Source organism: Arthrobacter sp. NPDC055585, from assembly GCF_053619115.1.
Window position 1 is genome coordinate 1 of sequence record NZ_JBSHIT010000004.1, and the last position, 56,898, is coordinate 56,898.

Annotated in this window: 53 protein-coding genes and 1 tRNA gene (1 of these 54 only partly in view); 11 read left to right on the forward strand and 43 right to left on the reverse strand. The window is 65.6% G+C overall.

What is annotated here, in order from left to right; translation table 11 throughout:
• Positions 1–321 precede the first annotated feature (321 nt).
• Genes glgB through ACWGQ2_RS08115 form a run of 3 tightly spaced genes read right to left on the reverse strand, consistent with a single transcriptional unit; the run spans position 322 to position 7,939 of the window.
• The gene (gene glgB, locus ACWGQ2_RS08105; protein WP_452016093.1) at positions 322–4,122 is read right to left on the reverse strand and encodes a 1,4-alpha-glucan branching protein GlgB; all 3,801 of its coding nucleotides are present in this window, start codon (positions 4,120–4,122) and stop codon (positions 322–324) included.
• On the reverse strand, positions 4,119–5,888 hold the full coding sequence (gene treS, locus ACWGQ2_RS08110) for a maltose alpha-D-glucosyltransferase (protein WP_452016095.1): 1,770 nt from the start codon (positions 5,886–5,888) through the stop codon (positions 4,119–4,121). The genes glgB and treS overlap by 4 nt, the downstream gene beginning before the upstream one ends.
• Positions 5,882–7,939 carry an alpha-1,4-glucan--maltose-1-phosphate maltosyltransferase gene (locus ACWGQ2_RS08115; protein WP_452016097.1) on the reverse strand — a complete coding sequence of 686 codons (2,058 nt, stop codon included), beginning with the start codon at positions 7,937–7,939 and terminating at the stop codon, positions 5,882–5,884. The genes treS and ACWGQ2_RS08115 overlap by 7 nt, the downstream gene beginning before the upstream one ends.
• 191 nt (positions 7,940–8,130) lie before the next feature.
• On the opposite strand from ACWGQ2_RS08115, the gene glgP reads away from it, so the two are divergent.
• The gene (glgP, locus tag ACWGQ2_RS08120) at positions 8,131–10,755 is read left to right on the forward strand and encodes an alpha-glucan family phosphorylase (RefSeq protein WP_452016099.1); all 2,625 of its coding nucleotides are present in this window, start codon (positions 8,131–8,133) and stop codon (positions 10,753–10,755) included.
• Between the two features lie 60 nt (positions 10,756–10,815).
• Here the strand turns inward: glgP and glgX are convergent, their stop codons facing one another.
• The 6 genes from glgX to ACWGQ2_RS08150 form a co-directional block, all read right to left on the reverse strand.
• Positions 10,816–12,924, reverse strand: coding sequence for a glycogen debranching protein GlgX (gene glgX, locus ACWGQ2_RS08125; protein WP_452016101.1), 2,109 nt, complete (start codon positions 12,922–12,924; stop codon positions 10,816–10,818).
• Between the two features lie 27 nt (positions 12,925–12,951).
• Positions 12,952–13,938 carry a 23S rRNA (guanosine(2251)-2'-O)-methyltransferase RlmB gene (rlmB, locus tag ACWGQ2_RS08130; RefSeq protein WP_452016103.1) on the reverse strand — a complete coding sequence of 329 codons (987 nt, stop codon included), beginning with the start codon at positions 13,936–13,938 and terminating at the stop codon, positions 12,952–12,954.
• Between the two features lie 100 nt (positions 13,939–14,038).
• On the reverse strand, positions 14,039–15,484 hold the full coding sequence (gene cysS / locus ACWGQ2_RS08135) for a cysteine--tRNA ligase (RefSeq protein ID WP_452016105.1): 1,446 nt from the start codon (positions 15,482–15,484) through the stop codon (positions 14,039–14,041).
• A 51-nt stretch (positions 15,485–15,535) separates the two neighbouring features.
• Positions 15,536–16,021, reverse strand: a complete 486-nt coding sequence (ispF, locus tag ACWGQ2_RS08140; protein WP_452016107.1) for a 2-C-methyl-D-erythritol 2,4-cyclodiphosphate synthase — start codon at positions 16,019–16,021, stop codon at positions 15,536–15,538.
• Positions 16,022–16,027: 6 nt separating this feature from the next.
• Positions 16,028–16,789, reverse strand: coding sequence for a 2-C-methyl-D-erythritol 4-phosphate cytidylyltransferase (ispD, locus tag ACWGQ2_RS08145; RefSeq protein ID WP_452016109.1), 762 nt, complete (start codon positions 16,787–16,789; stop codon positions 16,028–16,030).
• Between the two features lie 111 nt (positions 16,790–16,900).
• Entirely contained in the window at positions 16,901–17,383 is a 483-nt protein-coding gene (locus tag ACWGQ2_RS08150; RefSeq protein WP_055240754.1) for a CarD family transcriptional regulator, read from the reverse strand.
• A gap of 241 nt (positions 17,384–17,624) precedes the next feature.
• Between ACWGQ2_RS08150 and ACWGQ2_RS08155 the strand changes: the two genes are divergently transcribed.
• Entirely contained in the window at positions 17,625–18,164 is a 540-nt protein-coding gene (locus ACWGQ2_RS08155; protein WP_452016111.1) for a hypothetical protein, read from the forward strand.
• 90 nt (positions 18,165–18,254) lie between these two features.
• Here the strand turns inward: ACWGQ2_RS08155 and ACWGQ2_RS08160 are convergent, their stop codons facing one another.
• Positions 18,255–18,935 carry a response regulator gene (locus tag ACWGQ2_RS08160; RefSeq protein WP_452016113.1) on the reverse strand — a complete coding sequence of 227 codons (681 nt, stop codon included), beginning with the start codon at positions 18,933–18,935 and terminating at the stop codon, positions 18,255–18,257.
• A gap of 1 nt (position 18,936) precedes the next feature.
• A complete protein-coding gene (locus tag ACWGQ2_RS08165) occupies positions 18,937–20,130 on the reverse strand; it encodes a sensor histidine kinase (protein WP_452016115.1) in 1,194 nt (397 codons plus the stop codon).
• 175 nt (positions 20,131–20,305) lie between these two features.
• Between ACWGQ2_RS08165 and phoU the strand changes: the two genes are divergently transcribed.
• Entirely contained in the window at positions 20,306–20,968 is a 663-nt protein-coding gene (phoU, locus tag ACWGQ2_RS08170; RefSeq protein WP_452016117.1) for a phosphate signaling complex protein PhoU, read from the forward strand.
• An 80-nt stretch (positions 20,969–21,048) separates the two neighbouring features.
• Here phoU and ACWGQ2_RS08175 read toward each other — a convergent pair whose 3' ends face one another.
• Positions 21,049–21,804, reverse strand: a complete 756-nt coding sequence (locus tag ACWGQ2_RS08175; protein WP_452016119.1) for a phosphoglyceromutase — start codon at positions 21,802–21,804, stop codon at positions 21,049–21,051.
• 152 nt (positions 21,805–21,956) lie between these two features.
• Between ACWGQ2_RS08175 and ACWGQ2_RS08180 the strand changes: the two genes are divergently transcribed.
• Positions 21,957–22,751 carry a class I SAM-dependent methyltransferase gene (locus tag ACWGQ2_RS08180; RefSeq protein WP_452016121.1) on the forward strand — a complete coding sequence of 265 codons (795 nt, stop codon included), beginning with the start codon at positions 21,957–21,959 and terminating at the stop codon, positions 22,749–22,751.
• Positions 22,752–22,763: 12 nt separating this feature from the next.
• On the opposite strand, the gene ACWGQ2_RS08185 is transcribed toward ACWGQ2_RS08180, so the two are convergent.
• Together ACWGQ2_RS08185 and ACWGQ2_RS08190 are read right to left on the reverse strand one after the other, a co-directional pair.
• Positions 22,764–23,087, reverse strand: a complete 324-nt coding sequence (locus tag ACWGQ2_RS08185; RefSeq protein ID WP_422401049.1) for a DUF2516 family protein — start codon at positions 23,085–23,087, stop codon at positions 22,764–22,766.
• Between the two features lie 9 nt (positions 23,088–23,096).
• Positions 23,097–24,251 (reverse strand): trans-sulfuration enzyme family protein, encoded by a 1,155-nt coding sequence (locus tag ACWGQ2_RS08190; protein WP_452016123.1) that lies wholly within the window; start codon positions 24,249–24,251, stop codon positions 23,097–23,099.
• Between the two features lie 187 nt (positions 24,252–24,438).
• Between ACWGQ2_RS08190 and tmk the strand changes: the two genes are divergently transcribed.
• The 6 genes from tmk (at position 24,439) to ACWGQ2_RS08220 (ending at position 30,464) form a co-directional block, all read left to right on the forward strand.
• Positions 24,439–25,080 (forward strand): dTMP kinase, encoded by a 642-nt coding sequence (gene tmk, locus ACWGQ2_RS08195; protein WP_452016125.1) that lies wholly within the window; start codon positions 24,439–24,441, stop codon positions 25,078–25,080.
• Positions 25,077–26,219: a DNA polymerase III subunit delta' gene (locus tag ACWGQ2_RS08200; RefSeq protein WP_452016127.1), complete on the forward strand. Its 1,143-nt coding sequence runs from the start codon at positions 25,077–25,079 to the stop codon at positions 26,217–26,219. Before tmk ends, ACWGQ2_RS08200 begins: the two co-directional genes overlap by 4 nt.
• A gap of 53 nt (positions 26,220–26,272) precedes the next feature.
• On the forward strand, positions 26,273–27,844 hold the full coding sequence (locus ACWGQ2_RS08205) for an alpha/beta hydrolase (protein ID WP_452016129.1): 1,572 nt from the start codon (positions 26,273–26,275) through the stop codon (positions 27,842–27,844).
• A 128-nt stretch (positions 27,845–27,972) separates the two neighbouring features.
• Positions 27,973–28,048: transfer RNA gene (locus ACWGQ2_RS08210), tRNA-Thr, on the forward strand.
• A gap of 380 nt (positions 28,049–28,428) precedes the next feature.
• Complete coding sequence (locus ACWGQ2_RS08215) at positions 28,429–29,886, forward strand: aldehyde dehydrogenase family protein (RefSeq protein ID WP_452016131.1); 1,458 nt, start codon at positions 28,429–28,431, stop codon at positions 29,884–29,886.
• Positions 29,887–30,116: 230 nt separating this feature from the next.
• On the forward strand, positions 30,117–30,464 hold the full coding sequence (locus ACWGQ2_RS08220; protein WP_452016133.1) for a hypothetical protein: 348 nt from the start codon (positions 30,117–30,119) through the stop codon (positions 30,462–30,464).
• A gap of 239 nt (positions 30,465–30,703) precedes the next feature.
• Here ACWGQ2_RS08220 and csrA read toward each other — a convergent pair whose 3' ends face one another.
• The 25 genes from csrA to ACWGQ2_RS08345 form a co-directional block, all read right to left on the reverse strand.
• Complete coding sequence (gene csrA, locus ACWGQ2_RS08225; RefSeq protein ID WP_452016135.1) at positions 30,704–30,949, reverse strand: carbon storage regulator CsrA; 246 nt, start codon at positions 30,947–30,949, stop codon at positions 30,704–30,706.
• Positions 30,950–31,013: 64 nt separating this feature from the next.
• Entirely contained in the window at positions 31,014–31,967 is a 954-nt protein-coding gene (locus tag ACWGQ2_RS08230) for a hypothetical protein (RefSeq protein ID WP_452016137.1), read from the reverse strand.
• Complete coding sequence (locus ACWGQ2_RS08235) at positions 31,942–33,993, reverse strand: flagellar biosynthesis protein FlhA (RefSeq protein ID WP_452016139.1); 2,052 nt, start codon at positions 33,991–33,993, stop codon at positions 31,942–31,944. The genes ACWGQ2_RS08230 and ACWGQ2_RS08235 overlap by 26 nt, the downstream gene beginning before the upstream one ends.
• Positions 33,990–35,123, reverse strand: coding sequence for an EscU/YscU/HrcU family type III secretion system export apparatus switch protein (locus ACWGQ2_RS08240; protein ID WP_452016143.1), 1,134 nt, complete (start codon positions 35,121–35,123; stop codon positions 33,990–33,992). The genes ACWGQ2_RS08235 and ACWGQ2_RS08240 overlap by 4 nt, the downstream gene beginning before the upstream one ends.
• On the reverse strand, positions 35,124–35,882 hold the full coding sequence (locus ACWGQ2_RS08245; protein ID WP_452016145.1) for a flagellar biosynthetic protein FliR: 759 nt from the start codon (positions 35,880–35,882) through the stop codon (positions 35,124–35,126).
• A gap of 1 nt (position 35,883) precedes the next feature.
• The gene (gene fliQ / locus ACWGQ2_RS08250) at positions 35,884–36,159 is read right to left on the reverse strand and encodes a flagellar biosynthesis protein FliQ (protein WP_325791408.1); all 276 of its coding nucleotides are present in this window, start codon (positions 36,157–36,159) and stop codon (positions 35,884–35,886) included.
• Positions 36,159–37,055, reverse strand: a complete 897-nt coding sequence (fliP, locus tag ACWGQ2_RS08255) for a flagellar type III secretion system pore protein FliP (RefSeq protein WP_452016147.1) — start codon at positions 37,053–37,055, stop codon at positions 36,159–36,161. The genes fliQ and fliP overlap by 1 nt, the downstream gene beginning before the upstream one ends.
• Positions 37,055–37,519, reverse strand: a complete 465-nt coding sequence (locus ACWGQ2_RS08260; RefSeq protein ID WP_452016149.1) for a FliO/MopB family protein — start codon at positions 37,517–37,519, stop codon at positions 37,055–37,057. The genes fliP and ACWGQ2_RS08260 overlap by 1 nt, the downstream gene beginning before the upstream one ends.
• Positions 37,520–38,218, reverse strand: coding sequence for a flagellar motor switch protein FliN (fliN, locus tag ACWGQ2_RS08265; protein WP_452016151.1), 699 nt, complete (start codon positions 38,216–38,218; stop codon positions 37,520–37,522).
• On the reverse strand, positions 38,218–39,123 hold the full coding sequence (locus ACWGQ2_RS08270; protein WP_452016153.1) for a flagellar motor switch protein FliM: 906 nt from the start codon (positions 39,121–39,123) through the stop codon (positions 38,218–38,220). The genes fliN and ACWGQ2_RS08270 overlap by 1 nt, the downstream gene beginning before the upstream one ends.
• Positions 39,124–39,155: 32 nt before the next feature.
• A complete protein-coding gene (locus ACWGQ2_RS08275; RefSeq protein WP_452016155.1) occupies positions 39,156–40,037 on the reverse strand; it encodes an OmpA/MotB family protein in 882 nt (293 codons plus the stop codon).
• Positions 40,034–40,819 carry a motility protein A gene (locus tag ACWGQ2_RS08280; protein WP_452016157.1) on the reverse strand — a complete coding sequence of 262 codons (786 nt, stop codon included), beginning with the start codon at positions 40,817–40,819 and terminating at the stop codon, positions 40,034–40,036. The genes ACWGQ2_RS08275 and ACWGQ2_RS08280 overlap by 4 nt, the downstream gene beginning before the upstream one ends.
• Positions 40,819–41,136, reverse strand: coding sequence for a flagellar FlbD family protein (locus ACWGQ2_RS08285; RefSeq protein WP_452016159.1), 318 nt, complete (start codon positions 41,134–41,136; stop codon positions 40,819–40,821). Before ACWGQ2_RS08285 ends, ACWGQ2_RS08280 begins: the two co-directional genes overlap by 1 nt.
• 190 nt (positions 41,137–41,326) lie before the next feature.
• Complete coding sequence (locus tag ACWGQ2_RS08290) at positions 41,327–42,490, reverse strand: flagellar hook protein FlgE (RefSeq protein WP_452016161.1); 1,164 nt, start codon at positions 42,488–42,490, stop codon at positions 41,327–41,329.
• Positions 42,491–42,561: 71 nt separating this feature from the next.
• On the reverse strand, positions 42,562–43,050 hold the full coding sequence (locus tag ACWGQ2_RS08295; protein WP_452016163.1) for a flagellar hook assembly protein FlgD: 489 nt from the start codon (positions 43,048–43,050) through the stop codon (positions 42,562–42,564).
• A 15-nt stretch (positions 43,051–43,065) separates the two neighbouring features.
• Entirely contained in the window at positions 43,066–44,661 is a 1,596-nt protein-coding gene (locus ACWGQ2_RS08300) for a flagellar hook-length control protein FliK (RefSeq protein ID WP_452016165.1), read from the reverse strand.
• Entirely contained in the window at positions 44,658–45,323 is a 666-nt protein-coding gene (locus tag ACWGQ2_RS08305; RefSeq protein ID WP_452016167.1) for a C40 family peptidase, read from the reverse strand. The genes ACWGQ2_RS08300 and ACWGQ2_RS08305 overlap by 4 nt, the downstream gene beginning before the upstream one ends.
• A complete protein-coding gene (locus tag ACWGQ2_RS08310; RefSeq protein ID WP_452016169.1) occupies positions 45,320–45,754 on the reverse strand; it encodes a flagellar FliJ family protein in 435 nt (144 codons plus the stop codon). The genes ACWGQ2_RS08305 and ACWGQ2_RS08310 overlap by 4 nt, the downstream gene beginning before the upstream one ends.
• A gap of 2 nt (positions 45,755–45,756) precedes the next feature.
• The gene (locus tag ACWGQ2_RS08315; protein ID WP_452016683.1) at positions 45,757–47,121 is read right to left on the reverse strand and encodes a FliI/YscN family ATPase; all 1,365 of its coding nucleotides are present in this window, start codon (positions 47,119–47,121) and stop codon (positions 45,757–45,759) included.
• 56 nt (positions 47,122–47,177) lie between these two features.
• Positions 47,178–47,795: a FliH/SctL family protein gene (locus ACWGQ2_RS08320; protein ID WP_452016171.1), complete on the reverse strand. Its 618-nt coding sequence runs from the start codon at positions 47,793–47,795 to the stop codon at positions 47,178–47,180.
• Complete coding sequence (fliG, locus tag ACWGQ2_RS08325) at positions 47,785–48,912, reverse strand: flagellar motor switch protein FliG (RefSeq protein ID WP_452016173.1); 1,128 nt, start codon at positions 48,910–48,912, stop codon at positions 47,785–47,787. Before fliG ends, ACWGQ2_RS08320 begins: the two co-directional genes overlap by 11 nt.
• On the reverse strand, positions 48,909–50,519 hold the full coding sequence (gene fliF, locus ACWGQ2_RS08330; protein WP_452016175.1) for a flagellar basal-body MS-ring/collar protein FliF: 1,611 nt from the start codon (positions 50,517–50,519) through the stop codon (positions 48,909–48,911). The genes fliG and fliF overlap by 4 nt, the downstream gene beginning before the upstream one ends.
• Entirely contained in the window at positions 50,519–50,827 is a 309-nt protein-coding gene (gene fliE / locus ACWGQ2_RS08335) for a flagellar hook-basal body complex protein FliE (protein WP_452016177.1), read from the reverse strand. Before fliE ends, fliF begins: the two co-directional genes overlap by 1 nt.
• The gene (locus ACWGQ2_RS08340; RefSeq protein ID WP_452016179.1) at positions 50,827–51,219 is read right to left on the reverse strand and encodes a flagellar basal body rod protein FlgC; all 393 of its coding nucleotides are present in this window, start codon (positions 51,217–51,219) and stop codon (positions 50,827–50,829) included. The genes fliE and ACWGQ2_RS08340 overlap by 1 nt, the downstream gene beginning before the upstream one ends.
• Positions 51,219–51,563 (reverse strand): flagellar basal body rod protein FlgB, encoded by a 345-nt coding sequence (locus ACWGQ2_RS08345; RefSeq protein WP_452016181.1) that lies wholly within the window; start codon positions 51,561–51,563, stop codon positions 51,219–51,221. The genes ACWGQ2_RS08340 and ACWGQ2_RS08345 overlap by 1 nt, the downstream gene beginning before the upstream one ends.
• Positions 51,564–51,798: 235 nt before the next feature.
• Here ACWGQ2_RS08345 and ACWGQ2_RS08350 point away from each other — a divergent pair, with 235 nt between their 5' ends.
• Positions 51,799–54,189 (forward strand): ATP-binding cassette domain-containing protein, encoded by a 2,391-nt coding sequence (locus ACWGQ2_RS08350; protein WP_452016183.1) that lies wholly within the window; start codon positions 51,799–51,801, stop codon positions 54,187–54,189.
• A gap of 15 nt (positions 54,190–54,204) precedes the next feature.
• Here the strand turns inward: ACWGQ2_RS08350 and ACWGQ2_RS08355 are convergent, their stop codons facing one another.
• The 4 genes from ACWGQ2_RS08355 to ACWGQ2_RS08370 all read right to left on the reverse strand — a co-directional run.
• The gene (locus tag ACWGQ2_RS08355) at positions 54,205–54,549 is read right to left on the reverse strand and encodes a hypothetical protein (RefSeq protein WP_452016185.1); all 345 of its coding nucleotides are present in this window, start codon (positions 54,547–54,549) and stop codon (positions 54,205–54,207) included.
• Positions 54,539–54,979, reverse strand: coding sequence for a flagellar export chaperone FliS (gene fliS, locus ACWGQ2_RS08360; protein WP_452016187.1), 441 nt, complete (start codon positions 54,977–54,979; stop codon positions 54,539–54,541). The genes ACWGQ2_RS08355 and fliS overlap by 11 nt, the downstream gene beginning before the upstream one ends.
• On the reverse strand, positions 54,976–56,316 hold the full coding sequence (gene fliD, locus ACWGQ2_RS08365) for a flagellar filament capping protein FliD (protein WP_452016189.1): 1,341 nt from the start codon (positions 56,314–56,316) through the stop codon (positions 54,976–54,978). The genes fliS and fliD overlap by 4 nt, the downstream gene beginning before the upstream one ends.
• 246 nt (positions 56,317–56,562) lie before the next feature.
• Positions 56,563–56,898: the end of a flagellin N-terminal helical domain-containing protein gene (locus ACWGQ2_RS08370; RefSeq protein ID WP_452016191.1), read on the reverse strand. The gene runs 546 nt beyond the window's last position; 336 of the gene's 882 nt are visible here — the last part of the coding sequence; the start codon falls outside the window, past its right edge; the stop codon is at positions 56,563–56,565.

The window sequence follows — 56,898 nt, forward strand, 5'->3', positions numbered from 1 at the left end:
GGGTGGGCAGGACAGCCAATTCAACCAATCAATAAATAATCGGTATCAATAAACTTGGCACACTATTGAGTTCTCAAACAACAGGCACATCCGGCACCGGGAGAGCTTCAATTCCGTGGAATCTTGTGCTCTCCGTCGCTCCGGAGCAACTTTTCTAGCTTAGTACCTCTTGGCAGTCCGTGTCAAACCGGCTGTTTTCGCGATACTCGCTGCGGATCTTGCGATCCCTGGCGCTTCCCGGTTCCCCGTTCTGCGCGGATATAAACTCTAGCACGGTTTTGGGGAGGCATCGACCACCTCCCCAAAACCGGCCATCCGGAGCTACTTCCGGGGTGTGAGGTACAGCAGGCCCAGCGGAGGCAGGCGCAGCGCCGCCGAGGCCGGCTGGCCTTCAAAGCCGCCCTCCTCCGCCGTCACGACCCCCATGTTTCCCACACCGGAGCCGCCGTACTCAGTGGCGTCAGTGTTCAGCCGTTCCACCCACTCCCCTGCCCACGGCAGTCCAACGCGGATGCCTTCGTGCGGCGCACCGGAGAAGTTGGCAATGCAGACCAGCGGATTGCCCTGGCTGTCCCAGCGGACAAAGGAGAGCACGTTGTGCGCGCCGTCGTTCTCATTGATCCACTGGAAACCGGAGGGATCGTTGTCCCGGGCGTAGAGCGCCGGGGTTTCCCGGTAGATGTCATTGAGTTCCCGGACCAGCAGCTGCACACCTCGGTGCTGGGGTGTTTCGGCGAGGTACCAGTCCAGCCCGTACTGCTCGGACCATTCGGCTTCCTGCCCAAACTCGGTGCCCATAAAGATCAGCTGCTTCCCCGGATGCGCCCACTGGAAGGCCAGGTAGGCGCGGACATTGGCCAGCTGCTGCCACCGGTCCCCCGGCATCTTGCGCAGCAGCGATCCCTTGCCGTGCACCACTTCGTCATGGGAGATGGGCAGCAGGAAGTTCTCGGTGAACGCGTACACCAAGGAGAACGTGAGCTTGGAGTGGTGGTACATCCGGTTGATCGGGTCCTCGGACATGTACTCGAGGGTGTCGTTCATCCACCCCATGTTCCATTTCAGTCCGAAGCCCAGGCCGCCCGTGTTGGTCGGGGCGGTAACTCCGGGGAACGCCGTGGACTCCTCGGCGATCATGACGATGCCGGGTACCCTCCGGTACGCGGTGGCGTTGACTTCCTGCAGGAAGGAGATCGCTTCCAGGTTCTCCCGGCCGCCGAACTGGTTCGGCCGCCACTGGTCCGCCGGGCGGGAGTAGTCCAGATAGAGCATGGAGGCAACGGCGTCGACCCGCAGGCCGTCAATGTGGAACTCCTCCAGCCAGTAGATGGCGTTCGCCACCAGGAAGTTGCGGACCTCGCGCCGGCCGTAGTCGAAGATCAGCGTTCCCCAGTCGGGCTGTTCGCCGCGCATGGGATCGCCGTGTTCGTAGAGCGGCTGCCCGTCGAAGTTGGCCAGGGCCCATGAATCCTTGGGGAAGTGTCCGGGAACCCAGTCGAGGATGACGCCGATGCCGGCCTGGTGCAGGGTATCCACCAGGTACCGGAAGTCATCCGGATGCCCAAACCGTGCCGTCGGGGCGAAGTAGCTGGTGATCTGGTAACCCCAGGAACCGCCGAACGGGTGCTCGGCCACCGGCATGAACTCCACATGGGTAAAGCCCTGCCAGGTGACGTACTCAGCGAGCTGCTTGGCCAGTTCACGGTAATCCAGGCCGAGGCGCCAGGAACCGAGGTGGACCTCGTAAACGCTCATCGGTGAGTTGTGCGGGTCGCGCTCAGCGCGCGCTGCCATCCAGTCCTGGTCCTCGAACCGGTAGGTGGATTCGACGACGCGTGAGCCCGTGAGCGGCGGCGCTTCGGTCCCCTTGGCCAGCGGGTCGGCCTTCTCCCGCCAGACCCCGTCCTGGCCGAGGATTTCGAACTTGTACCGGGATCCGGGCTCAACATCGGGGATGAAAATTTCCCACACGCCCGTACTGCCCAGCGAGCGCATCGCATGGATGCGTCCGTCCCAGGCATTGAAGTCGCCCTCTACCCGCACGGCCTGGGCGTTCGGTGCCCACACCGCGAAGCTGACGCCGTCCACCTCACCCAGCACGGAGTTGTAGTGGTGCGGGTTGGCCCCGAGCACGGTCCAGAGCTTTTCGTGCCGGCCTTCACCAATCAGGTGCAGGTCCATTTCGCCCAGGCTGGGGAGGAAACGGTAGGGATCATCCACGGTTGCCGGGGCAACGCCGTCGTACGTGACTTCCAGCCGGTAGTCGGGCACCTGACCGGGAATCTGGGCGGGCAGGGTGCCCACCCAGATTCCGTTGTGCTCATGGTGGAGCGCTACCCGGCCCTCGGGAGTGATGGCGGTGACTTCACGGGCCAGGGGACGGAGCGTGCGGATGGTGACGGTTCCGTGGTCATCCAGGTGCGCGCCGAGCACGGCGTGCGGCTGGTAGTAACTGCCGTAGGACACAGCGTCCAGAACGTCCTGCGCCACGGGCAGCGGAGTGCCCGTTCCGGCAGCGGAAGCAGCGGCCGGCGCGTCAGCCGCCGGAGCAGCTGTGGCTGTGCCCGACGCCGGCACGGCGGCGCTCTCTGCCGGCTTGCCGGAGGCGGAGCTGCCGGACTGCACGGGATCAGAATCTGGGGTTGTGTTCACGGGGCTCGTTTCCTGTCCGTTCGGCGGGTTTTGCTGCAGCCGGAGTTCTTCGAGAACCTGCCGGGCTGCCGTTGCGGGCACTTCAATCCATGCCGGGCGGTTGCGGATCTCGTAAACAACCTCGTACAGGGCCTTGTCCAGCCACAGCGCGATGTACAGCGGGTCCGCCCGGTTGATCTGGGTGCCGGTTTCCTTCTCATAGCCGCGCAGGAACGCGTCAGCAGCGGCCTGCGCCCAGACGGCGGCCTGGACCCTGCGTGCGGCATTCTCATCCAGGTCCTCCGGTCCCGTCCCGGAAGAACCGATGACGGCTACCGCAGCCGCGTAGTCGATGGAACGGAGCATCCCGACGACGTCGCGGAGGGCGACGTCGGGAACACTCCGTTCGGCTGCGGGCCGGAGCGGCTCACCTTCAAAGTCCAGCACCGTCCAGCCCCGGGCATTCGAATGGAGCACCTGGCCGAGGTGGTAGTCGGCGTGGATCCGCTGCAGGCTGGGCAGGGACGGCAGGTGCTCGACGGTTTCCAGGAGCCGTTCGAAGGTTTCGTCATAGGGGCCCACATAGCTGCGGGCTTCATCCCATTCCCATTTCAGCCGGCGCACCAGGGAGGCCAGGAACTCCTGCCGCTCGGCCGGCGTGGGCTGGTGTGCGCCAAAAGCCGCTTCCAGCTGGGAATGGATCCGCCCCGTCACCGCTCCGAGTTCCTCCGCTTCAGCAGAGAAGTCACGGCCGGCGACTGCGGCGGACGAGGCAGTGCGCCACGCGTCCTCGCTGTCCGGAATGAACTCGCGCAGCACGCTCACGTCACCGGTTACCCAGCTGTCTGAAGCGGCGTCGTCGTAAACGTCCTCCCAGCTGCCGGTCACCCAGCCCAGCGTCGCCGGCACATCCTGGGACCCGCCCTCCGTGAGCTTGGCGCTGACCAACACGTCGGGGCTCTCTCCGGCGGCCAGCACACGGTAGAACTTCACGATCACCGGCGCCTTTTCAGTCAGGGCGATGACGGAGGTGTTGGACTGTTCGCCCCTGAGTACCCGGATGGCCAGCGTCTCGGTAAACGCGTCCCAATCGCCGAACCCGTCCAGCGCATACCCATGGGTGCGGCCGTCCAGCGAGCTGGACTGGGAGCGCATGGATTCAAGCCAGGCCGTGACAAAAACCGGGTCGGCCGTCGCGTCGTACAGCCACTGCCTGCCCTTGTCCGGGTGTTCCACGATGCCCAGGAGTGAGGAGCCCAGCTCTTCCACCGGGTCGGCGCGGGTGCTGACCGGAACGCTGATGACGTCCACGCGCCGCCCGGATTCAACCGAGACGAAGTGCACGTGCATCTCAACGTCCCCCAGCGGGTCTGCCAGCTCGATTCCCCCGACGCGGCGCAGGACCACATCCTTCCCCTTGGCCGGAAACCATCGCTGCCGGGGCAGCCAGGCAGTGAGGAGTTCGGGCAGGGTCGGGATGGTGTCTGTCATTTCGACGTGGCCTCCGGTGCGAGTATCAGCGGGATTGCTTCGGTTTGGGGCGAGCTGGTGTTGGATCTCGGCGAGCGCAGCCGCAGCCAGTAGAAGTCGTGGCTGCCCAGGGTCAGGGTCAGCGATCCGTCCTGCCCGAAAGTCGGGAACGGCGTTCCCCCGAAGGCATCGCGCAGGCCGCGCTCTGCGAACTCCGGCAGCTTGACGGTCGCTGAGACCGGGTGCTGGGAGAGGTTGAAGATGCAGAACATCGTCTCCCCGACTTCGCCTTCCGGGTTGTCCTCCGGCAGTTCGCGGAGGAACGCCAGGACTGCCTCGCTGTCCGTGGGGACGTTGCGGTAGGAACCCAGACCGAAGGCCGGATGGGTGCGCCGGACCATGATCATCTGCCGCAGCCAGTGCAGCAGCGAGCTGGAGCTGGCCAGCTGGGCTTCTACATTCACGTGGTTGTAGTGGTACACCAGCGACTGCACCACGGGCAGATACACCTTGCCCGGGTCCGCGGTGGAGAACCCGGCATTGCGGTCCGGGTTCCACTGCATGGGAGTACGGGAGGAATCGCGGTCTTCCAGCCAGATGTTGTCCCCCATACCGATCTCATCCCCGTAGTACAGGAATGGACTGCCGGGCAGGGAGAGCAGCATCGCATGGATGAGCTCAATCTCGGCGCGGGAGTTGTCCAGCAGCGGTGCCAGCCGGCGTCGGATGCCAATGTTGGCGCGCATCCGCGAATCTGGGGCATACCAGCCGAGCATGGCCTGGCGTTCCTCGTTGGTGACCATTTCCAGCGTCAGCTCATCGTGGTTCCGCAGGAACGTCCCCCACTGTCCGCCCTGCGGAATGTCCGGGGTTTCCTCCATGGTCTGGATGATCGGTGCGGCCTTCTGGTCACGCAGGGCGTAGAAGAGCCGCGGCATGATCGGGAAGTGGAAGCACATGTGGCATTCGGGCCCGGTTTCGTCGCCGAAGTATTCCACTACTTCGTGGGGCATCTGGTTCGCTTCCGCCACGATCACCCGGCCGGGGTAGTTTTCATCCACCATGGTCCGCAGGTCCTTCAGGAACCGGTGAGTGGCGGGGAGGTTCTCGCAGTTAGTCCCGTCTTCTTCGAAGAGGTACGGGATGGCGTCGGCCCGGAATCCGTCAATGCCCTGGTCCAGCCAGAACCGGACGACGTCGAACACTGCTTCGACAACTTTGGGGTTCTCAAAGTTCAGGTCCGGCTGGTGGCTGAAGAACCGGTGCCAGTAGAACTGCCGGCGCACCGGGTCGAAGGCCCAGTTGGACTCCTCCGTGTCCACGAAGATGATCCGGGCATCTTCGTACTTCTGGTCGGTGTCGGACCAGACATAGAAGTCGCCGTAGGGGCCGTCCGGGTCGTTGCGGGACTCTTCGAACCAGGGGTGCTTGTCCGAGGTGTGGTTCAATGGCAGGTCGATGATCACCCGGAGGCCGCGGGCGTGGGCCTCGGCGACCAGCCGCTTGAAGTCGCTGATGGTTCCGAACTCGCTCAGCACATCGTAGTAGTCGGAGATGTCGTATCCGCCGTCGCGCAGCGGCGACTTGAAGAACGGCGGCAGCCAGAGGCAGTCCACCCCCAGCCACTGCAGGTAGTCCAGCTGGGAGATCAGGCCGGTGAAGTCGCCGTTGCCGTCTCCGTTGGAGTCGCGGAATCCGCGGACCAGCACTTCGTAGAAGACGGCTTTGCGGTACCAGTTCGGGTCGTTGGTCAGCCCGGGTGCGTGCAGCTGGAAAGGATTTACCATGCCGATCCCCTCCGCACAGCGAGCACGTGTGCCGGTTCGTAGTGCGCGTCCAAGCGCACGTAGTTGTACTGGCCCCAGCGGTAGCTGGCACCGCTGATCAGGTCGTCAACCCAGAAGGTGCCGTCCTCATTGAAGTCCTGCGGATCCAGATGCAGGGCATCCAGGTCCAGGGTTACGGTGCATTCGCGTGCACTGTGCGGGTCAGTATTCACCACGATGATGAGCGTGTCCTTACTGCTTGGATCGGAAAAATCGACGTGCTTGTACTTGGAATAGACCACGGTGGCCTCGTCGGTGCTCGAGTGCACGGTGAGGTTCTGCAGGTCGCCCAGGGCCGGGTGGTCACGCCGGATCTGGTTCAGCCGCGTGATGTACGGTGCCAGGCTCCGGTTCTCGGCTTCGGCAGCCGCGAAGTCACGCTGCTTGTACTCGAACTTCTCGTTGTCGATGTACTCCTCGGCACCGGGCCGGGCTACGTGTTCGTAGAGTTCAAATCCGGCATACATGCCCCACAGCGGGCTGGCGGTTGAGGCCAGCACTGCGCGGATCTTGAACGCGGGCGGGCCGCCGTACTGGAGGAATTCGGTGAGGATGTCCGGGGTGTTCACAAAGAAGTTGGGCCGGAAGAATGCCGCGGTCTCATGTGAGACCTCGGTGAAGTACTCCTCAATCTCCCGGCGGGTGTTCCGCCAGGTGAAGTATGTGTAGGACTGCTGGAATCCGGCCATGCCCAGGGCATGCATCATGGGCGGGCGGGTAAAGGCCTCGGCCAGGAACACCACGTCCGGGTGCTGCCTGTTGACAGTGCCGATCAGCCATTCCCAGAACCGCAGCGGCTTGGTGTGCGGGTTGTCCACGCGGAAGATCTTGACGCCGTGGCTGATCCACATGAGCACGATCCGCAGGATCTCCTGGGACAGGCCCTCGTAGTCGTTGTCAAAGTTCAGCGGATAGATGTCCTGGTACTTCTTCGGCGGGTTCTCCGCGTAGGCAATGCTGCCGTCCACCCGGGTGGTGAACCATTCCGGGTGTTCGGTGACCCAGGGATGGTCCGGCGAAGCCTGGAGTGCAAGGTCGATGGCAACCTCCAGCCCCAGTCCGGCAGCGGCCTCGACAAAGAAGTCAAAGTCCTCGAAGGTGCCCAGGTCAGGATGGATCGCGTCATGTCCGCCCTCGGGGGCGCCGATTGCCCAAGGCGATCCGGGATCCTGCGGGCCGGCGACCAGGGTGTTGTTCGGTCCCTTGCGGAAGTTGGTGCCAATGGGATGGATCGGCGGGAGGTAAATGACGTCAAAGTTCATCCGGGCCACCCGGTCCAGGCTGCGGGCCGCGGTGCGGAAGTTGCCGGAGGTCCAGGACGCGGTGGCCGGGTCGAAGGACGCACCTTCGGAGCGGGGGAAGAATTCGTACCAGGCGCCGCGTCCGGCCCGGTCCCGCTCCACGTTGATGGGGAACCGCTGCGAGGAGGTGACCAGGTCGCGGATCGGTTCGCGTTCCAGCACCTGGGTGAGTTCGGGCCGGCCGGCCGCGGCGAGCCGCATGCCGGGGTCCAGGGCCGTGTCCTCCAGCACCCTGACCGTTTCGCGCAGCACTTCGGCGTCTGCCTCATCCCGGCCTTCCGCGGCCGCCGTGAACAGTGCCGCGCCTTCAGCCAGCATCAGCTCGACGTCGATGCCCGCAGCGATCTTCACCTCGGCGTTGTGGTGCCAGGTGCCATACAGGTCTGCCCAGCCCTCCACCGTGAAGGTGTAGTCACCAGTGGTTTCAGGGCGGAGATGGCCTTCCCAGCGGTCCAGCCCCTGCCCCACCGGGTGCATCCGCCGGCGGGAAACTTCCCGTCCCTGCGGGTCATAGAGCACGGCTGTGACCCCCACGAGATCATGGCCCTCGCGGAAGACCGTGGCCCCGATAACGAGGTCTTCTCCCGGGACCGCTTTGGCGGCAAACCGGCCGCACTGGATCACCGGAGACACGTTAAGGATTGGAATCCGGCCAAACCGGAGTTCCGTGGCGGGCTGGACATTAGATGGCAACGCGCTGGATGTGGTCACAGACTAGACGTTAGCGACAATCAGGGCAGATTGCTAAGGGCACGTACTTTTTGCCGCATCGCTACAGGTCAGGGGCACCATGCCTAGAATCCCCGCAGGTCCGGGCGGGGTAGGGGGAAATGCGGTTAAATCCACGTTGCTTTTAGGTGACATAGGACACTGCCGGAGGGAACTGCGCTAGCCTAACGGGGGTGAAGGCAATCCGAAGGTTTACCGTCCGAACCGTCCTCCCCGACAGCATCGCGCCGCTCGCGAGACTGGCAGGCAACCTGCGCTGGAGCTGGCATCAGCCCACCAGGGAACTGTTCAATGACCTGGATCCGCAGATCTGGGCAGAGAGCGGACACGACCCCGTCAGGGCCCTTGGAATGGTCAGCCGCCAGACCCTGGAGCGGATCACCGGGGACTCCGGGCTGGTCGAGCGCATCCGGTCCCTCGATGAGAACCTTGAGCGCTACCTCACCGAGGACCGCTGGTACCAGTCCCTCGGCGAGGACGCCCCGCGTTCAATCGCCTACTTCTCTCCCGAGTACGGCATCTCCGCCGTGCTGCCGCAGTACTCCGGCGGCCTGGGTATCCTGGCCGGCGACCACCTGAAGTCTGCGTCGGATCTCGGCGTTCCGCTGATCGGCGTCGGCCTGCTGTACCAGGCGGGCTACTTCAAGCAGTCCCTTTCCCGCGACGGCTGGCAGCAGGAAACCTATCCAGTCCTTGATCCCAATGGCCTGCCGCTGACCCTCCTGCGCGAAGAGGACGGCACCCCCGCCCGGATCAGCCTGCCGCTGCCCAACGGACGGCACCTGATGGCGCAGATCTGGCGTGCCGACGTCGGGCGCGTCCCGCTGCTGCTGCTGGATGCGGACGTGCGCGGGAACGACGACGCCGCCCGCGGCATCACGGACCGGCTTTACGGCGGCGGCGGAGACCACCGGCTGCAGCAGGAACTGCTGCTGGGCATGGGCGGAGTGAAGGCGCTGCGGGTCTTCGAACGGCTCACCGGCGCACCGGCCCCGGAAGTCTTCCACACGAACGAAGGCCATGCCGGTTTCCTGGGCGTGGAACGCATCCGGGAGCTTATGGACACCGGAATGCACTGGGAAGAAGCGCTGACCGCCGCCCGGGCCTCCACCATTTTCACCACGCACACGCCGGTTCCGGCCGGCATCGACCGCTTCGATGTGGGCGAAGTGCGGCATTTCCTCAACGCCGGCCTGGCCCAGTCCGTGCCCACGAACAAGGTGCTGGCCCTGGGTGCGGAAGACTACGAGGGCGGGGATCCGAACGTCTTTAACATGGCCGTGATGGGACTGCGCCTGGCGCAGCGGGCCAACGGTGTGGCCAAGCTGCACGGGCAGGTTTCCCGGGCCATGTTCTCCGGGCTCTGGCCCGGATTCGACGTCTCGGAAATCCCGATCACCTCCGTGACCAACGGCGTGCACGTGCCCACCTGGGTGGATCCGGAGCTGACCCGCCTGGCGCAGGAAGAATTCGGCGTCGGCACCGTGCATGACCGCGACTGGACCCGCGCCTACGAAGTCAGCGATGAGCGTTTGTGGGACCTGCGGCGACGGCTGCGCAGCAACCTGATCGATGACGTCCGGCGCCGGGTCCGGGCGGCCTGGCGGAAGCGCGGCACGCCGGACGCGTCGCTCGGCTGGACGGACGACGTGCTGGACCCGGACATCCTGACCATCGGCTTCGCCCGCCGGGTGCCCACCTACAAGCGCCTGACCCTGATGCTGCGGGATCCGGCGCGGCTGAAGGCACTGCTGCTGCATCCGGACCACCCCGTGCAGCTGGTGGTGGCCGGCAAGTCCCATCCGGCTGATGAGCAGGGCAAACGGATGATCCAGGATCTGGTGCAGTTCACCGATGACCCCGAGGTACGGCACCGGATCGTGTTCCTGCCGAACTATGACATCGCCATGGCACGGACCCTGTTCCCCGGCTGCGACGTCTGGCTGAACAACCCGATCCGTCCGCTGGAGGCGTCCGGCACGTCAGGCATGAAGTCCGCCATCAACGGCGGGCTCAACCTGTCAGTGATGGACGGCTGGTGGGATGAGATGTACGACGGCGAGAACGGCTGGGCGATCCCCTCGGCGAACCCGCGGGAAGGCATCCACACACGGGAGCTGTACACCGCCGACCAGCGCGACGACATTGAAGCAGCTGCGCTGTACGACCTGCTGGAGAACACCGTTGCACCGATGTTCTACGGCCAGGAGCCCTCGGCGGATGCCGGCTCTGCCGGGCCGTCGGAGGCTCCGGAGGGCGCCCTGCCCCACGAGTGGCTGGAAATGGTCAAGCACACGCTGGCTGAGCTGGGACCGAAGGTTTCCGCGAACCGGATGCTCCGCGATTATGTGAACAACCTCTACCGTCCGGCCTGCCAGTCCGGCCGGGCTGCTGCGGCAAACCAGTACCAGGCGGCCCGGGAGCTGGCTGCGTGGACCCTGCGGGTCCGTGATGCCTGGGGCGGCGTGTCAGTTGAACATGTTGATTCCATTGGTATCTCCGACGCACCGCAGATCGGCGACCACCTCACTGTCCAGGCATACGTCAGCCTGGGCTCGCTCAAGCCGGAGGATGTTGTGGTGGAGGCCGCTTACGGCCAGGTGTCTGAGGCGGACAACCTCAGCGACCACCAGCTCCTGGAACTCAGTGTGGCGGAGGACCTTGGGTCCGGCCGCTACCTCTACTCCGGGGACATGCAGATTGAGCTGGCCGGCCCCTTTGGCTACACGGTGCGTGTGCTCCCGGATCATCCGGGCCTGGCGTCCAAGGCCGAGCTGGGCCTGGTGGCCAACGCCTAAACGCTGCAGCCCGGTGCGCCGGGAATCCGGTGCACCGGGATCCCGGCGCGGCAGAGGGACTCAGAGGCGGTAGACGCTCAACGAGTTCCCGGCCACCCGGTCCTTTTCCCCGCAGGCAAGCCGCGCACCATTGCGGCGGCCCTCGGGGTCGGCGGTGGCGAAGAGCAGCTCATACAGGTGGCCCTCATTGGCGGTCACTCCGGCCTCGTCCAGGGTCCGGCGTGCCGGAAGCACAACTTCCTCGGCTTCCGGTCCGCCGTTGATAACCACCAGTCCGGCGCGCTCTCCCTGCCCCGAGCCGATCAGCAGCTGGAGGACACGGCAGCCCGGATCATGCCAGGCGGCGTCAGTCATCGGCTCACCGGAGGCGTCGAACCAGAGCAGGAAAGCGTCCCGCGGATCAGCCGGGAATGCGTACGGCTGGCGTGCCAGGAATTCCCGGCGCAGGCGCAGCAGTGCTGCAGTGGCGTCGAACATCCGCTTCGCGTCGCCGTCGTTTTCCCAGGAGAGCCACGCAATCTCATTGTCCTGGCAGTAGGCGTTGTTGTTTCCGCGCTGGGTGCGTCCGGTTTCGTCGCCGGCAGTGATCATCGGAACGCCGACGGAGAGCAGCAGCGTGGCCATCAGGTTCCGGGCGGTCTGCTGCCGGTGCGCACGCACCTGCGGATCCACTGTTTCACCTTCGACGCCGTGGTTCCAGCTGCGGTTGTGGCTTGAGCCGTCGCGGTTCTCTTCCCCGTTCGCATGGTTGTGCTTGTGGTTATAGGCGGTGAGATCCGCCAGGGTGAATCCGTCATGGGCGGTCACGAGGTTCACCGAGGACAGCGGGGTGCGGTCCGAGCGGGCGAACAGCTCCGCCGATCCGGCGAGGGCAGTGCCGAGCCGGGCCAGTGAACCGGCCGGCTCCCCCGCGGCGAGGGCAGCCTGGTCCACCAGCCAGAAGTCGCGGGCTGTGTCACGGAAGTGGTCGTTCCAGTCAGCCCAGCCGGGCGGAAAGTTCCCGGTCTGCCAGCCGTCCGGGCCTAGGTCCCATGGCTCGGCTATCAGTTTGATCCCGTGCATCAGCGGATCCGTGGCCAGTGCCACCAGCAGCGGATGCCTGCGGTCGTAGCGGTTCTGCGCGTCCCTCGCCAGGGTGGGGGCCAAATCGAAGCGGAATCCGTCCACGTGGTATTCGCGGACCCAGTAGCGCAGCGAGTCCAGTGCCAGCTGGATGACGCGCGGTTCACTGAAGTCCAGGCTGTTGCCGCAGCCGGTGGTGTCGATGTACCGGCCTTCTGCGTCGTGCCGGTAATAGGTCTGCTCACCCAGACCGCGCCAGGACAGCGCAGGCTCGTCCTGGCTGCCTTCGGCAGTGTGGTTGTAGACGACGTCGAGGATTACCTCGATCCCCGCAGCGTGCAGGTCCTTCACCATGGTCTTGATCTCGTCCTGCACAGCCTGCGGACCGGCGGCCTGAGCCGTGGGCGTGGCGTAGTCCAGATGCGGGGCAAAATAGCCCAGGGTGTTGTAGCCCCAGTAATTGCCCAGTCCGAGTTCCCGGAGGTGGCGTTCGTCAATGTGGAAATGGACCGGCAGCAGTTCCAGCGCGGTGATGCCCAGTTCCTGCAGGTACCGGATCGTTTCGGGGTGGCCCATGCCGGCGTAGGTGCCGCGCAGGTCCGGCGGCAGCGCCGGGTTCAGCTTGGTCAGGCCGCGGACGTGGGCCTCATAAATGACGGAATCCCGCCACCGGGTGTGCGGCGGCTCGTCGCCGTCCCAGTCAAAGTCCGGTGAGGTGGCGATGGAGAAGTACAGTGGTTTCTCCCCCGCCCGCTCGACTGTGTCGATGCCCCGCCCGTAGGGGTCAAGGAGGAGCTGGAAGGATCCCGGTTCGGCAGGCAGCGGGTTTCCATGGCCCCAGAACCCATAGCGGATTCCGGGGCGCAGGCCCTCTACCCGGCCGTGGTGCACTCCGGCCGAGCGCCGCTCGAGCAGGGTGGAGGTCCACTGCCCCGGCTGCGCTTCAAACCAGACGTCCACGGCGCGGAGCCCGGGCGCGTAGACGGACACGTTGACGGCGCCCGGAACATCCGGGACGCCCGCCACGCTGTCGTGGACTCCCAGCGGAAAAGCCCGGGAGACGCGTTCAGACGGAGTCTGCCTACCTCCGGTTACGACATGTGCCATGCTGCCTCTTCCGGCGCCCCGTTAGGTTCAGGCGGAGCGCTGACGTGAAACTTCGTACAGGGTGATCCCGACTGCCATGGAGGCGTTCAGGGATTCCATGGCGGAGTCGATCGGGATGGAAACAATCTGGTCGCAGTTTTCGCCGACCAGCCGGGACAGGCCCTTGCCCTCGGAACCGACCACAATGCAGACCGGTTCCTTGGCCAGTGCCAGGTCCGGAAGCGAAACATCGCCGTCGCCGTCCAGGCCCAGGACAAAGATGCCCATCTTTTTGAAGGTCTTCAGCGTGTTGTTCAGGTTGCCGGCGCGTGCCACGGGCACCCGGACGGCTGCGCCGGCGCTGGTCTTCCAGGCCGAGGCGGTAACGCCCACGGAGCGGCGCTCCGGAACAATCACGCCATGCGCGCTGAAGGCCGACGCCGAGCGGATGATGGCACCGAGGTTACGCGGGTCGGTGATTCCGTCGAGGGCGACGAAGAGCGGCGCGTTGGCGATGTGGCCCTTCTTCCAGGCCTGGATGGTCTCTTCGGCCAGGTCGATCGGATCTGCGTATTCGTATGGCGGGATCTGCAGCACCAGGCCCTGGTGGACAGCCTCGTTGGTCATCCGGTCCAGCTCAGGCTTGTGCGTTTCCATGACGGGCAGGCCGCGCTCGGCCGCCATCTTCAGGGATTCACGGACGCGGTCGTCCATGTCGATCCGCACGGCAACGTGCAGGGCCTTCGCCGGGATGCCGGCGCGCAGGGCCTCGACCACCGAGTTGCGGCCGGTGACCACTTCTTCGGCCACCTTGCCGCGGGCAGGGGCATTGCGCCCGCCGGCGCGCTGTCCGCCGTGCTTGGCGGCGGAGCGCTCGGCCAGCTGCTTGCTCTTGTAAGCCTTGTGGTAGGGCCGGTCTTCAGCCTTGGGCGTGGGTCCCTTGCCTTCAAGGGCTTTGCGCCCGAGGCCGCCGGTGCCCTGGCTGGGGCCCTTTTTGGCTTTGCGAATAGCGCCGGGTCGTCCGTGGTTGGCCATGGGTAATACACCTTAAGTAGAAGAAAGCACTACTTCTAGTCTACGCAGGCCTGCCAAACCCGTGTGCCGGAGCCCGGATGTGTTAGCCCAGAGCTGACGCCTACCCCTGTTCCAGGGACCAGACAGCGCCGTCAGCCGTGTCCTCCACAACAATCCCGGCAGCGGCCAGGGCGTCCCGGATGGCATCTGCGCGGGCCCAGTCCTTGGCGGCCCGAGCTTGGCCGCGCTCGAGCAGCCGGTCCTGGATCAGGCTGTCCAGCGCGGCGTGTTCCGGACCGGCCGAGGTGCCCGCGTCCTGGACGGCATCCAGTCCCAGCACAGCGGTCATGGCACGGACCTGGAACAGTGCGGTGCGCACTGCATCGATGTCCGACGCCGCCAGCGCAGTATTGCCGGCCCGCACCGTTTCGTGCAGCACAGCCAGTGCCTGCGGAACGTTGAGGTCGTCATCCATGGCTGCGCCGAATGCTGCGGGAAGATCCTGCGGTCCGGCGGCAGCGCCGTCGTCCCCCGTCTTCGCGGCTGCCTTGGCGATGAAGCCGTCGATCCGTTCCACGGCGGCAGCGGCTTCCTGCAGCGAGGTGGGCCGGTAATCCAGGACGGAGCGGTAGTGGGCCTGCCCCAGGTAGTACCGCACCACACGCGGAGAGGCTTCGGCGAGCATCTGCGCCGGGCTGATGGTGTTGCCGATGGACTTGGACATCTTCTCGCCTTCGAAGGTGACCATGCCGTTGTGCATCCAGAAATTGGCGAACCCGTCTCCGGCAGCCCGGGACTGCGCCATCTCGTTTTCATGGTGCGGGAAGCGCAGATCCAGTCCGCCGCCGTGAATGTCGAAGCGCGGGCCGAGGTACTTGGTGACCATGGCCGAGCATTCCAGGTGCCAGCCGGGGCGGCCGCGGCCCCAGGGGCTGTCCCAGGCGGCGGTGTCCGGGTCGGTGTCCTTGTGGCCCTTCCACAGCGCGAAGTCCCGCGGATCGCGCTTGCCGCGCGGGTCGGCGTCGGGCGCCGCCTGCATGTCATCAATGTTCTGCCGGGTCAGGGAGCCGTATTCCGGCCAGGAACGGACATCGAAGTACACGTCCCCGGAGTCGTCCAGCGCCGGGTAGGCGTGCCCGGCGTCGATCAGGCGCTGGATCAGGGCGTGCATTTCGGGGATGTGGCCGGTGGCGCGCGGTTCGTACGTGGGGCGCTGCACACCCAGGGTGTCGTAGGCGCGGGAGAATTCCTGCTCGAAGCGGTAGGCCAGTGCCCACCACTGCTCATCGGGGACAACTCCGTCGCTGGGTTCCGCGCCTACGGACGCGGCAGCCTTGGCCAGGATCTTGTCATCAATGTCCGTGACGTTGCGGACCGTGGTGACCCGGAAGCCGCGGGCCTGGAGCCAGCGGGTGAGCTGGTCGAAAGCTATTGCGGAGCGGATGTGCCCCACGTGCGGCAGTCCCTGAACGGTGGCACCGCAGTAGTACAGGCTGACCTGCCCCGGAACCAGGGGCTCAAAGTCCCGGACCTGCGCGCTTGCTGTGTCATAGAATCTCAGGCTCACTGCTCTAGGCTACCGCGTGGCGCTCACGGCACCTGCAGGCAGGTTACGCTGCTAGCCGGCGACGACGACGGCGGTGGCCACGGCAGCGATTCCCTCGCCGCGGCCGGTGAAGCCCAGCCCGTCCGTGGTGGTGGCCGAGACGTTCACGGGTGCACCGGCTGCCTCGGTCAGGACGGCTTCCGCTTCGGCCCGCCGGGGACTGAACTTGGGCCGGTTGCCGATCAGCTGCACCGACACGTTCCCGATCCGGAAGCCGGCTTCCCGGACCAGCCTCGCGGCCTCCGCGAGGAGAACAGTTCCTGCCGCGCCGGCGTACTCGGGACGGTCGGTTCCGAAATGGGTGCCCAGGTCTCCGATGCCGGCGGCCGAGAACAGGGCGTCAGCCGCAGCGTGAGCTACAACGTCTCCGTCGGAATGCCCGGCGAGTCCGCGTTCGCCTTCCCAGAGCAGGCCGGCGACCCAGAGCGGACGCGGGGCGTCCAGCGGCGCAAAGGCATGGACGTCTGTGCCGATTCCGGTGCGGGGCAGTGCTTCCACGGTTTCCTAGTCCTCCTGCATGCTGGTGCCGCCGGACAGGACTGCTTCAGCGAGCAGGAGGTCCAGCGGGGTGGTGATCTTCAGGGACATGGCGGAGCCCTCCACCACATGGACGGGAATACCGAGGCTCTCCACCAGCATGGCGTCATCGGTGACGGCTGCTGCCTGCTGCTCGTCGAATTCCGCGGCGGCGGTGTGGGCGCGGCGGAGCACCCCGGCTTCGAAACCCTGGGGTGTCTGCACGGCGCGGAGCGTGGACCGGTCCGGTGTGCCCGTAACCTGTGCGGGGGCCGGGGACTGCGGGCCGTTGGCCGGTTCGACGGATTTCACCGTGTCCACCACCGGAACTGCCGGAATCACGGCCTGCGCTCCGGCGGCCAGTGCGGCCGTGACGCGGTGGAAAACCTGCGCAGGTGCCAGTGCCCGTGCTGCGTCGTGCACCAGTACTGCATCCAGGTCTTCGGGGAGGGCGTTCAGTGCGGCACGGACTGAGTCCGCCCGGGTGGCACCGCCGTCGACCACTTCAATGGGGCAGCTGAGCGGAGTCGCCGCGCAGAGGGCCCGCAGGGCAGTGTCCGCTGCGGGAACCGCTACTGCTATGGCTGAGGCTACACCGCAGGCATCCACTCCGCGCAGGGCGTGGGCGAGGAGCATTTCGCCTGCGAGGGGCACCTGGGCTTTGGGCATTCCGTAACCAAGACGCTGGCCGGACCCGCCGGCTACCAGGATGACGCCCACGCGGTACGGGCCGGGAATGGATTCAGACACGACTCAAGCCTAGTGCCACGGCGCGCCGGGCGCCCGCAGCAGCATGTAAACCGGCCCGTTAAACGGCCGTTGCCGGTCCGCAGGAAGCGGACCGGCAACGTAGAGCAGGTATTAGCTGGAAAGGACTTCGTCCAATACAGCGGCAGCCTGGTCCTCGTCAGTCTTTTCGGCCAGGGCCAGCTCCGAAATGAGGATCTGGCGTGCCTTCGCAAGCATGCGCTTCTCGCCCGCGGAAAGACCGCGGTCGTGGTCGCGGCGCCAAAGGTCGCGGACAACCTCTGCTACCTTGACGACGTCGCCCGAAGCGAGCTTCTCCAGATTTGCCTTGTAACGGCGGGACCAGTTGGTGGGTTCTTCAGTCAGTTCAGCGCGGAGGACATCGAAGACGTGCTCGAGGCCTTCCTTGCCAACGACGTCGCGAACCCCAACGAGGTCAACGTTCTCAGCCGGTACTTCAATGGTCAGATCACCCTGTGCCACCTTGAGCTTGAGATACATTTTCTCTTCGCCCTTGATGGTCCGCATCTTGATCTCTTCGATCTTCGCGGCACCGTGGTGAGGGTAAACAACTGTTTCGCCAACCTCAAAAACCATGTGGACTTTCCCCTTTCCCGAACTCTAGTTTAGCATGCGGGCGACACGCCGAGAAGAGTTTCCGCAGGTCAGCGGGCCGAGGCCTAAAACTGAGTATTATTCGGCCTCTCACAGGTAGCCTGCTGAGTAGTTCCGGTAAGCCCTCTGACGTCGCTAAATCCATGTTTTCCGGGGTTTGCCGATAGGCTAGGAGCAAACGTCCCCTCGGTCTTCCGACCGCCACCCTTCAGGAGTTTGTGCTGTGATTTTCACATCCAGGAACCGGACGCGGAACGCTGCCGCCGCCGGTGTTATCGCGCTGTCGCTGCTGGGCGCCACCGGCTGCAGTGCCGTGAACGATCAGGCAACCACCATGGAGTACTCCCCCTCCGACGGCATTGTCCAGGATCTGGGCGACCTGCAGCTGCGCAACATCCTGGTTGTCAGCGACGGCGACGGCGAGCCCGGACGCCTGCTGGGCACCGTGGTGAACGACTCCTCAGACCCCATCAACTTCGAGCTCTCCATCGGCGGCTCCAACCTGACCTGGAACATCCCCGGCGGCGGCAAGGTTGTCTACGACGACGCCCCGCAGTCCGAGGTACTGGTCGAGACCGTCAGCGTCCTCCCGGGCACCGGCATCCGCGCCGAAGCCAAGGACGGCTCGGAGACCGCAGAACTGAACGTGCCGGTGGTCGACGGCCAGGTTTCGTACTACCGCGACTACCTCCCGACTCCGGAGCCCACTCCGGAAAGCACGGATGCCGCTGCCGGCGAGCCCACGGAAACTCCGGCCCCGTAGCAGCACTCAAGCTCCAGCACAGAAAAGGGTCCGTCCGGTTGAACCGGGCGGACCCTTTGCTGTGCCGGCAGCTGTACCTGCCTCCGGCGGTCAGGCCTCGAACTTGTAACCCAGGCCGCGCACCGTCACAAGGTGCTGCGGAGCCGAAGGATCCGGCTCGATTTTTGCCCGCAGCCGCTTCACGTGCACATCCAGGGTCTTGGTGTCCCCCACATAGTCAGCTCCCCAGACCCGCTCGATCAGCTGGCCCCGCGTCATGACGCGACCGGAGTTGCGCAGCAGCATCTCCAGCAGCTCAAACTCCTTCAGGGGCAGCGGGACGGCGGTCCCGTCAACGCTGACCACATGGCGGTCCACGTCCATCCGGACCGGCCCGGCCTGGATCGTGGCAGCGTTGAGGTCACCGGCGTCGCTGCGGCGGCGCAGCACTGCACGCACCCGGGCCAGCAGTTCACGGGAGGAGTATGGTTTGGTGACGTAGTCATCGGCACCCAGTTCCAGCCCCACCACCTTGTCTATTTCGGAGTCCCGGGCGGTGAGCATAATGACCGGCACGTCCGAGCGCTGGCGCAGCTGGCGGCAGACCTCGGTTCCGGACTGGCCCGGCAGCATCAAATCCAGCAGCACCAGGTCCGCTCCGGACCGGTCAAACTCGGCAACGGCCTCCAGGCCGTTGTCTACGACCACGACGTCAAACCCTTCACGTTCCAGAAGGTAGGACAACGGGTCGCTGAAGGACTCTTCGTCCTCCACAATCAGGATCCTGCTCAACTTACTCCTTGCCGGCCGGCGCTGATGCGCCGTCTGTCTGCGGCGGAACATCCGCCGTTTCCTCGTTATCCGCAGCTTCCATTTCGGGAAGCCGTACGGTGAAGGTTGAGCCCTGGCCCGGCTGGGACCACAGGCTCACTTCACCGCCGTGGTTGGAAACCACATGCTTGACAATGCTCAGCCCCAGGCCGGTGCCGCCGGTGTTCCGGGAACGGGCAGCGTCGATGCGATAAAAACGCTCGAAGACCCTCTCCTGGTCCTCCGCGGCGATGCCAGGTCCGCGGTCTGTCACCGTGACCTGCGCCAGCCCGTCCCGGGACCGGATGCCCACGCCCACCTGGCTGCCCTCGGGCGAATAGCGGATCGCGTTGTCGATCAGGTTGCGGAAGGCGGTGGTGAGCATCGGCCCGTCGGCGTACACCGGGTTTTCTGCCGAGCCGCCCACGACCACGGTGATGTTCCGCCGTTCCGCGGGCAGCCGGTTGGCCTCGACGGCGTCGGCCACCAGCTCGTTGATGTCCACCGGCTCCGCGTGGTCCACCATGTCGGTGCCCTGCAGCCGGGAAAGTTCAATGATGTCCTGCACCAGGGCGGAGAGCCGGACCGTTTCCTTATGCATCCGCTTCGCGAACCGCCGCACCGCTTCCTCGTCCGCAGCGGCGTCGTCAATTGCCTCGGCCAGCAGGGAGATGGCGCCCACCGGAGTCTTGAGTTCATGGGAGACGTTCGCAACGAAGTCATTGCGCATCTCTTCGGTCCGGGTTGCCTCGGTGCGGTCATCCGCCAGGATGAGGATGTACTCCTCGGCGATCGGAGCCACGCGCAGCTGCAGGATCAGGCTTCCCTGCCCCATTAGCCCGCGGTTCAGCTCAACGTTGCGCTCTTCGATGACGCCGTCGCGGCGCACCCGGGCAGTAAGCTCAAGCACTTCTTCCTGCATCAGCGTGTGCCCGCGGACCAGTCCGAACGCGTAGGCGCCGGGACTGGCCCGGACCACGCCGTCGATCCCGTCCACCACAATGTAGGCGCGGCCAAGGACTCCCAGGATTTCAGCCGCGCCCTCGGACAGGGCGGGCTCATCCACTTCGGCCAGGTCGCGGCGGTGCCGCTGGCTGGAGATGTAAGCGACGACGCCGAACACACCCACGGCCAGGCCGAGGATGCCTGAGAGCAGGCCCAGCAGTACAGGATTCACAGTCCTAGCTTAGGCTGACGCAATTGTGCCGGCGGGCACTCCAGTGGCATTCGACCAACCGTTAAACTAACGTTCACTTCAAGAGGGCCGAGAGTTAACCGGACGCTGGCAGCATAATCACTGCCGCAGCGCAGGTTCAGCGGCCCGAGAAGAGTTGATCGAAAGGACGCATTAAGTGCGCAAGGTTTTCCAGGCCGAGCTTCACCAGATCGGTGAGGAGCTGACCCAGATTTCTCAGCTCGTCACAGAAGCCATGAAGAAGGCCACGCAGGCGTTCGAGACGGCCGACACTGAACTGGCACAGGATGTCATCGCCGCTGACGCCCGTATCGACTTCCTGCAGAACGACCTCGACGAGCGGGCCATCGACGTCCTCGCCCTTCAGGGGCCGGTGGCCAGCGACCTGCGGATGATTGTAGGTTCACTGCGAATGAGCGCTTCGCTGGAGCGGATGGGCGACCTGGCGCGCCACATCGCCCAGCTGGCCCGCCTGCGTTACCCGGCCAACGTCGTGCCGGAGAACATGGTGGAGACCTTCCGGGAGATGGCCCAGCTGGACATTGCCATCTCCGAGCTCCTTACGGAACTGCTTGAGACGCGCAACCTGGAGCTGAGCAAGGACATCTACGCGCACAACACGCGCATCAACGAGCTCCACGCCGGCGTATTCAAGGCCGTGGCATCCCCGGACTGGAACAACTCCCCCGTGACCACGGTGGACCTGACCCTGGCCAGCCGCTACTTCGAGCGCTTCGCCGACCACGGCGTCTCCGTCACCCGCAAGGTCAACTACCTGGTGACCGGCGAATGGCAGCCCATCTCGGAGAGCTCCCTGTAGCTCCGCCTTCATCCATCTAACAGAAACTGCCCGTATGAGCGTTCATACGGGCAGTTTCTGTTATCTCGCTTGGGGGCGGGCTACTTCTTCTGCTTGCCCTGGTTGGCCACAGCCTGGATGGAGGCCGCAGCGGCTTCCGGATCCAGGTAGGTGCCGCCGGCCTTGACCGGCTTGAGGTTTTCGTCGAGTTCGTAGACCAGCGGGATGCCGGTGGGAATGTTGACAGCCGCAATGTCGGCGTCGGAAATCCCGTCCAGGTGCTTGACCAGCGCACGCAGCGAGTTGCCGTGGGCGGCGATCATGACTGTCTTGCCGGACTTGATGTCCTTGGTGATCTCATTCTCCCAGTACGGCAGGAAGCGCTCCAGGACATCCTTGAGGCACTCGGTGCGGGGCTTTTCGTCCTCGCTGAGGTCCGCGTAGCGGGGGTCGTGTGCCTGGGAGAAGTCGCTGTCATCCGGCAGGGGCGGCGGCGGAGTGTCGTAGGACCGGCGCCAGAGCATAAACTGCTCCTCACCGTACGCGGCCAGTGTCTGGGCCTTGTCCTTGCCCTGGAGCGCGCCGTAGTGGCGTTCGTTCAGGCGCCAGCTGCGCTTGACGTCAATCCAGATCCGGTCTGCGGCACCGAGGGCGATGTTCGCCGTGTTAATGGCCCGCTGCAGCCGCGAGGTGTAGAGAATGTCCGGGAGGATGTTGTTCTCCACCAGCAGCTCTCCGCCGCGGAGCGCCTCGGCCCGGCCCAGGTCCGTGAGATCCACATCCACCCAGCCGGTGAAGAGGTTCTTTTCATTCCATTCACTCTGCCCGTGGCGCAGAAGGATCACTTTGTAGGTCATAAAAGCATCGTAGCGGCAGAGCACGGGCACATGGCAGGCCGGTCCGTAACCAACGTGCCTTGTAGGGCTGCATTCGCCCCGGCGCCTCCATCCGCATGGTTCGGGGCAGGATCCGGTCCGGAGCATGCTCTGCAGGCCGGTAACATTGTTTGGTGAAAATCCCCTCAAAGCCCGTGGGAAATGTGACCCGGGGCACTACAAACCCCAATCGTCTTCGCCGGGTCGACCGATGGCTCTCCGGTCCGGAGGGGTGGCGGCTGCGGCGGGCAAAAGATCCCCTGGTCATCGATCTTGGGTACGGGGCGGCACCGGTTACGGCCGTCGAGCTGCATTCGCGGATCCGCGGGGTGCGGGCGGACGCCAGTGTGGTGGGCATAGAAATCGATCCGGAGCGGGTGCGGGCCGCCAAACCGCTGGAGCGGGCCGGTCTGAGTTTTGTCCAGGGCGGGTTCGAACTGCCGCTGGGCGGAAGGCGGCCGGTCATGGTGCGGGCCTTCAACGTGCTGCGCCAGTACAGCGAGGATGAATACTCCGCCCACTGGGACATGGTGTGCAGCCGGCTGGCCGAAGACGGGATCTTCATCGACGGCACGTGCGACGAGATTGGCCGCAGGTCCACCTGGGTGGTCCTGGAATCAGGCGGGCCCGTATCGCTGAGCGTCTCGCTGCGGTTTGGCTCCTTCAGCCTTCCGTCCGACGTCGCGGAGCGGCTGCCCAAGGCGCTGATCCACCGGAACGTTCACGGCGAGCGGGTGCATGCCTTCCTGCAGGCGATGGACAAGGCCTGGACTGCGGCGGCGCCAATGGCGTCCTACGGCAACCGGCAGCGCTGGATTGCGATGTGTAGCGCACTGCGGGCTGAGGGCTGGCCGCTGCTGACCGGGCCCAGCCGCTGGCGGCTGGGGGAAATCACGGTGGCGTGGGACGCCGTCGCACCTAAGGACTAGAAGCGCAGGGCGCTACCAGGAACCGTAGGCTCCTCCGCGTCCTTTGTTCTCGTTGAGCGCCGGGCGCACGTCTGCAAGGTAAACCGAAGCGGCCACCACGGCGGCCAGTTCAAAGAGGAGCAGCGCCAGCGGCCCGAAGAGCAGCACGGAGAGCAGCCCGACGGCGGCAGCACCGCCGGTCAGGCCCAGCCAGAATCCCTTGGTGCGCTTGTAGGCGCGCTCAAAGTCTGCGGGCTTGCGCCGCAGGCAGTCGGCAAAGGCCCACAGCTCGATGACCAGCGCCACGATGCCCAGCGCCAGGTAGATGAGGTTCCGCAACAATTCAACAAGTGCCACTCGAACACCCTACCGTGGAAGCGCCCGGTCGAGGTCGTTCCAGAGGTCCTCAACGTTTTCGATTCCCACCGACAGGCGCAGCAGGTTCTCCGGAACGGAGACCGGCTCTGCAGGCTGGCGGCGGCGCCGCTCAATCAGCGACTCAACTCCGCCCAGCGAGGTAGCCGGCAGCCAGAGTTCAACCTTTTCCGTCACCGCGTCAGCGGCTTCGGCACCGCCGGCCACCTCAATGCAGAGAATTGAGCCGAATCCGTCCATCTGCGCAGCGGCCCGGGAATGGCCCGGATCCTGCGGCAGACCCGGATAACGCACCGCTTCCACACCGGGATGGGAGGCCAGCCGGCCGGCCAGCTCCATTGCCGATTCCATCGAGCGCTGGACCCGCAGTGCCAGGGTGCGCAGGCCGCGCAGCGCCAGCCACACCTCGAACGGCCCCCCGACGGCGCCGTGCAGCGACCGGTAGGTGAGCAGGCGGGCGCGCAGGTCCGGATCGGAAGTAACTGTGGCACCGAGGACGACGTCGGAATGCCCGGAAAGGTATTTGGTTACCGAATGGACCACGACGTCGGCGCCAAGGTCCAGCGGCCTGGTCACCAGGGGCGTGGAGAAGGTGTTGTCCACCACCACGAGTGCCCCGGCAGCGTGAGCAGCCTCGGCCAGGACAGCGAGTTCGGCGACCTCAAGCATGGGATTGGTGGGGCTTTCCAGCCAGAGCATGGCGGCGCCGTCGAGCGCGGCAATGACCTCTTCGGTGTTGGCGATGTCCACCGTGCGCACTCTGATGCGTCCGTCCCGGGCGTCCTCGGCGGCGAGCAGGAGCGAGCCCTGGTAGCTGTGCCGCGGCATGACCAGCGTGCCGCCGGCCGGAATCAGCGACATGGCGGCGATGACGGCCGCCAGCCCGGAGGAATAGACCAGTGCCGGCAGCTCCGAGTTCTCCAGTGTGCCAAGGGCTTCCTCGAAAGGATCCCAGGTGGGATTGGAGTAGCGGCCGTAGATCCGGTCACCGTCGCGGGTTTCACGCGTGCCGTGGAAGGTGGAGGTCAGGACGATCGGCGGGTTGACGGCTGAATCTGCGGTGCGTTCCGGACGCCCCGCAGAGACAACTGTGGTTTCCACCGACAGCTGTGCTGCCGCCTGCCCATGCCCGGTTGCTGTGCTCATGGGTTTTAGCCTAGACCGCACAGCCGTGTCGGTGCTGTTCCGGCACCGGCACCGCTGTCATGTTCCTTCACCGACCACGGGTGTTCCGCCGGGGTCAGACGAACTCGCCGGATCCGCACTGGTCGCATCCGCAGCCGGGCCGGAAGGCGGCAGGCAGTTTCCCAGCATCACTGGGTAGGCTAGGCGGGTGAGTATTTCTGAACCCCGTACCGGACTTTTCATCGCTTTCGAAGGCGGCGACGGCGCGGGCAAGTCGACCCAGGCGGCGCTGCTCACCCAAACACTGCAGGACGCCGGCCGAACTGTGCTCCGCACCCGCGAACCCGGCGGAACACCCGTGGGTGAAAAACTGCGGTCCCTGGTTCTGGAACACGGCCACGGCCAGATCGATCCCCGCACGGAGGCCCTGATTTTTGCTGCGTCCCGCGCCGCCCACGTGGAACAGGTGATCCTGCCCGCCCTGGAGCGCGGCGACGTCGTGGTCTGCGACCGCTACGTTGATTCCTCGGTTGCTTACCAGGGAGCCGGACGGAACCTGGGCACCGGCGACGTCCGCTCAGTCAACGAATGGGCCACCGGAGGCCTGGTCCCGGACCTGACCGTGCTGCTGGACGTGGATCCGGAAGCCGGACGCAGCCGCCGCACCGCCTCTGACGCCGCCGAGGACCGCCTCGAATCCGAGCCGGACAGTTTCCACAGCAGCATCCGGGAGGCATTCCTGGCCCTGGCCGAGGCTTCCCCGGACCGTTACCTGGTCCTGAATGCCGCAGCGCCGGTCCCCGAGCTCGCCGGGAAAATCCTGGACCGGGTTAAGGAACTGCTGCCGTGAGCGTCTGGGACGATCTTCAGGGCCAGGCGCCCGTAGTCGAACAGCTGCGCCGTGCCGCAGCGCAGGAACGCCCCACCCACGCCTGGCTGTTCACGGGCCCGCCCGGCTCCGGCAGGTCCAATGCCGCCCGTGCCTTCGCCGCGGCGCTGCTGTGCGAGGAGCCCGATCCGGCGGAGCGCGGTTGCGGCACCTGCCGCTCCTGCCGCACCGCTCTGGCCGGTTCCCACGCCGATGTCTCCTCCGTAACCACGGAGAAGGTCACCATCAGCATTGAAGAAGCCCGCGAGCTGGTGAAGAAGGCCCAGGACAAGCCGTCCACCGGGCGCTGGCGTGTGCTGATCGTTGAAGACGCGGACCGGATGCAGGAACGCAGCACCAACGTGCTGCTCAAAGCGATCGAGGAACCGCCGCCGCGCACCATCTGGCTGCTGTGCGCGCCCAGCCCGGGTGACGTGCTGGTGACCATCCGCTCCCGTTGCCGGCCCGTGGGCCTGCGGCTGCCGCCGGTCCAGGATGTCGCCGAACTGCTGGTGCGCCGCGACGGAATCGATCCGGACGTGGCACAGGAAGCGGCCCGCTCGGCACAGAGCCATGTGGGTGTTGCCAAACGGCTGGCTACCGACGAAGGAGCGCGTCAGCGCCGGGAAAAGATCGTCCGCCTGCCGCTGTCGCTGCGCAGCGTCTCCGGGGCGATGAAAGCTGCCGCTGATTTGGTGGCCCTGGCTGAGGCGGAAGCCGCCAGTTCCTTCGAAGCGCGCGACGCCGAGGAGAAGGCTTCGCTGCTGGCGTCCCTGGGTGCCCCGGAGTCCGGAACCCTGCCGCCGTCGATGCGCAGCCAGATCAAACGGCTCGAAGAAGACCAGCTGCGCCGGGCCAAGCGGTCCAAGAACGACTATTTCGACCGCGCGCTGACCGATCTGCTCTCTTTCTACCGTGACGCTCTGGTGCTGGCGCTGGACTCCGGCACGGACCTGGTCAATGAACCGCTGCGCTCCGAGCTGGAGGCTTTTGCCGCGCGCACCACGCCGGAGGCAATTCTGGGGCGCATGGAGGAAATCAACGCAGTGCGCCGGCGGCTGGTCACCACCAACGTCGCCCCGCTGCTGGCCATTGAAGCCATGGCCGTCAGCCTTTTGTGAAGCACCGCGAACCCGCAGACCACCCCCCGCACCCCGGACCAGGAGCCGCCGCAATGACCCTTGAACGACGCCGACCGCGGGGCCTGTCCCGCACCCTGCGCCGCGTTGCCGCGGCCTCAACCGCCGCCGTCGTACTCGCCGGTCTGGTGGCCTGCACTCCCGGGACCACCGAGGGTCCCGCTGAGGGCACAACGACCGCTGCCCCCGAAGTGATCGGCGAGGTACCGGAAAACCTGGCAGAGTTCTACGAGCAGGAAGTGGTGTGGGAATCCTGCGAAGGGGACTCGTTCCTGTGCGCCACCGTGGAAGTTCCGCTGGATTATGAGAACCCGGAAAAACGCAGCATTGAGCTGAGCGTCATCCTGGCTGAGGCCGGAGGCTCTCCGGAGGGAACCGTGCTGGTGAACCCGGGCGGCCCGGGCGGATCCGGCTACGCCACGGTCCGGGATTCCCTGGAAGGCATCACCACCGACCGGCTGCGCAGCGAGTTCAACATCCTTGGCTTTGACCCCCGCGGAGTCGGCCGGTCCACTCCCGTGGACTGCCTGACCGACGAGGAGGTCGATGAAGCGCGCACCGAAATCCTGGACCCGTCCACGGAAACGGGGCTGGAAGAAGCCCGGGCCAGCGCCGCTGAATACGCCTCAGCCTGTGCGGAGACCTCCGGCGAGCTGCTGGGCTTTGTGGACACCGAAAGCGCCGCCCGGGACATGGACATTCTGCGGGCCATCGCCGGCGACCCGAAGCTGAACTACCTGGGTTTCTCCTACGGCACCTTCCTAGGCGCCACCTACGCCGAACTGTTCCCGGGCAAGGTGGGGCGTCTGGTGCTCGACGGCGGCCTCGATCCGGCCGCGAGCAACGAGGAAATCACGCTGGGCCAGGCCCGGGCGTTCGAGAAGGCAATCCGCGCCTACGTCCAGGACTGCCAGTCCTCCTCCAACTGCCCGCTGAACGGTTCAGTGGATGACGGCGTGCAGACAATCCGCGACCTGATTGCCTCTGTTGAAGCCAGCCCGCTCAGCGCCGCCGATGGACGGCCGGTTACTGTCTCCACGTTTGTCAGCGGGTTCATCCTGCCGCTGTACAACGACGCGAACTGGCCGGCCCTCACCCAGGCGCTGGGATCCGCCCTCCGCGGTGATCCGACCACCATGCTGATGCTGGCGGACCTTGGCGCGGAACGGAACCAGGACGGCAGCTATGAGTCCAACTCCTACGAAGTCTTCAGCGCCGTGAACTGCCTGGACTACCCCATGGAAACGGACCCTGCGCAGATGGCCGCCGACGCCGCCGAGCTGGAGGAGGCCTCCCCCACCCTGGGACGTTTCCTCGCCTACGGCGGGCTGACGTGCGAAGCCTGGCCCTACGAACCGGTCAACGAGCCCCGGCCGCTCACCGCGGAAGGCGCGGATCCGATCGTCGTAGTCGGCACCACCGGCGATCCGGCCACACCGTACGAATGGTCCCAGGCCCTGGCCGGCCAGCTGGACTCCGCAGTGCTTGTGACTTGGGAAGCGGAGGGCCACACAGCCTACGGCCGTGGAAACCAGTGCATTGCCGATGCCGTGGACGACTACTTCATTGACGGTACGGTGCCCGAGAACGGACTCGTCTGCTCCTAGGTGCCGGCTGCGGCGTCCGGCTCCTCCCGGACCGGACGCCGCAGAGGTCGCCGCTTTTGACCGCACTGCCCGCGCCGTATAGAGTATTTCCTTGTGGATTCTGGCCGGTGACCGGCTGGAGGAAGCCCGCCTCCTTAGCTCAGTTGGTAGAGCGTCTCACTCGTAATGAGAAGGTCGCCAGTTCGATTCTGGCAGGAGGCTCCACTTTCGAAGCCCCCGGAACCTGCACTGGTTCCGGGGGCTTCGCTGCAGCAGAGCCAAGGACTTCCGGGGAGCCGTCATCACCATCTTTCGCAGAGCGCTCCGGAAGCACTCCCGCGCTGCCCAGGCCGGCGGCTACGTCCTGCACGTTTTCTTCGGCGTCTGCATCCTGGCTTTTGTGAACGACCCGGTGGCGGGCATCATCGCCGTCATGCCGATCGTCTTCGGCGTCATAGGTCTGGTCCGGATGCTGCGCCGGTCCCTTCAGAAGCGCCGCTCTGCGCCCTGAACCCGTGCCGGAAGCCCGGCAGGATGCGCCCGTTCGCTGCGCCAGGTCTGGGATACTTGGGAGACCCCCTGAACCCCAAGAGCTAGGAACACACATGGCTTTGCTCGACCCGTCCATCTGGACGGACAAGATCTACGTCAACGGCTGGCGAGACGGCGGTGCCGGCTCCGCTGATGCCGTGGAACCGGCCACCGGCAGGAAACTGGGCAGCTACGGCGTCGCCTCCGTTGATGACGTCCTTGAGGCTGCCCGCACCGCTGCGGCAGCCCAGAAGGAATGGGCCGCCCGGAAGCCTGAGGAACGCGCCGCAGTGCTGCGCCGCGCAGGCGCCCTCTGGGAAGAACACGCCGAGGAACTCGGCGGATGGATCATCCGCGAAGCCGGCAGCATCCCGCCCAAGGCCGGGCTGGAAACGCACAGCGCAGCCAACGAATGCTACGACGCATCCGCGCTCCCGTCCCACCCCGCCGGTGAAGTGCTGGCCACCAACGAACAGCGCTGGTCCTTCTCCCGGCGCCGGCCCGCCGGCGTCGTCTCCGTGATCGCCCCGTTCAACTTCCCGCTCATCCTCTCCATCCGCGCGGTTGCCCCGGCGCTGGCCCTCGGCAACGCCGTGCTGCTCAAGCCGGACCCCCGCACCGCAGTGTGCGGCGGCGTCGCCCTGATGCGGGTCTTCGAAGAAGCCGGCCTGCCCGCGGGTCTGCTCTCCCTGCTGCCCGGTGCAGCGGAAATCGGTGCGGCCGTAGTGGAAGCGCCGGAAGTCCGGGTCATCGCGTTCACCGGCTCCACCGGCGCGGGCCGCAAGATCGCTGAATCCGCCGGACGCCTGCTCAAGCGGGCCCACCTGGAACTCGGCGGCAACAATGCGATGATCGTGCTCCCGGGCGCCGACCTGGCCAAGGCTGCCTCCGCAGCTGCCTTCGGGTCCTTTATGCACCAGGGCCAGATCTGCATGACCACGGGGCGGCACATTGTGCACGAGGACATCTACGAGCAGTATGTTGAGGCTCTTGCCGAAAAGGCAGCCCACCTGCCCGTCGGAGACCCGGCCACCGGCCAGGCGGCTCTCGGCCCGATCATCGATGAAAACCAGCTGAAGAAGATCGACGGCATTGTGCAGGATGCCGTGGCAGCCGGGGCACGCCTGGCAGCCGGCGGAACCAGCGAGAACCTCTTCTACCGTCCCACCGTGCTCGCAGACGTTGCGCAGGACAACCCGGCCTGGACCCAGGAAATCTTCGGACCGGTAGCCCCGGTCATGAAGTTCAGCACCGTGGACGAAGCCGTGGAACTGGCCAATGACAGCGAGTACGGCCTTTCGCTTTCCATCCTCGGTGACGTGGGAATGGCCATGGAGATTGCCGACCGGGTGGAGTCCGGCAAGGTCCACATCAACGAACAGACCGTCAATGACGAATCAAACGCCCCGTTCGGCGGCGTCAAGGATTCCGGCAACGGCGGCCGGGTTGGCGGAGCAGCTGCCAACCTGGAGTCCTTCACCGAAATCCAGTGGCTCACCATGCGGCCGGAAATCGCACCGTACCCGTTCTAAAAGCCGGAAAAAAGCGGCGGCTGCCTGCCCGCAGCCGCCGCTTTTTTCTGCCCTGCGGAGAACCTCAAAGCTCAAGATTTGGGCAAGATAATTCTTGGGGAAACATTGCGTATTCTGCGCGCAGAACTTGCGCGTTTGTTTCGGGGAGCAGCTATATCGTCATACCCATCAGTACAACAGCAGGCCAGAGGGGATATCTGGACCGCAGCAGACTTATTGGGGGTTGGCACGTGAACGCATGGAACGCAGGCACTGACGCTTTGGTCAAGCGCTACACAGAGGTCCAGCGCGATAACCACGTGGCTGCCCTCTGCGCCGAATGCGGCCGCCGACTGGTCCCGGAATGGGCCAATGACAAGCGCCCCACTGACAAGACCGGCTACTGGGTAATCCGCGGCTACCGCTACCCCGGAGTCCGCTGCTCCACGCACGAGCGGCGCCTCCTGCAGGACTACTACGGCACCCGCGCTGACAAGGGCCAGGTTGAGCGCCACGTGGCCGGCTCCCGGTCCCGCATGGCAGCTCCCGCACGCCGCACCATCCGCCTCTTCGGAACGAAGGTCCGTTCAGGCAGCTAAGATTTTCCCCCAAGAAAACCGCAGTATCCCAAGTTAGTACTGCACCAATCGAGCCACACAGTTGCATGTGGTGCGCTGACCGCCCGTCCGTGGGAAGCGCCTGGCTCGCCGCCCCGGCTTCCACCCCAATGGTTGCCGGGGTTTGGCAGTTAACTGGCAGTTAACTGGCAGTTAACTGGCAGGGCTGCAGGCAGGGGCAGCGGCTGGTCCGACGGACCAGGATCCGGAGGGGGTAAGGGCTATTCGGCCGCGGGCCGGTGCAGGCCCAGCAGGGCCTTGATCCGTTCTTCATCCTCAGCGGATGCAGACGCTGCAGCGACGTTGGCTTCCTCGACGGCGCGGACCACTTCGTTGCGCTGGATCTTCACACCGCGCGGGGCATCAATTCCAATTCGGACGCCGTCACCGCGTGAATCGAGCACAGTAATGACAATGTCATCACCTATCAGGATCTGTTCTCCTGATTTCCGCGTTAGCACGAGCATTTATTCACTCTATCGCAAGCGCACCCGGCAATATCGTTTCGGCGTAAGACATGCACCCCGAACATCACAGAACCGCTGATCTGGCGGCAGCGCCCTCGAGCCAGCCGACCGGCAGGCCCAGCCCGTTTACCGTCTGCGGGGTAGCGGTGCCTTCCAGTCCTTCCACGGCGACGGCGTCCACCGGAGCGGCGGCCCGGATTTCCCCGACCCAGGCTGCTGTGTCCTCAGCCTTGCGTCCGGCGTCGACGGCCACCCACAGCTGGTCCGGGGCCAGCGCGGAAATCAGGGTGGTATGCCGGGCGAATTCGCTGACCCCGCGGCCCAGCCCGTAGGCAAGGTAGATCGGATGTCCGGCGAGGACTCCTGCGGCCCGGGCCGTAGCCACGGCACGGCGGTCCCCCGCGCGTCCGACCCCGGAAGCATCGATGGCTCCTGCGGCACGAAGCGCCTGGGCGCTGAACCCTGCAGCTGCCGCCATCGACTCGCACACCAGCAGGGCATCCTGTCCCAGGCCGGCTACTATCACGAGGTCTCCCGCTCCGGCGAGCGGCACCGGCACCTCCTGACCCGGCAGCGGGGCTCCCGGCCCCTGGCTCCGGGAGACCTGTGCAAAGGGTCCCGGGGCCACGGCAGGCGAACTTTCTGCCTGCCGGTAGGGGGCGCCGGTGTTCTGGGAAAGATCTGCCATCAGTTCGGCGAAGGCGTTGGTGCCGGTGGAGACGTCAGGTACCGGCGCCGCCTCGGGGCGGAACGTTCCTTCGGCTTCCTCGGCCCGGGCCAGCAGCGCACTGATTCCCGCACGGCTGGGCAGGTCCGCTGCCACCGGGGCAGCACGGCGGCCCCGCGGCGGCAGTTCCACGGTGACCTCGTAGTGCTTCCGGGCCATAAACCCGCCGATTCCTCCGACGGTGACCTTTTCGGCGGCAATGATCCGTGCCCGCGGGCCGTGCTCAGCCAGGACCTTGGCTTTCAGCGCGTCAAGGGACGGGCCCTCAAGCTGAAATCGTCTCGGTTCCACGGAGCACTCCTACTGTTTCAATATTCACGTTCGCGGCAGTGGCCTCCTGGTAGGAGAGCACGGGCAGTCCGTTGGCCTGTGCCGAAACCAGCCGGCGGATGGCCGGGCGGAGCGCGGGCGCACACACCAGAACCGCTGTGTGTCCCGCATTCTCTACTGTGGCCACAGTGGACTTTAGTGATCCTATGATGCTTTCGATCCGTGCCGGGTCCAGCAGGATCTGGGTGCCCTGGTCCGAGGGGCGCAGGCTTTCCAGCATGGCCTGTTCCAGCGACGGATCGATCATGATGACCCGCAGAACACCGGATTCAACATACTGGGCTGCCAGCGCCGGGCCCAGCGCCTGCCTTGCCGCCTCCACCAGTCCCTCCGGGTCCGGGGACATCTTTGCCTTCAGCAGCAGGGATTCGTAGATGCGCGGCAGATCGTTGATGGGGATCTGTTCAGCCAGCAGGCCCTGCAGGACACGCTGGACCTCCGCCAGGGAAAGCACGTTCGGAACCAGTTCCTCAACGGCGGAGGGATTGACCTGCTTGACGCCTTCAGTGAGCACCCGGACGTCTTCACGGGTAAGGAGCCTGGCGGCGTTGGCCGTGATGACTGCTGAAAGGTGGGTCACCAGTACCGAGACCCGGTCGATGACGGTGGCACCGGCCATCTCCGCGGCATGGCGCATTTCCGTGGGCACCCACTTGCCGGAGAGCCCGAAGACCGGTTCCACGGTTGCGGTGCCGGGCAGTCCGTCCAGGAAGTCGCCCAGGGCCAGTACCTTGCCCGCCGGAGCTTCGCCGCGGCCGGCTTCCACTCCGGCAATGCGGATCACGTAGGTGGAAGCGGGCAGGTCCACGCTGTCCCTGGTCCGCACCGGAGGAACCACGACGCCGAGCTCCAGGGCGATCTTCCGCCGCAGGGCCCGGACGCGGGCCAGCAGGTCATCCGAGCCGCCGGTGACGATTCCCACGAGGTCCGGGGAGAGCATAACTTCCAGGGCGTGGACCCGCATCTGCTCGATCAGGTCCTCGGTGGTGTCCGAGGCCGGCGCTGCGGTCAGCTGTGCCACGGGGTCTGCGGCGGCGGCTTCCTCCGCGTCCTGCCGGGCCTTGACCCGCTGGCTGGCGAAGATCAGCAGCGCGCCGATCACGATGAACGGGATCTTTGGCATGCCGGGGATCAGCGCCATCACAATGGCTGCCGCCCCCGCGATCATCAGCGCGTTCCGGGACTGGCTGAGTTCCGCCGAAGCGGTGGACGCCATGTCCGACTCGGCGTTGGACCGGGTCACGATCATGCCGGTGGAGACAGCCATCAGCAGGGCCGGGATCTGGGTGACCAGGCCGTCGCCGATGGTCAGCAGCGTGTAGGTGTCGATGGCTTCGCCGGCGGACATACCCCGCTGCAGCATCCCGATCGCGATGCCGCCCACAACATTGATGATGATGATGATCAGGCCGGCGATCGCGTCGCCCTTCACAAACTTGGACGCACCGTCCATGGCGCCGTAGAAGTCAGCTTCCGCGGAGACCTCGGCACGGCGTTCACGGGCCTGGATATCCGTAATCAGGCCGGCGTTGAGGTCAGCGTCGATGGCCATCTGCTTGCCCGGCATGGCGTCCAGGGTGAAGCGCGCACCCACTTCGGCTACACGTTCGGCACCCTTGGTGACCACCACGAACTGGATCACCACCAGGATCAGGAAGATCACCGCTCCGATGATCAGCGACCCGCCCACCGCCACGTGCCCGAACGCTTCGATCACCTGCCCGGCGTAGCCGTCGCCCAGCACCAGCCGGGTGGAGGCCACGTTCAGGCCCAGCCGGAACAGCGTGGCGACCAGCAGCATGGACGGGAACACGGAGAAGTCCAGGGGCTTCTTCACGAACATGGTGGTCAGCAGGATCACCAGTGCCAGCAGAATGTTGATGATGATCAGCACGTCCAGCATGCCGGCGGGCACGGGGACCACCAGCAGCAGGATAATTCCGATCACGCCCACGGGGATGGTGAGCTTCAGGAGGTTGCGGTTCACGGCGCTGCCTTACGGTGTTGTGGGGCGGGAGCGGGGACAGTAGCAGAGGGATCGGGTGCCATGGTGTGCACCCCCGCAGCGGCGCCGCGGTTTTTCAGGGCCATAACAAAAGCCAGGACACGGGCCACGGCGTTGTACAGTTCCACCGGGATTTCCTGGCCCAGTTCGCAGGCGGAGTGCAGGGCACGGGCCAGCGGGACGTCACGCACCATGGGCACCGACTTGGCTTCGGCTTCCTCACGGATGCGGGCGGCGATCGTTCCGGAGCCCTTCGCCACCACCCGCGGCGCGGACTTTCCCGGTTCATATTTCAGGGCCACAGCCACGTGGGTGGGGTTCAGGAGCACGACGTCGGAGTCCCCCACCGCGGCCATCATCCGGTTCCGGCTCAGGGCCATCTGACGGGCACGCCGCTGGGACTTGATCAGCGGATCGCCGTCGGTGTTCTTGTTCTCATCCTTGACCTCTTTTTTGGTCATGCGGGTCCTTTTGCGGTTCCTGCGCATCACCATCAGGATGTCCGCTCCCGCAAGGGCCAGGCCGGCCGCAACTGCGAACTGGAGCAGGGTAGCCACTCCCCCGCCGGCTTCGGCGACCAGCGCGGTGATGGACATGCCGCCGGCAGTCATCAGGACAGGCATCAGGTTCTGGATAACCGCGTAAAGCACCAGGCCCACCACAGCGGTCTTCAGCAGCGCCTTCACGCCGTTCCAGATGGCCTGACCGCCGAAGACCCGCTTCATGCCCTTGACCACGTCGAACTGTTCGTACTTGCCCTTGAACTTCTTGAAGTGGATGCCGCCCTGGAGCGCTGCTGTCGCCAGCACTGCGGCCACCACTACGGAGAGCATCGGAGCCATGACGTAGGCCAGCCCGCCGAATCCGTCCTGGAACATGCGCAGGGCGGCCTGCGGAGTGGGATCCGCTGCCAGGCCCCCAACACGCATGAGACTTTCCGCACCTTTGTCCGCACCGCGGCTGATGGTTGACGGCATCATCACCGCCGCGGCACCAACACCCACCCAGGCAGTGAGGTCGTCCGAGCGGGAAAGCTGGCCTTTTTCCCGGACTTCCTTCATCCGTTTTGGGGTGGCGGCTTCTGACCGCTCTCCTGAGTCCTGCTCCGCCATTTATCCCACCCCCGCCAGCGTGCGCACAATCTGGTCCACCAGCACGGACACCACACGGGGCAGCGCCACGAACACCACGGACACAAGAGTCAGGGTCAGCAGGATCTTCAGCGGGAAGCCCAGGGCGAAGGCGTTAAGCGCCGGCGCCACACGGGTCAGCAGGCCCAGCCCGGCATCAGCGAGGAAAAGCACCACCAGCAGCGGACCGGCTATTTGCACCGCGGCGATGAACATCTGGGTGACTCCGGTGATCATGGCCTGCGCCGGATCCGCAAGGTCAATTCCTCCGGCCAGCGGAAGAGCAGTGAAACTGCGCGCCAGGCCGGAGATGATCATCTGGTAACCGTCGGAGGCGAAGAGCAGTGCCAGGGCGGTGATCTGGAACAGCCGGGTGAACTGCGCGCCGTTGACCATGGACTGAGGGTCGAAGCCCTGGGCGAGGGAGAAACCGCCAAAGAGGTCGATTAGCTGGCCGGCGGACTGCACCGCGGAGAACACCAGCAGCACCAGGAATCCCAGCACAGCACCCACCACAAATTCCAGGACCAGTCCGGTGATGAACGCTGCCGTGCCCAGGCTGGAGTATCCCTCGGAGACCTGCGGCGCCACGGCCAGGGCCAGCCCGATGGCCAGCATGGCCTTTACCCGGGCGGGAAAGGCGTTGTAGGAGAACGGCGGGGCGATGACCAGGAACGCCACCATCCGTATGCCCGCCAGCATCACCGCTTCCAGCCAGGCCTGGTCAATGGTGATGGACATGTCATCCCCCGCCGAGCAGGGACGGGATCTTCTCGAACAGCTGCTGGGTGAAGGTGATCATTTCGGTGATCATCCAGTGGCCGCAGACCAGCAGCGCGATGCACACCGCGATGGCCTTCGGCACGAAGGAGAGCGTGACTTCCTGGATCTGGGTGATCGACTGCAGCAGGGAGATGGCGAAGCCCACCACCAGGGCAGTCAGCAGCACCGGTGCCGCGAGTTTCGCAGCCACCCACAGTCCCTGGAGGCCGATGTCCAGAACAGCGCTGGTATCCATCAGCCGCCGCCCTGGTAACTGTTCACCAGCGAGGTAATGATCAGGCCCCAGCCGTCCACCAGCACAAAGAGCAGGATCTTGAACGGCAGGGAGATCATGACCGGGGGAAGCATCATCATGCCCATGGACATCAGCGCTGCGGCGACCACCAGGTCGATAACCAGGAACGGAATAAAAATGACGAATCCGATGATGAACGCCGCCCGCAGCTCGGAGATCATAAACGCCGGGATAAGCGTCAGCAGCGGCACGGTCTCCGGGCTCTCCGGGTTGGGCTGGCCCGCGGCACGGGTCATCAGCGCTATGTCCTCTTCCCGGGTATGGGCCAGCATGAACTGCTGCAGCGGTCCGGCACCGGTGTTAAGCGCCTCCGTGAAGGTGAATTCACCCTCCAGGTAGGGCTGGACGGCGAGGTTGTTAATCTCGGTCAGCACCGGCGCCATGATGAACAGGGACAGGAAGAGGGCCAGGCCGGCGAGCACCTGGTTGGGGGGAATGGACGGCAGGGAAAGCGCGTTGCGGGTCATCGCCAGCACCACGAAGATTTTCGTAAAAGAGGTCATCATCAGCAGCAGCGCAGGCGCCACCGAGAGCAGGGTGATGCCGATCAGCGTGACGACGGCGGTGGACGGGGTTCCATCCACGCCGTTGATGTCCACGGAGAACCCGCCGGTTTCATCGGGTGCCCCGGGCTGGGTGGGTGCGGTCGGGTCTGCCGGTGCCGCCGGGTCCAGGGTGGTGGCATGGCCTGCGGCGGTTCCGGCCAGCATCAGAGCGCACGTTGCGGCGAGGACCAGGAGGGCCAGGAGCAGGAACCGGCGAATCCCGGGCCGGGCTGCTGCTGTTCCTGCGGCGGAAACGGGCGCAGTGAAAGCAGGGAATGGGGCCGGCGTCATTAGTCTGTCCGTCCGCGGCGGATGAACGCGGCGCTCTGCCGCCAGGTGTCCGGGGAGAGGATGGAGCCGTTGAGTACGGATGTTCCGCTGCCGGCAACGGCGCGGCGTGTGTCGCGGCGCCGCGGAAGACCGCCGTCGTCGGTTCCGTCCGCGCCGGCGGTACCTGCCGCTGCGTCCTGGAGGGATGCGGCGAACCCGGCGTCGGGGGCCGGTTCCGCATCCGAGGTGTGCAGTACGTTCACGTTTGCTTCTGTCACCCCGAGCAGGAAGCGCTGGCCGCCGGTTTCCAGGACAACTACGGAGGCCTTGGGGCTGATCGCCTGCCGGCTGATGACCCGGATGGGCGCTTCGGCTCCGGAGGAAACCCGTCCCCGGATGAGGCGGCGCTGGAGCCACCACAGGAGCCCCAGGACCACACCGAGCGATACCAGGACCCGCAGCGCCATGACTGCGGAATCGTCCATTTATGCCAGACCCTCTGCTACATCCAGGATCTTGGTGATGCGGACGGCGTAGTCCTGGTCAACGACGACGATCTCCCCGTGGGCGATCATACGGCCGTTGAGCAGGATGTCGGCGGGAGCACCCGCGGAACGGTCCAGCTCCACGACCCGGCCCGGTTCCAGGTTCAGGACGTCGCGGACAGCCATGCGGGTGCGGCCGATTTCTACGGTGAGCGCCATTTCAACGTTGTTGATGCGGCCCAGCTTGCCGACGACTGACTGTGCGGCGGTGCTGCCCTGCTCACCGGAACGGATGCGCACCGCGAACCAGCCGGCGGTGCCGTCGGGCCCGCGCAGCTCAAAGACGGTGGTGTCCATGTGACCGAACAGTGCCGCGGCGTCTTCGGTACGTGCGTCCCCGAGCACACCTGCACCCAGCGTTGCACTGGCTGCCTCCAGGGCCGGGCGGAGCACATCGGCGGTGGAAACGGCGGGAGAATCCGTGCCGGTAACGTCGGAGACGCTGGCACCGGCGGAGAGCAGCACAACGGCCAGATCAGCGGAGACGGATCCAACGAAGGACGCCGTCACTGCCTGCGACATCTGTTCCAGCGGCAGGCCCAGCGTAGAGTGCGGGGCCGGCTGCAGCGGTGTGGGGGTGGGCAGCAGGCCTACCAGGGCTGCTGCGGCTTCGGCGTGCTGGGCCAGGGTGGTGCTCATTAGATGTTCTCCTCGGTGCTTACGATCACTCCGGCAAGACGCGAGCCGCTGGCCCCCACCGCGGCTTGAGCCAGCGTCTGGCCGTCGACTGTGACATTCAGGGGTCGGTGCTGCGGATGGTCAAGGTTCAGGACGTCCCCGACGGCGAGGTCCAGTACCCTGCCCGGCTTCACCCAGATGGGCTTCAGCTGCAGGGAAACGTCCACCGGCAGGCTGGCCAGGTGTTCGGTGACCAGTTCAGCCGGAGTGGCGTCGGACAAATTCGGCCGGACCGGCCCGAGCTGCGGGAGGATCGCTTCGGCGGGCAGCGCCACGGTGGCGGGGGCGACGGCGTCGCCCACCACCATCTCGAAGCGGGCCACGATCATGGGCACGGTGGACCCGGCAGCCTGGGCGAACTGGGAGTTGTACTGGATGGACGACGGCGAGAGCGGGGCTGCCAGAAGGCTGCCCAGAGCGTAATGCAGGTCTTCGAGCGCATCGTCCATGATGCGGCTGAGCAGTGCCTGCTCAATATGGGTCAGCTTGCGCTCCGGGGCCGGCTGGTTGCCCGTGCCGCCAAGCATGTGGCGGACCCAGGACAGCGCCGCTGCCATGGGGAACTGGATGACGGCTTTGGCCGAAATGTTCGGCATGGAGAAAAGCACCATGCCGGTGTCTTCGGGCAGGGTGGCAACGTACTCGTCGTACGTCATGGTCTGCACCTGCTCAGAGGTGACCTGGGACAGGACCCGGACCTTGGCCGTCAGCTGTGTGCCCCACTGGCGGCCGAAAGTCTCAAAGGCCATCTCCAGGACACGGGCATGTTCGCGGGCAAGCGTGGTTGGACGCCTGAAATCATAGGCTTCAACCTGCCGCTGGGCTTTTGGGGGCATGCCAAGGGATACATCTTGCTGGACCGTCACGCAGGGAACTATCGGCGCCGGCGCCGGCTTAGTTAGTGATTCGAGGCGGGAAGAACGTCGGAGTCCACACCGGCGTCACCGGGTGCCGCGGACGGGTCCGGGAAGGTGATTTCACCGTTGACGACCGCGGGCATCAGCTGCCGCACGGCTTCAGACTGGGCTGAGAGCACCACAATGTCCACCCGGCGGTTCTGCGCCAGCTCGGCCGCGGTGCTGCCCGCGGTCAACGGCCGGGACTCCCCGTAGCCGACGGCTTTGATCCTGCTGTAGTCAATGCCGCCGGAGTCCATCAGGTAGCGCAGCACATTGACGGATCTGGACGAGGAGAGTTCCCAGTCCAGGGCCGACTGGGTGTACTGGCGCACCTGGGCCGTGTGGCCTTCAACCGAGAGGTCGTAGCTGGTGGGCTGCAGGATGGGACCAATGACGTTCAGGACGTCCAGCGCCTGCGGCGTGAGGTCGGAGAGGTCCGGTTCGAAGAACATTTCCGAGCTCACCAGGCGGATCGTCAGGCCGCGTTCGTCGATTTCGAAGCGGACGTCGTCCTGCAGGCCTCTGTCTTCCAGACCGTCCTGCAGGCGGTCGCGCAGCGCCGTGAGGTCCTGGACCTCCATGGCAGCGAGCATGGCCAGGTCTGCGTCCGGATCCAGGACTTCCTCGTCCTCGACCATGGCAGGCGGAACCACCACACCCTTGGCGGTGTCCACGGTATTGGTTTCGACCTGGCCGAATCCGGTGGCCAGTGACGCCTTGAGCTGTTCAAACTTGGCCTGGTCCACCGTGGACATCGCGAAGAGCACAATGAACATGCACATCAGCACAGTGACCATGTCCATGTACGAAGCCATCCAGCGTTCGTCCGGGTGGTCCTCTTCCTCGTCCCGGCGCCTGCGGCGGCGGTTGGGGGCACTCATGCGGCGTCGCTGGTCTCGCGGGCCGGAGTATCGAGTTCATGCGCCGGAACCATCGCGCGCAGACGCTCGCCGAGCAGGCGCGGCTGGCTGCCTGCCTGCAGGGCCAGGACACCCTCCATGAGCAGCGTCATCTGTTCGACTTCAAGGTCGCTGAGCCGCTTGAGGCGGGCACTGATCGGCAGCCAGATGAAGTTCGCCGAGAGCAGTCCCCAGAGGGTGGCTACGAAGGCGGTGGCAATCATGGGGCCCAGCGTGGCGGGTGTGGAGAGGTTCTCAAGCACGTGCGTCAGCGAAACGACGGTGCCAATGATGCCGACGGTGGGCGCATAGCCGCCCAGGCTGTTGAAGAACTTCACGGCGACTTTGTCGCTGGAAGCCTTGGTGTTGATTTCATCCTCGAGCAGGATCCGCAGCTCTTCGCCGTCGGTTCCGTCGGCAATGTTCTGCAGGGCCACGCGCAGGAACGGGTCCTCCACTTCCGCGGCGTCGCGTTCCAGCGAGAGCAGGCCCTCCGACCGCGCCTTTTCAGCCAGTGACACCACGTTGTCGATCGTTTCCTGCGGGCTGGGCTTCCTGCCCATGAATGCTCGCGGCAGGGATTTGAAGGAGAAAATGAAGTCTTTCAGCGTCCCGCCGGCCAGGCCCACGGCGATGGTAGCGCCGAAGACCAGGATCATGGGGGCGGGCAGCAGCAGGGCGCTGAGGTGCGCACCTTCGAGGGTGATCATTGCATACAGCGACCCGAAGGCCAGCACGAGGCCGATGATTGTTGCCGGATCCATTATTTGTTCCTCGGACGAAGGGGCACGGTCTTGGTACTGCTCTCGTTTGCTGCTGGTGTCCCCCCGGCACCCGCATCGGGAACCAGCCCAAGTCCCGTGCCGGGCCGCAGCGGAATCTGCGGGATGTCCCGTGCCATGGAGATCACCCGGGCCCTGAACTGGGCTACCAGGGCGATCACTTCGTCCATGGACTCCGTGACGATGTACTTGGCTCCGTCCACCATCACCAGGGTGGTGTCCGGATTGGCATGGATGCGTTCAATCAGGTCAGGGTTGATCGCAAACTGAGCGTCGTTCAGTCGCGTAAGAACAATCATGTGCCCGTCCCGGTTGCAGCGTCCGGCTTGGCTAAGCCGTCACCCTTACTTTCGGCAGACGGGCAGTATCGGTAAGGAAACCGGCGCCCTGGCACCCCGGCAGCCCCCGTCCCGAATGCCGGTGACCGGCACACGGCAGGCCCCCGCATACTGGTGCGGGGGCCTGCCGTGTGCTTCCGCGAGCTAGGGACTAGCGCTTGAGGTTGGTGAGTTCCTGCAGCACTTCGTCGGAGGTGGTGATGATGCGGGCGTTCGCCTGGAACCCGCGCTGGGCGACGATCAGGTTGGTGAATTCCTGTGAAAGGTCCACGTTGGACATTTCAAGCGAGCCGGCAATGGCGTTGCCCATGCCCGGATCGCCCGGGCCGCCCAGGACGGGGTTGCCGGAGTTCACGCTGGCGGTGAAGCCGGAGTTTCCGGCCTTCTCCAGGCCGGCGGGGTTGGTGAAGGTCGCGACGGCGATGCGGGCCAGGGATTCCTTGGCACCGTTGGTGAAGGACCCGATGATCGTGCCGTCCTTGGAGATGGAGAAGGACTCGAGGGTTCCCGCCGCGCGGCCGTTCTGGCCGGTCACGGAGGCGGTGCTGACTCCTGCGTAGCTGGTCAGTGCACTCAGGTCCACCCGCACGCCGCCTACGGTCAGGGCGGCCGCTGAACCGGTTGCCTGCTTGCCGTCGGTGAAGGTGAGCGAAACCGGTGCTCCCCCGGCAGAAACATCCCAGCCGCCTGCGGTCTTGGTGAAGGTCAGGGTTGCAACGGTAGCCGCACCATTGGCGTCATACACGTCCATGTCCCGCTCGATGCTTTCGCCAACAGCAGTCTCCGAGGGCAGGTTGCCGCCCACAGTTGCCTGGCTGGTAGCCACAGCCGGGGAGATGGCGCCGTCGGGCAGGGCAACATTGCCCACGGCGCCGCCGGTGTTGATCACGCCGTTCACGCCGGTCCAGCCCTGAACGATCTTGCCGTCCGTGGTGACCAGGCGGCCTTCTGCATCGAGGTCGAAGGCACCTGCCCGGGTGTAGGTGGTCTGGTTGCCCTGCTTGGTCACGAAGTAGCCGTCACCGGAGATCATCATGTCCGTGGCACGGCCGGTGGACTGCGCCGACCCCTGGGTGAAGTTGGTGGTGATGCCGGAAACCTGCACGCCCAGGCCAACCTGTGCCGGGTTTCCGCCGCCGGTGTCGGCGCCGGGAGTCGTGGCACCCTGCGTCAGCTGGGAAAGGGTGTCCTGGAACTGGACGGACGTGGCCTTGTAACCGGTGGTGTTGACGTTTGCGATGTTGTTGCCGGTGACATCCAGCATGGTCTGGTGCGAACGGAGTCCGGAAATTCCGGAGTACAGGGAGCGGAGCATGGGATACGCCTTTCAGCTGATGGGTCTGGATGCTTGTAAAACCTGGAATAGCCGGGAGTGCAGGGGCCGGGTTACGCCGTTGTTCCCGGGTTGCCGGAATCCTGGGCCGGTTCGTCGCCTGCGTCGTCGCCGGGAGCCGGTGACGGGACGCCGGGAGCGACTACTCCGGAGATGGCGTCGAGGAGGACATCCACACCGCCAACGTTTACTGTCGGCACTCCGTAGAGGTAGGAAACCGAATTTGCGGTGCCTGTTACGGATTCACCGGCGTCATTGGTGTAGGTGACCGTCTGTCCGATCAGTCCTGCTGCCGCCATGCGCATTTGCAGGGAGAAGTTCTCCTCGCTCATGGTGGCCATATTGGTGAGCTGTTCCATGGTGGCCAGCTGTGTGGTCTGCCCAATCATTTCGTTGGTGTCCATGGGCGAGCTCGGGTCCTGGTTGCGCAGCTGGGTGACCAGCAGGGTGAGGAACAGCTCGCTGTCCATCACCTGTTTGGGTGCGCGCACGGCCTGCGCGGCGGTGGCCCCGCTGGCTGGCGATACTGCTTCTACCGGCATGGGTGGTTCTCCTTTTCAGGCCAGAATGTCGATGGTTGTTTGCGGACCGTGTGCCACGGGCCGGAAGATCTGCTGGACCGCTGCCGGACCGGGTTCGGGCGCTGCACCGGCCCGGAAGGCTCCGTCCGGCCGCGGTTCCCCGCGCCCGTCGGATCCGGAACCCGGCTGGTCCTGTGTTGAAAGGGACAGCGAGGAATTCATCCCGGCACCGGACAGGTCTCGGCGGAGGTCGGTAAGGATGGTCCGGAGCGCCTCGCGTCCCGCATCGTTCGGCGCGAAGAGCTCAACCCGGATACCTTCGGCAGTGACGTGGGCGCGGACCGTTACAGGACCAAGGTTCTCCGGGGTCACGCTCAGGGTCATCACGTGCTCGCCGGACGCTGCGGCCTTCAGGCTGAACAGCGGCTGGCTGACCTGGGCCAGTAACGGCGCGGGCTGCGCCGGAGCAGACGCAGGGACAGCTGCAGGGGCTGTTACCGGTGCAGGATTTAGGGGTGCGGCAGGTGCGGGCAATACTGCAGCGGAGGCAGGCTGGGCAGCCTGCGGGCCGGCTTTGCCGGGCTCCGCGGCGGCGTCGACGCCGGCGTCCGGGACCGCAGGTACGGGCTGGTTCGCTGCCGCGGGGCGGAGCGTCTGGACAGTGGCTGCAGCGGCGGGCACGGCGTCAGTGTGCGCGGGGCCGGCAGCGCGGTCAGCAGGTGCTGCGACGGACACCGGGGCGCCGGCGGGAACCTGGGCTGGCGCCGGGGCGGCGCGCTCACCTGGAGCGGAGGCAGCTGGAACCGGAGGTTCCTCGGCGGAACGCGGAACGGCCGGCGCTTCGGTGGCATGTGCCGGCGCCGCGGTGTTCTCTGCCGGTGCTGTGGCAACCGCTTCAGGCGCTGTGGCCACCGCTTCAGGCGTCACCGGAGCAGGTGCCGCAGCAGGAGCAGGCCCGGCAGATATCACCGGGGCAGCGAGCACGGTGTGCGTGTCTGCTGAGGCCGGCGCACCGGCTGCCCCCTGCGGGACTGCAGCGGGAGTGGGTTCGGGACCCGCACCAGGTGCTTCGGACACGGCCGGCACAGCAGCCACATGCGGATCCGGTGCCTGCGCAGCAGGCTGCTCCGTCACCGTTGATGCGGCGGCTGCACTGCTGACTGTGTTTCCGGCAGCCATGGCTTCCGCGGCCGCTGCACCGGCGTTGGGCAGCGGTGCGGCGCGATGCTGTACGGCGGACGCGGAGAGTTCCGCCTCTGCCAAGGCTGCGGGGATCTCTCCCCTGCCGGGCAGCTCTCCCTTCGACGGCTGGAGTTCAAGGTCCGCCTCGGTGGCGTCAGTCCCGGTCAGCTCCGCCACCGGGGGCTGGAGTTCGAGGTCCGCCGGGAGGACAAGTCCTTTGAGCCCTGGCACAGCGGCGAAGGGCAGCCCGGCAGCGGTCGCGGAACCGGAGCCGGAGTCTGGGCCGGAGTCGGCTGCGCTGCCTGCCTGGTTCCCGGCCCCGGTCAGCGCACCGGTGGCAGCTTCAAGAGCGGAACCGAAACCGGCCCCGCTGTCCGTGCCGGAGGCGCGGGCGCTGCCGGCCGGTGCTGCGGCAGGCCGTGCCGTCAGGAAGGCTGCCGGTATGCTCATGCGCCCGCCATCAGAGAAGCCTGCATGGCACGCGCGGAGGCAACCATGTCCGTGATCGCCGCAGCCGCGGCCGGCGAGGCGGCGCCCGGAGCCGAGACTGTGGTTTCAGCGGGCAGGATGCGCCGGATCGTAGTGATGTTGGCGTCGGTTTCCCATGCGTCGCGGATCTGGATGGTCTGGCCCGGCTGGGGTGCGTCCACCACCTTGCCGTTGCCCAGATAAATGGAGACGTGCCCGCCGTCGTGTGTAAAGAGCAGGTCGCCGGGCTGTGCCTGGGCAAGGGAATCCACTTTGGTTCCGGCATTCATCTGGTCCCAGGTCACCCGCGGAAGGGTGTAGCCGAGGTCCTTGAAGACGTTCTGCACAAACGACGAACAGTCGAGGCCTACTGCCGGGTCGTTGCCGCCCCAGACGTAGGGAAGGCCAACATACTTCTCCACCGATGCCATCAGGGCTTCGTTGGGCGCTCCGGACGGCAGAGCTGTGGCTGGTCCGGTCAGTGCGCTGAGCGTGGCGGCAAAATCGCCGGCGCCGGCGGCGCCTGCCGGGGCCGTAGTTGTGGCTGTGGCTGCACGGGACGCGGCTGCTGCCGGTGGGCTGGAGAGGGCGTCGATGGCTGAACGGATTTCCTGGATCCGCCCAATCGCGTCAGTCATGCTCATTTTGAGGCTTCTTTCTGCCGGCGGTGCCAGGCTGTGCCGGCGAGTTCATCCAGCACGTTCTGTTCGGTGCGCAGGTCCTGGACCGCAACGGCGTCGGAATGCTTGGTTTCAAGCTTCTCCAGTCCAACGGAACGTGCGCGGGCGGCCTGGAACTCCGCCTGGGCGGTGTTGACCGCGGCGCCTTTCAGTTCCTCAGCGGCCAGCAGGTCCGCCAGCATGCTGCGGGAGGAGGCGCGGGCTGCAGCAATCGCGTTCAGGGTGGCGGCGTCGGCGGCTTCCAGGGGTGTTGCGGCGAGCGAATCGTACGCCTCGCTGCGGGCCTCGGTGCTCCGGCGCAGCGCGGCGTTGGCTGCCGCCAGTGATCCGGCAGCGCTGTCCTGCTGCAGCCGGCGCAGCCTCAGCAGGCCGGCAAGCGGAAAGTCCCGTCCCATTTTCAAACCCCCAGATTCAAGGTGAGCCGATGCAGCTGATTCCATGCGGTATCAGCCGGAGTCTGTTCGTCCATCCGCTGCTGCAGGAACGCGTTGATTGTGTCCTCGTGGGCCACGGCTGCGTCCACCAGGGGGTTGGTTCCGCGCTGATATGCGCCGACGTCAATCAGGTCCTGCGCGGAGCGGCGGGCCGCAAGGACCCGGCGCAGGCTGGAAGCAGCCTCGCTGCGGTCCTTCGGATTTACCCGGGATGCCACGCGGGAAATCGACCCGAGCGCGTCCACGGAGGGAAAATGGCCGGCGACGGCAAGTTTGCGGTCAAGCACCACGTGGCCGTCCAGGATGGAGCGGGCGGAGTCTGCGATCGGCTCGTTGTGGTCATCGCCGTCAACCAGCACGGTGTACATCCCGGTGACCGAACCGGTCTTGTCTGTCCCGGCGCGTTCCAGCAGCTGGGCCAGCAGGGAGAACGTAGATGGCGGGTAGCCCCGGGTGGCGGGCGGTTCTCCGACGGACAGGCCAATCTCGCGCTGGGCCATGGCCACACGGGTCAGGGAGTCCATCATGAGCATCACGTCAGCGCCGCGGTCACGGAAGGACTCGGCGATCCGGGTGGCCACAAAGGCGGCGCGCAGGCGCATCAGGGCGGGTTCATCGGAAGTGGATACAACGACGATGGAGCGGGCCAGCCCTTCCTCGCCCAGATCATCTTCGAGGAACTCGCGGACTTCACGGCCGCGTTCCCCCACCAGGGCGATCACCGAAACTTCGGCGTCCGTGCCCCGGGCAATCATGGACAGCAGCGAGGATTTGCCGACGCCGGATCCGGCGAACAGACCCATGCGCTGGCCTTTGCCAACGGTGGTCAGGGTGTCCAGTACCCGAACGCCCAGCTGCAGCGGCTGCGTGATCCGGGAACGCTGCATGGCCGGGGGTGTGTCATGGTCCAGGGGAACGTACGCGTCCACCTGGAGCGGGCCCTTCCCGTCAATGGGGCGGCCCAGGCCGTCCAGGACCCTGCCGAACAGGCCGGTTCCGGTGGGAACACGCAGCGGCATGCCCTTGGACCGCGCCGGGCTGCCGGCTGTGAGGCCTGCCAGACGGCCAAAAGGCATGCAGCGAACGCCGTCGCGGGTTGCGGCTACAACCTCGGCATCGACTTCCGCGCCGGGCACCCCCAGGCTGACAAGGTCCCCAACTGCGCAGTCGAGTCCGGTCACCTCAACGCTCAGCCCAAGGACGGTGGAAACTTTACCGACGCGCTGCGGCCGGGCCGCCGCGAGGGCGTGTCCAAAGGCCTCGCCCCTGGGCCGCCAGGCACTGGCCCTGGACGCCTCTCCGCGGTCCGCTTCGCGGGCGGCGTGCAACGTAACGGATTCGGGGTTGGCGGCGGGGTACGGGGAAACCGGGTTTGCGGTGAGCGTCACGCCGTATCTCCCATCAGTGCGGCTTTGGCCCGGGCCAGTGCAGTGGCAAGAGTGGCATCAAGGAAACCGTCCGGGAACTCGGTGACCGCGTCCCCCCGTGCCAGGGTGGGATCGGCGGTAAACACGACTCCGGCCCGGTTGAGGATGTCATCGCCCAGCACGGCGAGGTCCGCCGGATGCATCCGCACCTGCTGGACCAGCCGTACATCAACACCGGACAGTGCCCGGTCAAGGGCCGCCCGGGCTGAGCTCTCGCCGTGGGCCAGCTCACGTCCCAGGAGGGCCTCGGCCAGTTCCAGCGCGGCAGCTGCCAGCGAATCCTGCACTTCGGTGATCAGCGGCATGCTCTGCCGTGCCAGGGCCTGTTCCGCAGCGTTCAGCAGCTGCACTGCGTGGTCGGCCCGGGCGCGCACCCCAGCGGTTTCGGCGTCGAACCGCGTCTGGAGCTCCTGCCGGACGCGGGCCGTCTCGGCGGCAGCGGCATGCAGCCCTGCCGCGTAGCCGGCCGCGTGTCCCTGTGCCCGGTCCCGCTCGGCGGCACGCACGGCGTCGTGACCGCCCAGTGCGGGGTAGGCCATGCGCGCGAAGGTGCGCTCCGGGGACTCAGTAGACATACTCTTCCTCGTCCGCATGGTGGATGGTGATCGCGCCCTGGGCTTCCAGATCGCGGATGGCACGCACGATTGTGGCGCGGGCCTCTTCCACCTGGGACAGCCGGGCGGGACCCGATGCGGCGATCTCGTCGTCCAGGATTTCGCGGTTGCGTTCGGAGACGTTGGTCCGGACGGTCTCCAGCACGGTCTCGTTGGCGCCCTTCATGGCCAGGGCCAGGACGGCGACGTCGATTCCGCGCAGCACCAGCTGGACGTCGCGGCGTTCGAGCTTGGTCAGGTCCGCGAAGGTAAGCATGCGCGAGCGGACTTCTTCCGCCAGGTCCGGGTCACGTTCGTCCAGGGCCTCGAGGATGGCTCGCTCGGTGGCTGCGTCTGCGCGGTTGATGATGTCCACCAGCGGCTGGATGCCGCCGATCTGGTCCGCAGCTTCACGCGCGGCGCCAACGGCGGTGGCGCGGGCCTTGAGCGTCTCCGCCACAACGCGGATGGCTTCGGGGGTGGCCCTGGACATGTTGGCGATGCACTGGGCGATTTCCGTGCGCAGCTGGTCCGGGAAGCCACCGATCACGGCCGACGCCCGCTGCGGACGCATGTGGGCCAGGACCAGGGCGATGGTCTGCGGCAGTTCGTTCTCCAGCAGGCTCACAATCTGGGCGGCTTCGGCCCGTTCCAGGAATTCGAAGGACTTGCCCGCCATCGAGGAGGCCAGCCGGTCCATAACCCCGGATGCCCGTTCGGTACCAAAGGATGCTTCGAGCAGGCCCATGGCGACGTCGCGTCCGCCGTGGGCGCGGCGCCGGCCGTCCACCGTCATGTCGTAGAACTCGTTGATGACACCTTCAACCACGCCCACATCAACGCGGCGCAGGTTCACAATTTCCGCGGCCAGTTCCTGGGCCTCGGCCTCGGTGAACTGCTGCAGCACGGTTGCTGCACGGGAGGTTTCGAGCTGCATCAGGATGACTGCGGCCTTCTGCATGCCAGAGAGCTTCGGCAGCGCGGCTGCCCCCGCAGCCGGGCGGACCGCAGGTACTGCCGCAGTGGGAGCCTCGCCCGCCGGGTCCGTGCCGGCAGGCGGCAGGGTAGCTACCGCGGTTCCGGAATTCTGTTCGCTCATACCCGCTGCCCCTCATCCATGAAGTTGCGCAGATAGTCCGCGGTACGGACCGGATCCTGCAGTGCCAGGTGGTCCAGTTCTTCCAGCTTGCGTTCGGAGTCGGCGGCATTTGCCACGATCCGCAGCGAGGCGGTATCCACGGGCGGCTCCAGTACGGCGCGGCCCTGCTCCTGTCCGATCATTGCCAGTCCTGCCGGCGGTGCCAGCGGGTCCAGCTCCGGCAGGACGCCGATGTCCACGGCTTCGCGGTTCTGGCGGCGGGAACGCATGGCGTAGGCGATCAGCGCCAGGATCACGGCGAGCACAATCCCTGCGGCCAGGATGCCGGTGCGGACCAGCTCGGCGCGGCGCTCGGCTTCCTCGGCCGCGGCTGCCGCAGCCAGGGCTTCCTGTGCCGCATCAGCGCCGGCAGCATTGAAGGCCAGCAGCTCCACGGTGAGCTGGTCGCCGCGGGCGGTATCGATGCCCGCCGCGTTGGAAACCAGCGCCCGGATGTCTGCCACGTTCATGCCTGCAGCGGTGGCGGAGTTCAGGGCAACGGAAACAGTCTGGCGGTTCAGTGCCCCGGCGGGGATCTCCCGGGTTTCCGTCACCTTGTTGACCGCGTTGTTCTTGGTGGTGGATTCGGAGGTGTAGGCACCGTCATTGCCGTCGCCGCCGGGCACGGCAATGTTGTCCGGGCCGAGGACACCTGCGGGTGCGCTGCCGTTGGCTCCGCCGCTGTATTCCTCGGTGGTCGTGGCCTCGTTCAGCGCCGGGGTCCCGGCAGGGTTGGTGAAGGTTTCCTCAACCCGGTTCGCGGATTCGTAGCTCATGTCCGCGGCAACGGCCACGGTAGCGTTACCCGGACCCACTACCTTGTCCAGCATGGTCTGCACGGAGGAGGCGATGCGCTGTTCATAGTCGGTGGCCTGTTTGTCCGCAGACCCGGTTGCACCTACTCCGACGGCGGAAAGCACGGTGCCTGCCGAGTCGATGACAGCGACGTTGGTGGCTTTCATGCCGTCAATGGCAGCCGAGGTCAGGTGAACAACGGCCTGGACCTGGTCACCGGTGAGCGTCACTCCGCTTTCGGTCTCGATAAAGACGGACGCTGTCGGATCCACCTTTTCGGAAACAAAAACCGTTTCTTCGGGCAGGGCCAGCTGCACGGACGCCGTCTTGACGCCGTTCAGGGCGCCGATGGTCTTGGCGAGTTCACCTTCAAGTGCCCGCTTGTAAGTCACGGACTGCTGGAATTCGGAGGAGGTCACGCCCATGTCATCGAGCAGCGAGTAGCCGCCGGTGGAGGACGCGGGCAGACCGGCACCTGCGGCCTTGAGCCGCTGGTCGTAAACGTTCTGCTCCGGGACCATGATGGTGCCGCCGCCGTTGGCGATCTCGTAGGGAACGCCGTCGGCCTGCAGCTGCTCAACAATCGTGTTGGCGTCTGAGGGCTGGAGACCTGAAAACAGCGGAGAGTATGAGGGCTTGGCGGCCCAGCTGGCCAGGGCGAAAATGCCCAGGGCCAAAACAGCGATCCCAATCAGCGCAAGGGTCTTCTGTGCCAGGGTGAACTGGCTGATGGTTTTTCCCAGACGGCCAAACGCCGCGTTCACCTGTGTCATTAGGCCTGCATCCGCATGATCTCGTTGAAGGCGTCAACGCTCTTGTTGCGCACCGCAGCCACCAGTTCCAGGGTCACCGAAGCACGCGTGGATGCGATGGTGGCGGCGTGGATGTCATCCAGGTCGCCGGTGACGGCCTTGACGGCAAGTTCCTTGGAAGCGGAAGAGAGCTGCTGCGCGTTGTCGACCGCGCCCGCGAGCTGGGTTGCGAAGCCGGAGCCGTCCGTAGCCGGAACAGCCGGGGCCGTGTTCTCCAGGTAGGCGGTGGGAAGGGTACCGGCAACGGCGCCGATGGCGGGTACGGGCATCAGGAGCGTCCAATCTGGAGGGCAGCTTCGTAAGTGGCCTTGGCACGGTCAACGACGGCGGCGTTCGCCTCGTAGCCGCGCTGCGCCATGATGAGGGCGCTCATCTGTTCGGCCATGTCGATATCCGGGTAGCGGACATATCCGTTTTCGTCGGCGAGCGGGTGGGTCGGTTCGTGGACCATCCGTCCCGCGGCGTCGCCGTATTCCACGCCGGTGACGTAGACGCCGCTGTTGGCCGCGCCTTCCTGGGCAACGACGTACCGGGCCTGGAAGGCGGCTCCGTCTGTGGAAGAGGCATTGTTCATGTTGGCGAGGTTGTCCGAGACAGCGTCCAGCCATTTGCGGTGGACGGTCAGGGAGGTGCCGGCAATGCCGATTGCATCGAATGTCATTACTGGGTCCTCATGGCAGTACGGAGGGAGTTCGCTTCTCCGCCTACGGCCTGGGAAGCGAACTGAAAGCGCAGGACGGTGTCAATGTTGGACAGGGTTTCGGTGTCCAGGTTGACGTTGGAGCCGTCCAGGCGGGTGGGTTCAAGGGAGCGGGCGGTGCTCGCGTCGGTGAAGGACTTGTTGCCGGCCTTGACGGATTTGGCCAGGGCGTCCTCAAAGCTCACCCGCTGGGCCTGATAGCCGGGCGTGTTCACGTTGGCGATGTTGTTGGCAATGGTGCGCTGGCGCAGGGCCAGGCCATTGAGTGCGCTTTGGAGCGCCACCGATGACACGGAGTCGAACACAGAAAACCCGCTTCTTATGGAAAAAGTGCGGCCGATCCGTGGCCTGTTGCGTGAGCTATCCATGCTCACTGTTGGTTATCGGCGGGTCGTCCGCGCGTGTAAGTATTTTTGCCGCGCGTTCTACGTAGTTGGTCACGGCCATCCAAGTAGGAAACCAATCAGGAACAAAGAAGCGCATCATCCGGCTCCGCGGGTAACGTGGCACTTCAAACCGCGGAACCTCCAGGGAGAAACCATGAGCACGGCTACGGATCCGGCAACCCAGTCCCCCACCGTCCACCCTGCAGACAGCCACGGACTGATCCGGGTAATGGGTGCACGGGAGAACAACCTCAAGGACATCAGCGTCGACATCCCGAAGAGACGCCTGACGGTTTTCACCGGTGTTTCCGGCTCGGGAAAAAGCTCACTGGTCTTTGCCACCATCGCCGCCGATTCCCAGCGCATGATCAACGAGACCTACAGCGCCTTTGTCCAGGGGTTCATGCCGGCCCTGGCGCGTCCCGACGTCGACCGTCTGGAAGGGCTGACGACGGCGATCATCGTGGACCAGGAGCGGATGGGCGCCAATCCGCGGTCCACCGTTGGAACCGCCACGGATGCCAACGCCATGCTGCGCATCCTCTTCAGCCGGCTGGGCGATCCGCACATTGGCTCCCCCAACGCGTACTCCTTCAACGTCCCGTCGGTTAAGGCCAGCGGCGCCATCACCGTTGAACGCGGAGGCAAAACGAAAGCGGAAAAAGCCACGTTCAACCGTCTGGGCGGGATGTGCCCGCGGTGCGAAGGCATGGGAAACGTCAGCGACTTCGATCTCAGCGTGCTCTACGACGACTCGAAATCGATTCTGGAGGGTGCGCTGACAATCCCCGGCTACAGCATGGACGGCTGGTACGGGCGGATCTTCGCCAACACCGGTTTGTTCGACCCGAACAAACCGATCGCGAAGTTCACCAAAAAGGAGCTCCAGGCCCTGCTCTACTCAGAGCCGGTCAAGCTCAAGGTGGATGGCATCAACGTCACCTTCGAGGGCCTGATCCCGAAAATCCAGAAGTCCATGCTGTCCAAGGACCGTGAGGCAATGCAGCCGCACATCCGCGCCTTCGTGGACCGTGCCATCACCTTCAGCATGTGCCCGGAGTGCGGTGGAACCCGGCTGGCGCAGGAGGCACTGTCCTCCAAGATCAACGGAAAAAACATCGCGGAGCTGTGTTCAATGCAGATCAGCGACCTGGCCGAATGGGTACGGAAGCTGGAAGAACCGTCAGTGGCTCCCCTGCTGGCCGGGCTGCAGCACCTGCTGGACTCCTTCACGGAGATCGGCCTGGGCTACCTCTCGCTTGACCGGCCCGCGGGCACGCTCTCCGGCGGCGAGTCCCAGCGGACCAAGATGATCCGCCACCTTGGTTCGTCCCTGACGGACGTCACCTATGTCTTCGATGAACCAAGCATTGGGCTGCATCCGCATGACATTGAGCGGATGAACCAGCTGCTCCTGGCGCTGCGGGACAAGGGCAACACCGTGCTCGTAGTCGAACACAAGCCGGAAATGATCGCCATTGCGGATCATGTGGTGGATCTGGGACCCGGGGCAGGAACCGGCGGCGGGGAGATCTGTTTTGAAGGCACTGTCGACGGGCTCCGCGGATCCGGGACCATTACCGGCCGGCATCTGGATGACCGGGCGCGTCTGAAGGAGTCCGTGCGGCCGGCTTCCGGGGTGCTGGAAGTGCGCGGCGCCTCGGCTAACAACCTGCAGAACGTCGACGTCGATATTCCGCTTGGGGTGTTCTGTGCCCTTACCGGTGTGGCCGGGTCCGGCAAGAGCTCCCTGATCCGCGGTTCGGTAGCCAAGCGGGACGGCGTCGTCGTTATTGACCAAAGCGGGATCAAGGGTTCCCGGCGCAGCAATCCAGCCACCTATACAGGGCTGCTGGAACCGATCCGGAAGGCGTTCGCCAAGGCCAACGGTGTGAAGCCTGCCCTGTTCAGCTCGAATTCAGAGGGCGCGTGCCCCGTCTGCAACGGGGCGGGGGTCATCTACACCGATCTCGGAGTCATGGCCACGGTGGAATCCACGTGCGAGGAATGCGGCGGCAAGCGCTTCCAGGCCGCAGTGCTGGAATACAGGCTGGGCGGCCGGAATATTGCCGAGGTCCTGGCCATGTCTGCCGCGGAAGCGCTGGCTTTCTTCGCCGGCGGGGAGGCGAAGACGCCCGCGGCGCATAAAGTCCTGGAACGGCTCTCTGATGTGGGGCTGGGCTACCTGAGCCTGGGACAGCCGCTGACTACTCTCTCCGGCGGCGAACGCCAGCGCCTGAAGCTGGCAGCACAGATGGCTGAGAAGGGGGACGTCTACGTGCTCGACGAACCCACAACGGGTCTTCATCTGGCAGACGTGCAGCAGCTTCTGGGGCTGCTGGACCGGCTGGTCGATTCCGGGAAATCGGTCATTGTGATTGAGCATCACCAGGCGGTTATGGCCCACGCGGACTGGATCATCGATCTGGGTCCGGGTGCAGGGCACGACGGCGGGCGCATAGTCTTCGAGGGAACGCCGGCCGAGCTGGTGGCCGGGCGTTCGACCCTCACCGGTGAGCACCTGGCTGCCTACGTGGATAGCTAGCCTGCCTCCGTGCGGCTATCCCGCGACGTCAAGGTAGACCGCGCCGCCGGAGGACGCGCTGGGGACGCTTCGGATCAGCTCGGCCTGCTGCCGGATCATCCTGGATTCGCTGCGCAGCTGCGCATAAGCACGCTGCTGCGCCATGGACAGCAGCCGGGCGCGGGTGGCGAACTCGGCGGGCAGCGGGCCCAGGTCATGCGGCGGATGCCAGGCACTGGCAACGGTGCGGGCCTGGTCCAGGACTGTGCTCCCGTCCATAAACGCTTCCAGGTTGTCCTCAAGCTGGGTCAGGACTTCGTCCCAGCGGTCAAGGTTCTCCTGATGCGGAGGCAGGTATTCCTGCGTGGGTTCAGCCGACACCGAGGGTACCGCCTGTTCCGGTCGCCGCTGCGGACGGTGTCTGGGCCGGGAGCTGGGCCGCCGCTTCGTGCCAGGCGTCCCGAAGCGGTTCAAGCAGGTTGATGCACTCCCGGGTCATGGCCGCGCTGTGCTGGAGGTTGGCCTCCACCATCGCCTTCATCACGTAGCCGTAGATGGCTTGGAGGTTCTCGCCGCCTTCCCACTCGTCCACCTTCAGCGTTCCGCTGAGTTCGGCGACGATGCTCTGGGCGTGGATCAGCTGCTCGCTGGCCGCCTTCCAGTTTCCCGCCTGCTGGGCGGCTTCGGCCCGGTTCAGGTCCAGGAGCATGCGGTCATACAGCATGGTGAGCAGCCGGACAGGGGACGCGGACATCACCGCGTCACGGATAAACTCGGCCCGTTTGGCCTGCAGCCCGTAGCTCACGGTCACTTCTTTCCTGAGCCGGAGGTGTTCAGCGAGGCCAGCTGGCCGGTGAGCCAGTCCTGCTGGCTCTGCAGCTGGCTGAGCTTCACTTCAAGGTTGCCCCAGATCATCTTGAGGGTTGATTCGCGGCTGGCCAGCCTGCGGTCCCAATCCTCGATCTGAGTATTCAACGATCGGATAGTGGATTCCTGGCCCGTAATGCGCTGGGTGATCAGGCCATCGTACTTATCCGAAGCAACCTTGCCGGCAGCCTCCACGCGTCCGGCGATGGTCTGCAGGGTCTCTCGGGTCTTGGTCGGATCAGCCGCCATGGCTGCGGCGAATCTCTCCGCATTGAACTCAACGGTGCCGTCTTTGGTAATCACCACGCCGATTTCCGACGGGGAACGTCCGTCAATCGGTGACGTTGCAGCTTCCATCATCTGCCGCTTGACGTCCCGGATCCCGGCGTCGCCGGTGAATACACCGCCGGAGGCCTGGGTGCTGCCGGAGGACGTGGAGACCGTTACGGCGCTGTTGCGGTTAATGTACGCGAACATATCAGCCAGCCCGGCAACCAGGTCCGAAGCGACCTTGGAGATGGCTTCATCATCCCGGGCCACGTTGATGGTCAGCGCAGTGTTGGCCGGAGTGTCCGCCGCGAGGGTGATGTCCACACCCGGCATCAGGGCCTTGAAGGTATTGGTGGAGGAGGTGATCTCCTGCGCTGCGGGGGATCCTGCCCACAGGGTGAGCTTTGCGTCCTGCGCCGACTTGAGTACGTCCATGTCCGTGCCGCCGAGGGTGGCCGTGAACGCGCCTTCGGAGCCGGTTTTGGCAGCGGTGAACTGAACCCGGTACTGCTGGACGCCGTCGACGCTTCCGGTGGCAATCTTCACGCCGGTAACGCCGAGGTTGGCTTTGTTGACTTCGCTAATGACCTCGTCCAGCGACTTGTCGGTCGTGTCAAAGGAAGTGACTGTCCCGTTAGCGGAGATCGCAAGGACACTGTTGGAGGGCCAGGCTGCCATTGCTGACGAGAGGGAAACCTGAGCGGTGGCCGTCTGCGTGACGGAAATATCCAGGGAGCCGGCGGCGGCGCCGGCTGTGGTGGTGGCAGTGACCTTGTCCGAGGTGGTGCTGGCCTTGAAGAGGTCCGTACCGGCGGGCTTCGATACTTTGGCAGCATGCTCAGCCAGCGAAGCAATCTTTGTGTTGAGGTTCTGCAGGGCCGTAATGAAGGTCTGGGTGGTGCTGACCTTGTTCTTCAGCAAGACCTGCGGACGTGCCTCAATGTCCATGAGCTGCTTGATCATGGCGGAGGTTTCAATTCCGCTGATCAGTCCGTCGATGCCTAGCGCCATGCGAGTGCTCCTTGTACGTTTCCCTCAGGTTCTGGCCCGCTGCTGCGGAGGGAAAAGCCGGTGTGGTTCTGCTGGAAATGGGACCGCTGGCCGAAGCCGGATAAAACGCCGCAGGCAGGGAATGGGCTGGCGGGAAAAGTGTGAGGTCCAAGTCATTCTCTTCCCGCCAGCGGCCATTCACCTGCCGGTTAAGCGGTTACTGCCGGTTGCGGTGCAGCTCATGCCGTTCCGCGGATGATTCCGTTATTACTGCAGGAGCTGCATAACGCCGGAGTTCATCTGGTTTGCCTGGGCCAGCATTGCAGTAGCGGCCTGGGAGAGGATCTGCGACTTGGTGAAGTTGCCCATTTCCTGCGCCATGTCGGTGTCGCGGATCCGGGAGTTCGCAGCCGAGAGGTTCTCAACGGAGACCGCGATGGTACGTGCGGTGGACTCCAGGCGGTTCTGCTGCGCGCCCAGGGTAGCGCGCTGTTGCGAGGTGGTAACGATGGCCGTATCCAGCGCAGTGATTGCTGCAGCGGCACCGTCAGCATCGGACAGGTCCAGCGTCCGAGTACCGGTGCCGTCACTTGCCAGGCCAGT

Excerpts from the sequence above, each read along its gene's own strand:
- glgB (WP_452016093.1), bottom strand. The coding sequence starts at position 4,122 with ATGACAGACACCATCCCGACCCTGCCCGAACTCCTCACTGCCTGGCTG.
- treS (WP_452016095.1), bottom strand. The coding sequence starts at position 5,888 with ATGGTAAATCCTTTCCAGCTGCACGCACCCGGGCTGACCAACGACCCG.
- glgX (WP_452016101.1), bottom strand. The coding sequence starts at position 12,924 with ATGGCACATGTCGTAACCGGAGGTAGGCAGACTCCGTCTGAACGCGTC.
- rlmB (WP_452016103.1), bottom strand. The coding sequence starts at position 13,938 with ATGGCCAACCACGGACGACCCGGCGCTATTCGCAAAGCCAAAAAGGGC.
- ACWGQ2_RS08150 (WP_055240754.1), bottom strand. The coding sequence starts at position 17,383 with ATGGTTTTTGAGGTTGGCGAAACAGTTGTTTACCCTCACCACGGTGCC.
- ACWGQ2_RS08175 (WP_452016119.1), bottom strand. The coding sequence starts at position 21,804 with ATGACCTACAAAGTGATCCTTCTGCGCCACGGGCAGAGTGAATGGAAT.
- ACWGQ2_RS08190 (WP_452016123.1), bottom strand. The coding sequence starts at position 24,251 with ATGAGCACAGCAACCGGGCATGGGCAGGCGGCAGCACAGCTGTCGGTG.
- ACWGQ2_RS08205 (WP_452016129.1), top strand. The coding sequence starts at position 26,273 with ATGACCCTTGAACGACGCCGACCGCGGGGCCTGTCCCGCACCCTGCGC.
- ACWGQ2_RS08215 (WP_452016131.1), top strand. The coding sequence starts at position 28,429 with ATGGCTTTGCTCGACCCGTCCATCTGGACGGACAAGATCTACGTCAAC.
- csrA (WP_452016135.1), bottom strand. The coding sequence starts at position 30,949 with ATGCTCGTGCTAACGCGGAAATCAGGAGAACAGATCCTGATAGGTGAT.
- ACWGQ2_RS08240 (WP_452016143.1), bottom strand. The coding sequence starts at position 35,123 with ATGGCGGAGCAGGACTCAGGAGAGCGGTCAGAAGCCGCCACCCCAAAA.
- ACWGQ2_RS08245 (WP_452016145.1), bottom strand. The coding sequence starts at position 35,882 with ATGTCCATCACCATTGACCAGGCCTGGCTGGAAGCGGTGATGCTGGCG.
- fliQ (WP_325791408.1), bottom strand. The coding sequence starts at position 36,159 with ATGGATACCAGCGCTGTTCTGGACATCGGCCTCCAGGGACTGTGGGTG.
- fliP (WP_452016147.1), bottom strand. The coding sequence starts at position 37,055 with ATGACGCCGGCCCCATTCCCTGCTTTCACTGCGCCCGTTTCCGCCGCA.
- ACWGQ2_RS08260 (WP_452016149.1), bottom strand. The coding sequence starts at position 37,519 with ATGGACGATTCCGCAGTCATGGCGCTGCGGGTCCTGGTATCGCTCGGT.
- fliN (WP_452016151.1), bottom strand. The coding sequence starts at position 38,218 with ATGAGCACCACCCTGGCCCAGCACGCCGAAGCCGCAGCAGCCCTGGTA.
- ACWGQ2_RS08275 (WP_452016155.1), bottom strand. The coding sequence starts at position 40,037 with ATGAGTGCCCCCAACCGCCGCCGCAGGCGCCGGGACGAGGAAGAGGAC.
- ACWGQ2_RS08280 (WP_452016157.1), bottom strand. The coding sequence starts at position 40,819 with ATGGATCCGGCAACAATCATCGGCCTCGTGCTGGCCTTCGGGTCGCTG.
- ACWGQ2_RS08285 (WP_452016159.1), bottom strand. The coding sequence starts at position 41,136 with ATGATTGTTCTTACGCGACTGAACGACGCTCAGTTTGCGATCAACCCT.
- ACWGQ2_RS08290 (WP_452016161.1), bottom strand. The coding sequence starts at position 42,490 with ATGCTCCGCTCCCTGTACTCCGGAATTTCCGGACTCCGTTCGCACCAG.
- ACWGQ2_RS08295 (WP_452016163.1), bottom strand. The coding sequence starts at position 43,050 with ATGCCGGTAGAAGCAGTATCGCCAGCCAGCGGGGCCACCGCCGCGCAG.
- ACWGQ2_RS08300 (WP_452016165.1), bottom strand. The coding sequence starts at position 44,661 with ATGAGCATACCGGCAGCCTTCCTGACGGCACGGCCTGCCGCAGCACCG.
- ACWGQ2_RS08305 (WP_452016167.1), bottom strand. The coding sequence starts at position 45,323 with ATGAGCATGACTGACGCGATTGGGCGGATCCAGGAAATCCGTTCAGCC.
- ACWGQ2_RS08310 (WP_452016169.1), bottom strand. The coding sequence starts at position 45,754 with ATGGGACGGGACTTTCCGCTTGCCGGCCTGCTGAGGCTGCGCCGGCTG.
- ACWGQ2_RS08320 (WP_452016171.1), bottom strand. The coding sequence starts at position 47,795 with ATGTCTACTGAGTCCCCGGAGCGCACCTTCGCGCGCATGGCCTACCCC.
- fliG (WP_452016173.1), bottom strand. The coding sequence starts at position 48,912 with ATGAGCGAACAGAATTCCGGAACCGCGGTAGCTACCCTGCCGCCTGCC.
- fliF (WP_452016175.1), bottom strand. The coding sequence starts at position 50,519 with ATGACACAGGTGAACGCGGCGTTTGGCCGTCTGGGAAAAACCATCAGC.
- fliE (WP_452016177.1), bottom strand. The coding sequence starts at position 50,827 with ATGCCCGTACCCGCCATCGGCGCCGTTGCCGGTACCCTTCCCACCGCC.
- ACWGQ2_RS08340 (WP_452016179.1), bottom strand. The coding sequence starts at position 51,219 with ATGACATTCGATGCAATCGGCATTGCCGGCACCTCCCTGACCGTCCAC.
- ACWGQ2_RS08350 (WP_452016183.1), top strand. The coding sequence starts at position 51,799 with ATGAGCACGGCTACGGATCCGGCAACCCAGTCCCCCACCGTCCACCCT.
- fliD (WP_452016189.1), bottom strand. The coding sequence starts at position 56,316 with ATGGCGCTAGGCATCGACGGACTGATCAGCGGAATTGAAACCTCCGCC.